General features: G+C 35.6%; 46 protein-coding genes, 1 other RNA gene and 1 riboswitch (2 of these 48 cut by a window edge). Of the genes, 33 read left to right on the top strand and 14 right to left on the bottom strand.

The features are described 5' to 3' along the window. A protein-coding gene (locus ACKVQX_RS00515) for a YitT family protein (protein ID WP_068454375.1) crosses the window boundary here: on the bottom strand, positions 1–93 show its 5' portion. It extends 777 nt beyond the left edge of the window; 93 of the gene's 870 nt are visible here — the first part of the coding sequence; its start codon is at positions 91–93; its stop codon lies beyond the left edge, outside the window. A 202-nt stretch (positions 94–295) separates the two neighbouring features. Here ACKVQX_RS00515 and dapB point away from each other — a divergent pair, with 202 nt between their 5' ends. From dapB to ACKVQX_RS00455, 12 genes are all read left to right on the top strand, one after another. Then, entirely contained in the window at positions 296–1,090 is a 795-nt protein-coding gene (gene dapB, locus ACKVQX_RS00510) for a 4-hydroxy-tetrahydrodipicolinate reductase (RefSeq protein WP_409135919.1), read from the top strand. Positions 1,091–1,102: 12 nt separating this feature from the next. Further along, a complete protein-coding gene (mgsA, locus tag ACKVQX_RS00505; protein WP_068454369.1) occupies positions 1,103–1,510 on the top strand; it encodes a methylglyoxal synthase in 408 nt (135 codons plus the stop codon). 19 nt (positions 1,511–1,529) lie between these two features. Further along, positions 1,530–2,669, top strand: coding sequence for an N-acetyl-alpha-D-glucosaminyl L-malate synthase BshA (gene bshA, locus ACKVQX_RS00500; RefSeq protein ID WP_121177514.1), 1,140 nt, complete (start codon positions 1,530–1,532; stop codon positions 2,667–2,669). Continuing rightward, positions 2,669–3,838 carry a CCA tRNA nucleotidyltransferase gene (locus tag ACKVQX_RS00495; RefSeq protein ID WP_409136026.1) on the top strand — a complete coding sequence of 390 codons (1,170 nt, stop codon included), beginning with the start codon at positions 2,669–2,671 and terminating at the stop codon, positions 3,836–3,838. The genes bshA and ACKVQX_RS00495 overlap by 1 nt, the downstream gene beginning before the upstream one ends. Next, positions 3,822–4,808, top strand: coding sequence for a biotin--[acetyl-CoA-carboxylase] ligase (locus ACKVQX_RS00490; protein ID WP_068454361.1), 987 nt, complete (start codon positions 3,822–3,824; stop codon positions 4,806–4,808). The genes ACKVQX_RS00495 and ACKVQX_RS00490 overlap by 17 nt, the downstream gene beginning before the upstream one ends. A gap of 44 nt (positions 4,809–4,852) precedes the next feature. Next, complete coding sequence (gene panB / locus ACKVQX_RS00485; RefSeq protein WP_068454359.1) at positions 4,853–5,692, top strand: 3-methyl-2-oxobutanoate hydroxymethyltransferase; 840 nt, start codon at positions 4,853–4,855, stop codon at positions 5,690–5,692. Further along, entirely contained in the window at positions 5,689–6,519 is an 831-nt protein-coding gene (gene panC / locus ACKVQX_RS00480) for a pantoate--beta-alanine ligase (RefSeq protein WP_068454357.1), read from the top strand. The genes panB and panC overlap by 4 nt, the downstream gene beginning before the upstream one ends. Before the next feature lie 181 nt (positions 6,520–6,700). Continuing rightward, positions 6,701–9,475, top strand: coding sequence for an ATP-dependent DNA helicase DinG (gene dinG, locus ACKVQX_RS00475; RefSeq protein ID WP_068454355.1), 2,775 nt, complete (start codon positions 6,701–6,703; stop codon positions 9,473–9,475). A 30-nt stretch (positions 9,476–9,505) separates the two neighbouring features. Continuing rightward, the gene (locus ACKVQX_RS00470) at positions 9,506–9,988 is read left to right on the top strand and encodes a DUF5590 domain-containing protein (RefSeq protein WP_068454352.1); all 483 of its coding nucleotides are present in this window, start codon (positions 9,506–9,508) and stop codon (positions 9,986–9,988) included. A gap of 108 nt (positions 9,989–10,096) precedes the next feature. Beyond that, entirely contained in the window at positions 10,097–11,392 is a 1,296-nt protein-coding gene (asnS, locus tag ACKVQX_RS00465) for an asparagine--tRNA ligase (RefSeq protein WP_068454349.1), read from the top strand. Between the two features lie 178 nt (positions 11,393–11,570). Beyond that, the gene (epsC, locus tag ACKVQX_RS00460; protein WP_068454346.1) at positions 11,571–12,500 is read left to right on the top strand and encodes a serine O-acetyltransferase EpsC; all 930 of its coding nucleotides are present in this window, start codon (positions 11,571–11,573) and stop codon (positions 12,498–12,500) included. Positions 12,501–12,563: 63 nt separating this feature from the next. After that, entirely contained in the window at positions 12,564–13,112 is a 549-nt protein-coding gene (locus tag ACKVQX_RS00455; RefSeq protein WP_087680176.1) for an NUDIX hydrolase, read from the top strand. A 112-nt stretch (positions 13,113–13,224) separates the two neighbouring features. Here the strand turns inward: ACKVQX_RS00455 and ACKVQX_RS00450 are convergent, their stop codons facing one another. Beyond that, positions 13,225–14,328 carry an ABC transporter ATP-binding protein gene (locus tag ACKVQX_RS00450; protein WP_285216056.1) on the bottom strand — a complete coding sequence of 368 codons (1,104 nt, stop codon included), beginning with the start codon at positions 14,326–14,328 and terminating at the stop codon, positions 13,225–13,227. Positions 14,329–14,838: 510 nt separating this feature from the next. On the opposite strand from ACKVQX_RS00450, the gene ahpC reads away from it, so the two are divergent. Both ahpC and ahpF read left to right on the top strand, forming a co-directional pair. Beyond that, entirely contained in the window at positions 14,839–15,402 is a 564-nt protein-coding gene (ahpC, locus tag ACKVQX_RS00445) for an alkyl hydroperoxide reductase subunit C (protein WP_068454340.1), read from the top strand. A gap of 276 nt (positions 15,403–15,678) precedes the next feature. Continuing rightward, positions 15,679–17,229 carry an alkyl hydroperoxide reductase subunit F gene (gene ahpF / locus ACKVQX_RS00440; protein ID WP_285216413.1) on the top strand — a complete coding sequence of 517 codons (1,551 nt, stop codon included), beginning with the start codon at positions 15,679–15,681 and terminating at the stop codon, positions 17,227–17,229. A gap of 164 nt (positions 17,230–17,393) precedes the next feature. Here the strand turns inward: ahpF and ACKVQX_RS00435 are convergent, their stop codons facing one another. The 6 genes from ACKVQX_RS00435 to ACKVQX_RS00410 form a co-directional block, all read right to left on the bottom strand. After that, positions 17,394–17,987, bottom strand: a complete 594-nt coding sequence (locus ACKVQX_RS00435; protein WP_409135918.1) for a 4'-phosphopantetheinyl transferase family protein — start codon at positions 17,985–17,987, stop codon at positions 17,394–17,396. Then, positions 17,984–21,487, bottom strand: a complete 3,504-nt coding sequence (locus ACKVQX_RS00430; RefSeq protein WP_409135917.1) for an amino acid adenylation domain-containing protein — start codon at positions 21,485–21,487, stop codon at positions 17,984–17,986. Before ACKVQX_RS00430 ends, ACKVQX_RS00435 begins: the two co-directional genes overlap by 4 nt. Before the next feature lie 85 nt (positions 21,488–21,572). Further along, positions 21,573–23,303 carry a methyl-accepting chemotaxis protein gene (locus ACKVQX_RS00425; RefSeq protein WP_409135916.1) on the bottom strand — a complete coding sequence of 577 codons (1,731 nt, stop codon included), beginning with the start codon at positions 23,301–23,303 and terminating at the stop codon, positions 21,573–21,575. A 337-nt stretch (positions 23,304–23,640) separates the two neighbouring features. Then, entirely contained in the window at positions 23,641–24,858 is a 1,218-nt protein-coding gene (locus tag ACKVQX_RS00420) for a HAMP domain-containing protein (RefSeq protein ID WP_165442681.1), read from the bottom strand. A gap of 281 nt (positions 24,859–25,139) precedes the next feature. Beyond that, complete coding sequence (metE, locus tag ACKVQX_RS00415; RefSeq protein WP_368634162.1) at positions 25,140–27,443, bottom strand: 5-methyltetrahydropteroyltriglutamate--homocysteine S-methyltransferase; 2,304 nt, start codon at positions 27,441–27,443, stop codon at positions 25,140–25,142. A 150-nt stretch (positions 27,444–27,593) separates the two neighbouring features. Next, positions 27,594–27,774, bottom strand: a riboswitch (cobalamin riboswitch). A gap of 536 nt (positions 27,775–28,310) precedes the next feature. Next, positions 28,311–28,892 (bottom strand): TetR/AcrR family transcriptional regulator, encoded by a 582-nt coding sequence (locus tag ACKVQX_RS00410; RefSeq protein WP_068454321.1) that lies wholly within the window; start codon positions 28,890–28,892, stop codon positions 28,311–28,313. Positions 28,893–29,116: 224 nt separating this feature from the next. Here ACKVQX_RS00410 and ACKVQX_RS00405 point away from each other — a divergent pair, with 224 nt between their 5' ends. The 8 genes from ACKVQX_RS00405 to ACKVQX_RS00370 all read left to right on the top strand — a co-directional run bounded on the left by ACKVQX_RS00405 (position 29,117) and on the right by ACKVQX_RS00370 (position 34,936). Further along, positions 29,117–29,851, top strand: a complete 735-nt coding sequence (locus tag ACKVQX_RS00405) for a glucose 1-dehydrogenase (protein ID WP_068454318.1) — start codon at positions 29,117–29,119, stop codon at positions 29,849–29,851. A 204-nt stretch (positions 29,852–30,055) separates the two neighbouring features. Continuing rightward, on the top strand, positions 30,056–31,024 hold the full coding sequence (locus ACKVQX_RS00400) for a LacI family DNA-binding transcriptional regulator (protein WP_325942857.1): 969 nt from the start codon (positions 30,056–30,058) through the stop codon (positions 31,022–31,024). Positions 31,025–31,026: 2 nt separating this feature from the next. Beyond that, complete coding sequence (gene rbsK, locus ACKVQX_RS00395; RefSeq protein WP_285216061.1) at positions 31,027–31,905, top strand: ribokinase; 879 nt, start codon at positions 31,027–31,029, stop codon at positions 31,903–31,905. Positions 31,906–32,101: 196 nt separating this feature from the next. Beyond that, the gene (locus ACKVQX_RS00390; RefSeq protein ID WP_409135915.1) at positions 32,102–32,911 is read left to right on the top strand and encodes a G5 domain-containing protein; all 810 of its coding nucleotides are present in this window, start codon (positions 32,102–32,104) and stop codon (positions 32,909–32,911) included. Between the two features lie 3 nt (positions 32,912–32,914). Further along, positions 32,915–33,088: a hypothetical protein gene (locus tag ACKVQX_RS00385; protein WP_285216063.1), complete on the top strand. Its 174-nt coding sequence runs from the start codon at positions 32,915–32,917 to the stop codon at positions 33,086–33,088. A gap of 122 nt (positions 33,089–33,210) precedes the next feature. Beyond that, on the top strand, positions 33,211–33,933 hold the full coding sequence (locus ACKVQX_RS00380; RefSeq protein ID WP_082701443.1) for a DnaD domain-containing protein: 723 nt from the start codon (positions 33,211–33,213) through the stop codon (positions 33,931–33,933). Positions 33,934–33,935: 2 nt separating this feature from the next. Further along, entirely contained in the window at positions 33,936–34,595 is a 660-nt protein-coding gene (nth, locus tag ACKVQX_RS00375) for an endonuclease III (protein WP_068454306.1), read from the top strand. Then, the gene (locus ACKVQX_RS00370) at positions 34,592–34,936 is read left to right on the top strand and encodes a YpoC family protein (protein WP_068454303.1); all 345 of its coding nucleotides are present in this window, start codon (positions 34,592–34,594) and stop codon (positions 34,934–34,936) included. Before nth ends, ACKVQX_RS00370 begins: the two co-directional genes overlap by 4 nt. Positions 34,937–35,137: 201 nt before the next feature. Here the strand turns inward: ACKVQX_RS00370 and ACKVQX_RS00365 are convergent, their stop codons facing one another. Both ACKVQX_RS00365 and recU read right to left on the bottom strand, forming a co-directional pair. Beyond that, positions 35,138–37,744 carry a transglycosylase domain-containing protein gene (locus ACKVQX_RS00365; RefSeq protein WP_121177478.1) on the bottom strand — a complete coding sequence of 869 codons (2,607 nt, stop codon included), beginning with the start codon at positions 37,742–37,744 and terminating at the stop codon, positions 35,138–35,140. A 28-nt stretch (positions 37,745–37,772) separates the two neighbouring features. Next, positions 37,773–38,387: a Holliday junction resolvase RecU gene (gene recU / locus ACKVQX_RS00360; protein WP_068454296.1), complete on the bottom strand. Its 615-nt coding sequence runs from the start codon at positions 38,385–38,387 to the stop codon at positions 37,773–37,775. A gap of 210 nt (positions 38,388–38,597) precedes the next feature. Between recU and ACKVQX_RS00355 the strand changes: the two genes are divergently transcribed. From ACKVQX_RS00355 to ACKVQX_RS00315, 9 genes are all read left to right on the top strand, one after another. Further along, positions 38,598–38,975, top strand: a complete 378-nt coding sequence (locus ACKVQX_RS00355) for a YppE family protein (RefSeq protein ID WP_068454292.1) — start codon at positions 38,598–38,600, stop codon at positions 38,973–38,975. After that, positions 38,950–41,301: a DEAD/DEAH box helicase gene (locus tag ACKVQX_RS00350; RefSeq protein ID WP_409135914.1), complete on the top strand. Its 2,352-nt coding sequence runs from the start codon at positions 38,950–38,952 to the stop codon at positions 41,299–41,301. Before ACKVQX_RS00355 ends, ACKVQX_RS00350 begins: the two co-directional genes overlap by 26 nt. After that, positions 41,258–42,484 carry a ribonuclease H-like domain-containing protein gene (locus ACKVQX_RS00345; protein ID WP_409135913.1) on the top strand — a complete coding sequence of 409 codons (1,227 nt, stop codon included), beginning with the start codon at positions 41,258–41,260 and terminating at the stop codon, positions 42,482–42,484. The genes ACKVQX_RS00350 and ACKVQX_RS00345 overlap by 44 nt, the downstream gene beginning before the upstream one ends. A gap of 77 nt (positions 42,485–42,561) precedes the next feature. After that, positions 42,562–42,879 carry a cell division regulator GpsB gene (gene gpsB / locus ACKVQX_RS00340; protein WP_068454286.1) on the top strand — a complete coding sequence of 106 codons (318 nt, stop codon included), beginning with the start codon at positions 42,562–42,564 and terminating at the stop codon, positions 42,877–42,879. Positions 42,880–42,957: 78 nt separating this feature from the next. Continuing rightward, positions 42,958–43,346: RNase P RNA component class B (gene rnpB, locus ACKVQX_RS00335), an RNA gene on the top strand. 110 nt (positions 43,347–43,456) lie between these two features. Next, positions 43,457–45,190, top strand: a complete 1,734-nt coding sequence (locus ACKVQX_RS00330) for a putative bifunctional diguanylate cyclase/phosphodiesterase (protein WP_409135912.1) — start codon at positions 43,457–43,459, stop codon at positions 45,188–45,190. Between the two features lie 2 nt (positions 45,191–45,192). After that, on the top strand, positions 45,193–46,329 hold the full coding sequence (locus ACKVQX_RS00325) for a class I SAM-dependent RNA methyltransferase (protein WP_068454280.1): 1,137 nt from the start codon (positions 45,193–45,195) through the stop codon (positions 46,327–46,329). Between the two features lie 72 nt (positions 46,330–46,401). After that, complete coding sequence (locus tag ACKVQX_RS00320) at positions 46,402–48,306, top strand: ATP-dependent DNA helicase (protein ID WP_409135911.1); 1,905 nt, start codon at positions 46,402–46,404, stop codon at positions 48,304–48,306. 183 nt (positions 48,307–48,489) lie between these two features. Beyond that, positions 48,490–49,059 carry a dihydrofolate reductase family protein gene (locus tag ACKVQX_RS00315; protein WP_409135910.1) on the top strand — a complete coding sequence of 190 codons (570 nt, stop codon included), beginning with the start codon at positions 48,490–48,492 and terminating at the stop codon, positions 49,057–49,059. Positions 49,060–49,069: 10 nt separating this feature from the next. On the opposite strand, the gene ACKVQX_RS00310 is transcribed toward ACKVQX_RS00315, so the two are convergent. The 4 genes from ACKVQX_RS00310 to ACKVQX_RS00295 all read right to left on the bottom strand — a co-directional run bounded on the left by ACKVQX_RS00310 (position 49,070) and on the right by ACKVQX_RS00295 (position 53,253). Then, on the bottom strand, positions 49,070–49,708 hold the full coding sequence (locus ACKVQX_RS00310; RefSeq protein WP_409135909.1) for a hypothetical protein: 639 nt from the start codon (positions 49,706–49,708) through the stop codon (positions 49,070–49,072). Positions 49,709–50,237: 529 nt separating this feature from the next. After that, positions 50,238–51,881, bottom strand: coding sequence for a b(o/a)3-type cytochrome-c oxidase subunit 1 (locus tag ACKVQX_RS00305; protein ID WP_409135908.1), 1,644 nt, complete (start codon positions 51,879–51,881; stop codon positions 50,238–50,240). Then, on the bottom strand, positions 51,878–52,360 hold the full coding sequence (locus ACKVQX_RS00300) for a cytochrome c oxidase subunit II (protein ID WP_285216075.1): 483 nt from the start codon (positions 52,358–52,360) through the stop codon (positions 51,878–51,880). Before ACKVQX_RS00300 ends, ACKVQX_RS00305 begins: the two co-directional genes overlap by 4 nt. A 437-nt stretch (positions 52,361–52,797) precedes the next feature. Next, entirely contained in the window at positions 52,798–53,253 is a 456-nt protein-coding gene (locus ACKVQX_RS00295) for a chemotaxis protein CheX (protein ID WP_068454262.1), read from the bottom strand. 501 nt (positions 53,254–53,754) lie between these two features. Here ACKVQX_RS00295 and ACKVQX_RS00290 point away from each other — a divergent pair. Continuing rightward, the gene (locus tag ACKVQX_RS00290; protein WP_409135907.1) at positions 53,755–57,369 is read left to right on the top strand and encodes a dynamin family protein; all 3,615 of its coding nucleotides are present in this window, start codon (positions 53,755–53,757) and stop codon (positions 57,367–57,369) included. Between the two features lie 80 nt (positions 57,370–57,449). Beyond that, positions 57,450–57,671: the 5' end (the start) of a CAP domain-containing protein gene (locus ACKVQX_RS00285; RefSeq protein WP_087680068.1), read on the top strand. Its footprint extends 762 nt past the window's final position; 222 of the gene's 984 nt are visible here — the first part of the coding sequence; the start codon lies at positions 57,450–57,452; its stop codon lies off the right edge, out of view.

Raw genomic sequence — 57,671 nt, 5'->3', positions numbered from 1 at the left:
CTTATTTTCTAATGTGAAATTCACAAGACCAAAACTAAAAATCGCTGCACCAAGTAAAATAAACAGCGTATTTTTCACTTTAACTAAACCCAAAAAAAGACCTCCAATCGAATGAAATATGCGAAAATGAAGTTTTCTGTCTTACTATTTTTTTCGCATATTGTATAATGTGTAATAGTGATGAAATCAATTCAAACAATAAATGGATGGATAGATTTACATTATCATGTATTTTAACTGTTTTTACAATAAAAAGATAATATAGGGGTTACAAAATAGGGGAGGAATGACACACATGATTACAGTAGCAATAGCAGGACCAAGAGGACGTATGGGACAAGAAGCGGTACATACCGTTATAAGCAGAGAAGATTTTCAATTAGTAGGGGTACTCGATCATAAAGAAATTGCAGAAAATCTACAACAATATCCACAATTTCCAGATACATATGATGTACCCGTATTTATGGATTTACAGACATTATTTAATGAAGTAAAACCAGATGTAATAATTGATTTAACAACACCAGAAGCTGTTTATGAACATACAAAATTAGCTTTAAAGCATGGTGTACGACCTGTAATTGGTACGACTGGATTTACAGATGAGCAATTACAAGAGTTAACGGATTATGCAAAACAGCATGGAATTGGAGCTATTATTGCACCAAACTTCGCAGTAGGTGCTGTATTGATGATGAAATTTGCAGCGATGGCAGCTCAGTATATGCCAGATGTTGAGATTATTGAATTACACCATGATCAAAAATTAGATGCACCATCAGGTACAGCGATTAAAACAGCGCAACTGATTCAAGAGAATCGTCCTTCACATAAGCAAGGACATCTAGACGAAAAAGAGACGATTCCAGGAGCTCGTGGTGCAGATTTTGATGGTATGCGCATTCATAGTGTTCGTTTACCGGGTCTTGTAGCGCATCAAGAAGTATTATTTGGTGGCGAGGGTCAAATGCTAACAATTCGTCATGATTCATATAATCGCGCATCATTTATGTCAGGTGTAAAGTTATGTGTTGAAAAAGTGATGACATTAGATCATCTTGTATATGGTTTAGAAAATATTTTGTAAGGAGAGATTGACATGAAAATCGCATTAATTGCACACGATCAAAAGAAAGAAGATATGGTAGAGTTTGCAATCGCATATAAGCCCATTTTAGAACAGCATGAATTATTCGCAACGGGTACAACAGGGCAACGTATTATCGATGCTACTTCCTTATCTGTTACGCGTTTTCGTTCGGGGCCACTCGGCGGAGATCAACAAATCGGCGCAATGATTGCGAATAATGATATGGATATGGTCATTTTTTTCCGCGATCCACTTACAGCCCAACCACATGAACCAGATATTTCAGCTTTGATGCGTTTAAGTGATGTATATCATGTACCACTTGCGACAAACATGGGGACAGCAGAAGTGCTATTAAAAGGATTAGAACATGGTTTTATTGATTTCCGATTATTAGCGGAAAGACGTTCTAAATAAAGAAAGTGATGTGCTCATTATGAAAAAGTTGAAAATCGGGATTACATGCTATCCAACAGTAGGTGGATCAGGCGTTATGGCCACGGAGTTAGGGAAGATGCTTGCAGAACGTGGTCATGAAATTCATTTTATTACGTCAAGCATGCCTTTTCGTTTAAATAAAGTGTATCCGAATATTTTTTTCCATGAAGTAGAGGTTAATAATTACTCTGTTTTTCAATATCCACCCTATGACATTGCACTAGCAAGTCGTATGGCAGATGTTATTCGTGAAGAGCAGTTAGATGTATTACATGTACATTATGCGATTCCACATGCTGTTTGTGCAGTTCTTGGACGCGATATGGCGGGACAAGCAGGGAAGCGTGTAGGAATTGTGACCACACTTCATGGAACGGATATTACAGTTCTAGGTGACGATGCACTACTAACAACGGCAATTCGTTATGGTATTGAAAAATCGGATGTTGTGACAGCTGTATCGACATCTTTAAAAGATCAAACAATGGAATTAATTCAGCCGAATCAAACGATTGAAACGGTTTATAATTTTGTGGATGAACGAGAATATTATCAACGAGACGGACGTGAATTACGTGAAGCATTTGGTATTGAGCCAGATGAAAAAGTGATGGTGCATGTATCGAATTTCCGTAAGGTGAAGCACGTGCCAGATGTGATTGATACATTCATCAAAACACGTAAATATGTAAAATCCAAACTATTATTAATTGGTGATGGCCCTGAAAAACATGAGGCGATGCAACTCGCAAAGCAAACACCATATAGTGAAGATATTTTATTTTTAGGGAAGCAAGAGAATTTAGCAGAGCTATATGCAATGGCTGACTTAAAACTACTTATGTCTGAAAAAGAAGCGTTTGGACTAGTGTTATTAGAAGCAATGGCTTGTGGTGTTCCAGGAATCGGTACACGCATTGGTGGAATTCCAGAAGTCATCTGTCATGAAAAAAATGGCTATATTGTTGAATTAGGTGATACAGATCAAGCTGCTCACCATGCGATTAGTTTATTATTAGATGATGAAAAATTACAGTTGTTTAGAAAACGAGCAATTCAAAGTGTACAAGATCGATTCCACTCGGAAAAAATTGTTGAGCAGTATGAAGCGCTATATGAAAAGGTGGTTCAAAAGTGATGAAGCATCCTGCATGGCAGTCGGCACATGACGTCATGGAAACATTAGAACAGCATGGTCATGAAGCGGTTATTGTAGGCGGTGCTGTAAGGGATTATTTATTAGATAAACCAGCGAATGATGTAGATGTAGCAACGAGTGCAATGCCGCTTGAAGTAAAGGCATTATTTAAAAAAACAGTAGATGTAGGAATTGCCCATGGTACGATTCTTGTGTTAGATTTTGAAGAACCTATTGAGGTAACGACGTTTCGTACAGAAGGAACTTATACAGACCGTCGTCGACCAGATGAAGTAACATTCGTTCGTTCATTAGCAGAAGATTTAAAAAGACGTGATTTTACGATTAATGCAATGGCACTTAGACGTTCTGGAGAGTTAGTAGACTTATACCGAGGTCAAGAAGATTTACAACAGCAAATTATTCGTGCAGTGGGCGAACCGTATGCACGTTTTTCAGAAGATGCATTACGCATTATTCGAGGTGTACGCTTTGTAGCTCAATTAGGATTTACATTGGAACAAGAGACACTTATCGCTATGCAAAAAACGTCGCATTATTTAGGTGAGATTGCTATTGAACGTGTGAAAGCTGAATGGGATAAGATTTTTGTGAGTCGTGCACCGGAAAAAGCGATGTATTATATGCAAGAATATAATCTTGGCGAAGCGATTCCGGGTGCTTTTGAAGCATATACTAAATGGCAGAACTATGCTGCGAAAGATGCAAAATGGGGCTGGACATATTGGTGCATTTTAACGAATGACTTGACTTTACTTCAACAGTATCGTTGCTCAAATGATGAAAAGTCATTTGTGAAGCAAGCGAAAGCTTGCTACGATATTTTGCTTCAGCATCAACCAACTAAGTTTGAGCTTTTTCAATATGATTTGAAGTATTGGAAATGTGCATATGAGCTTCTTGCGTTGCAAAATGTAACAAAAGTTATAAGTTATCCAGAATTAGTAAAAGAAAAGCAAGATTTACCGATTCAACATGTACAGGAGATTGCTGTTACAGGAAAACATCTCATGACCTGGACGAATCAAAAAGGCGGCCCATGGTTACGTGAAGTATTAGATGAGATTGTGAAGCGTGTTGTGAACGGTCAGTTAGAAAATAATGAACAAACAATAAAGGAATGGTTGCAAAATGAATGGTTCGTATAAATATAAAATTCTAAAAAAATTACAACAGTCCACTCCATCTCCTGTTTCAGGTCAACAACTTGCAGATGATTTCGGTTTATCGCGTACAGCCATTTGGAAGTACATTAAACAATTAGAAGAAGAGGGTTATACGTTTGAGACCATTCGAAAAAAAGGTTATATTTTGACGTCGCAACCGAATAGCATCGATCCAGCAAAAATTAAAGCGGCACTTGAAACAACTACGTTTGGTGAAACGATTATTTTTGAAGAAACACTTCCTTCTACACAGCCAGTAGCACATCAGTTGGCACAGGAAGGCGCTAAAGCAGGAACCGTTGTCATCTGTGAGGAACAAACACTCGGTCGTGGACGTATGCAAAGACCGTGGCAATCTCAAAAAGGAAAAGGAATTTGGATGAGTGTCATTTTACGTCCAGATGTGCCACCTTATGAGGCACCACAATTTACATTAGTAGCTGCTGTAGCAATCGCAAAAGGGATTGAAGATGTAGCAGGTATTCGTCCTCAAATTAAGTGGCCGAATGATTTATTAATCGATGGTTTTAAAATTACAGGGATTTTAACGGAGTTACAGGCAGACCCTGACCGTGTGAATGCATTAATCATGGGTATTGGTATTAATGTCAACCACACAATGGATGATTTCCCAGAAGAAATTCATGGTATTGCGACTTCTTTAAAATTACAAACAGGACGAGAAATCGACCGTGCTGTATTAATTGCACGTATTTTATATTATTTAGAGTATTATTCGAATCAATACGTTAAAGAAGGGTTCCTACCAATTAAAAAAGAATGGGAAAGCTATTCTTGTACCATTGGTCAAACGATTAAAGTAACAACATTGACAGAAGTCTTCTATGGTAAGGCTGTTGCAATTACGAATGATGGTGTATTAAAAGTACAATTACCAGACGGTGAAACGAAAAGTGTGTATTCAGCTGATATTGAATTAAAAAAAGATTAATGTAAGTTACAGTGTCATCGTTCAACACATTTAGGAGGGTAACAATGAAAAGCGTTGCAGATTTTCCAAAAATGAAAGAAAAACAGGACAAGATTGTGATGATTACAGCCTACGACTATCCATCGGCTAAATTAGCCGAAGAGCAAGAAGTCGATATGATTTTAGTAGGTGATTCTTTAGGAATGGTTGTTTTAGGATATGACTCGACTGTTCAAGTGACAGTAGAAGATATGATTCATCATGGTAAAGCAGTTCGCCGAGGTGCTAAAGATACATTTATGGTTGTTGATTTACCATTTGGTAGCTATCATGGCGATCCGTACGAGGCATTAAAAGTAGCTGTACGTGTTTTCCAAGAAACAGGTGCGAACGCATTAAAAGTCGAGGGTGCAGGGAATCTACTGCCAACGATTCAGTTAATGATTGAAGCAGGGATTCCAGTTGTAGGACATTTAGGGCTGCAACCACAACAAGCAGCTGTATTGGGTGGTTATAAAGTACAGGGGAAAACACAAGAAGATGCAAAAAAAATTTTGCGTGATGCAAAAGCGCTCGAAGAAATAGGTGTCTGTGCGATTGTGTTTGAATGTATTCCGAAGCAAATGATGTTTGAAATTAATCAGCAGCTACATGTACCGACGATTGGAATCGGTGCAGGAAATGAAGCGGATGGTCAAGTGCTCGTATTCCATGATGCACTACATTATGGGCACCATCATATTCCTAAATTTGTACAACAATTTGCAGATGTCGGTGCTGAAATTGAGCTAGGTATTGCCAAGTATAAAAAAGCAGTAAAAACAGGTGTTTTTCCAAGTGATGAGCAAAGTTTTCATTTGAAAGAAAACCAATCGATTTCATTATATGGAGGCAAAAAAGGATGAAAATTATTGAAACCGTAGCGGAACTAAAAGAAGTACTTCAACCTTTTGCAATTCATTCCATTGGATTAGTACCAACGATGGGGGCTTTGCATGAAGGGCATGCTACGTTGATTCAACAAGCGCGACAAGAAAATGATGTCGTAGTCGTAAGTATTTTTGTAAACCCTACGCAATTTGGTCCAAATGAAGATTTCGATCGCTATCCACGTGATTTAGATGGAGACGTTAAGAAGTGTGAAGATTGGCAAGTAGATTTTATCTTTGCGCCTTCCGTCGAAGAAATTTATGGAAGTCATGGCGGCATTACATATGATGCAGGTCCTGCTTCACGTATTTTATGTGGTGCAAGTCGACCAGGTCACTTTAATGGTGTTCTACAAATTGTTTCAAAATTATTCATGCTCGTTCAACCGACACGTGCCTATTTTGGTCAAAAAGATGCGCAACAACTCGCATTGATTGAAACGCTCGTACGTGATTATTACTTCCCGCTCGAAATTGTACCTGTTCCAATTGTACGTGAAGAAGATGGGCTAGCTAAAAGCTCACGTAATGTTTTTTTAACGCCAGAAGAACGTCAAGAAGCGGTTGTCTTATCGCAAGCACTAACACTTGCAAAGGCACGCTTACAAGACGGTGAAGAAGCAGCGATTGTCTTAGAGCAAGCACGTAAAAAAATCGAAGAAACTTCTGCAAAAGTAGAGTATCTTGAATATCTTGCCTACCCAGATTTGCAACGAGCTCCTAAAGCTGATGAACGAAAAATTTTAATGGCAGCGATTCGCTTTTCAAATGTCCGTTTGATTGATAATGAATTATTTGACTAACAGAATAGACAAAGGGTTCTCGCAAATGAATGTGAGAGCCTTTTTCTATGAAGTTCGCAATAGAAAATAAAGGTTCTACTTACCCACAGCTATCTTAAGTATGATAAAATCGTCTGTATGAAATAAAGGACGTACTATTGAAAGATGTCTATAATAAAATGATTTGAAAGACGTGAAGAACATGGAGAGTCAAATGTATGCAGTTGTTGATTTAGAAACGACTGGGCATTCATCAAAGCAAGGCGATCGTATTATCCAAATCGCTATTGTATTTATGAGAGATTGGCAAATTGAAAAGACCTATACCTCTTTCGTCAATCCTAAACGAAAAATACCGCATTTCATTCAAGATTTAACGCATATAAAAGAAGAAGATGTTAAGCATGCACAACCTTTTGAAGCGATTGCCCATGAAGTATATGACATGCTCCAGGATTGTGTGTTTGTCGCACACAATATCGACTTCGATTTACCATTTTTACAAGAAGAATTTAAGCGCTGTGGTTTACCAAAATGGTTTGGTAAAAGTATGGATACAGTAGAGTTGGCAAAAATACTCTATCCAACGGCTTATAGTTATAAACTTTCAGAAATTGCTCTTGAATTAAATATTGGTTTAGAGAACGCACATCGCGCAGATGATGATGCGATGGCAACAGCGCGATTATTGAAGAAGTGTTTTGAACAGTTAATGTCTTTGCCGCTTGAAACGATTCAGCATCTACATACGCGTTCGTTTAAATTGAAATCAGGTTTAGCACATTTATTTTTTGAGGCACTCCAAATAAAAAGAACGAAATCTTCTCAATTACAGCACCATTTCTTATATCGTGGGGTTCCGATTTTACAACCTCAACAACAAAAAATTGATGCGGAGCCTGTAATTTATCCAGCAAGTACAGAAGCAAAGACACAACTTTTCTCAAAAGTGATGACACACTTTGAGGTGAGAGAAGGTCAATTTAATATGATGGATACGGTGTGGAATAGCCTACAACATCGTACCGAAATTTTAACAGAAGCATCTACGGGTATTGGTAAGACATTAGCATATTTGATTCCAAGTATTGTTTTTGCAAAGCAGCAAAAACAACCAGTTGTTATTAGTACGTATACATCTCATTTACTCGACCAACTCATTCAAGAGGAACTACCAAAAGCGAAAGAATTATTGGGTTGTGATGTTCGAATTGCTGTTTTAAAAGGTATGGAACATTATATTGATCTCGACCGTTTTATTGAATCGCTTGTGATTACAGAAGATAGTTATGATGAGAATTTTGTGAAAATGCAAGTACTCGTTTGGCTCGCTATCTCTTCAACAGGTGATTTGAATGAAGTGAATGTTTCGGGTGGAGGACGTACTGTACTCGACCGAATTCGTCGTACAAGTACAACTGCAGAAACAAAGCAACAAAATGCATTTGATTTTTATTTGGAAGCGATGAAATCATGTGAAGAAGCTGAACTAATTATTACAAATCATGCGATGTTATTGGCTGATTTAGAACGTGAAACACCAATTGTGCAGCAAGTCGGCGGATTTATCTTGGATGAAGGACATCAGATGATTCAAGCAGCGACAATGCGAGAAGAAAAAGTATTTGCATATCGTCGTTTTAAATATTGCTTTGGTCAGATTGGTCATTTTGAAGATCGTGCGCTACACCATGCATTTTATCGTTTACTACAACAAGCAGATCGTGTGCCACTTCGCTATTTATCCAAGCTTGAAAATCAATTCTTTGACATGATTGATGTTTTCGAGCATGCGATGAATCATCTCGTAAGTCGTATGAATTTATCTGCGTCTCATGGTGGATCACAAAAAAAGACAATTCTTTTAAATACACTCACATTGAAGCAACCTTTATTAGAAGAAGTCGGTCATATGATTGAACAGTGGTTACAGTTAGCGCATGAGGTTACGCGTATTTTTAAAAGTTACCAAGATGATTTAGAACCTTCTAAACGTGTATGGCTGACAGATTGGGAATATTGGTTACGTGATTTACAACAATTACTTGAACAATGGCGCGCGATTTTCAATGTACATGAGCAAAATCGAACGTCTTGGATTGAAGCAGATCGTAGAAGTTTGCCAAATAGCATTCAAATTTACGACCGTCCGATTCAAATTGCCGACCATATTACGCAAGCATTTGATCAATTTAGAGGAAGAGACGGAATTATTTGGGCATCCGGTACACTAACTGTACCAGGAAATCCACGCTTTATTGCGGATCAGCTAGGATTATCAAGAGAAGTAGCTCTTTATCAATTCCAAGCACCAGCACATTATTATAAAGGTGCTAACATGTATATTGTGGACGATATGCCAGATATTCAACAAGTGCCACAATCTGCTTATATTGAGGCAGTAGCAGAAGCAGTGACACAAGCTGTACTTGCTACGGAAGGACGTTGTTTCGTTCTTTTCACATCGCAAGATATGCTACGTAAAACCGTCGATTTAATTCAAGAAATTGGTGCATTAGAGGATTACATGATTTTTGCACAGGGTATCTCAACAGGGAGTCGTATGCGTTTATTAAAGATGTTCCAGCGTTTTGAGCGCTCGGTTTTATTTGGAACAAATAGCTTTTGGGAAGGTGTCGACGTACCAGGAGACGCATTATCAGCTGTCATTGTCGTTCGTTTACCATTCTCAGCGCCAGAAGAACCACTCTTTAAAGCAAAAGCAGATAAAATGCAACAGCAAGGTTTAAATGCCTTTTATAAACTATCCCTACCCGAAGCAATCCTACGTTTTAAGCAAGGTTTCGGACGATTAATTCGATCCTCTCAAGATAAAGGTGCATTCATCGTATTAGATCGTCGAATCGAAACGAAATCATATGGACCCGATTTTTTACGTGCATTACCAAATGTGGAAGTTCGCCATGTATCACTAAGTGAACTAGTCTTCGATTTAGAAGATTGGTATAATAAATAAGCAAAAACAATTAAAGGTTTAGGTGATGGAATGAAAAGTTGGATTAAATTCTTCGCCATCTTCTTCGTCATGTTAGCAGTTGTATTAACAGTACTTGTAACAATTAAAGCGTATGCCCCTTACCATAGTGCTACACAAGAAGCGAAAGATGTTGTGTTGAAGGAACGATTATTAAAAACAGTTGATAAATCTTATGTATATAACAGTACAAACCACTATGTTACGGTTATTGGTAAAAATGATAAGAACCAATCAACAGCCGTGGTTTTGAATCAAGATCAATCAAAAGTTAAAAAAGAAGTCATTGAATTGTCAAAAGGTGTTACAGAAAAAGAAGCGATTAAGATAGCTACTGAAGGACAAAAAGTAAAAAAAGTGCTTCATGTCCATTTAGGTATTGAAAAGCCAGGTCCCGTTTGGGAAGTAGCATTCGAAAATAACCGAGATGAGCTCAATTATGTTTATGTGGTATTTGAAACAGGTCAATGGTGGAAAAAAATCACGAATTTATAATATTTCGAAAATAGAAATGCTCTCGTTTTTTGTATATAATAAAAGAGAATAAATCAAGAAGTAGATAGGCAACTATTTACTTAATCACAGATGTGATGGAGGATTCCCATGAAAAAAATTACAATTCAAGAAATGCCAAAACATGTTGGCGAAACAGTAAAAATTGGCGCTTGGCTTGCAAATAAGCGTTCAAGCGGTAAGATTGCTTTCTTACAATTACGTGATGGTACAGGATTTGTACAAGGCGTTGTTGTAAAAGCAGAAGTTTCTGAAGAAATGTTTGCAACAGCAAAAGGTCTTCATCAAGAAACTTCATTATATGTAATCGGTGAAGTAACAGAAGATACACGTTCATCATTCGGTTATGAATTACAAGTGAAGGACATCGAAGTGATTTCAGAATCACACGACTATCCAATCACACCAAAAGAGCATGGTACAGAGTTCTTAATGGACAACCGTCACTTATGGTTACGTTCAAAAAAACAACATGCAAAAATGAAAGTGCGTAACGAATTAATTCGTGCAACATACGAATTCTTTAATGACAATGGCTTCGTTAAAATGGATCCACCAATTTTAACAGCTTCAGCACCTGAAGGTACGTCAGAACTATTCCATACAAAATACTTTGATGAAGATGCATTCTTATCACAATCAGGTCAATTATATGCAGAAGCAGCAGCAATGGCATTAGGGAAAGTATTCTCATTCGGTCCAACATTCCGTGCTGAGAAATCAAAAACACGTCGTCACCTAATCGAGTTCTGGATGATTGAACCAGAAATGGCTTTTGTGGAACATGATGAGAGCTTAGAAGTACAAGAACAATTTGTATCGTATATCGTGCAATCTGTATTGAAAAACTGCAAACTAGAATTAGAAATTTTAGGTCGCGACCTTTCAAAATTAGAAAAAGTAAAAGCGCCATTCCCACGTATTTCATATGATGAAGCCATTGAATTCCTTCATAAAGAAGGTTTTGATGATATTAAATGGGGCGATGATTTCGGAGCGCCACATGAAACAGCGATTGCAAATCACTTTGATTTACCTGTTTTCATTACATGCTATCCAAAAGATATTAAACCATTCTACATGCAACCACATCCAGACCGCGATGATGTCGTGCTATGTGCCGATTTAATCGCTCCAGAAGGTTATGGTGAAATTATCGGTGGTTCTGAGCGTATTTGGGATTATGATTTATTAAAACAACGTATCCAAGAACATGGCTTAGATGAAGAAGCATACAACTGGTATTTAGAACTTCGTAAATACGGTTCTGTACCACACTCAGGTTTCGGTTTAGGGCTAGAACGTACAGTATCTTGGGTAACAGGTGCTGAACACGTGCGTGAAACCATTCCATTCCCACGTTTATTAAATCGTATTTACCCATAATAGAAGACGAAAGTTCATGTGATGTTAAGTCATATGAGCTTTTTCTTTTGAGAATTAAAGTATGCTATAAAAATAAAAAACAATTTAGTTGGAACACTGTACATTGTGCGTTAAAATAGAACAAAGATGAGCGAGCGTAATGAATACGCTTTAGAGTAGATGAGGAGGATTTTGTATTATGGAATTAAATGATTGGTTAAATACAAAGGTACCTGAAATTTCAAATGACTTGATTGAAATCAATCAAGATTATTTTGATTTAGAAAATTCAATTGGTTTTAAAGGACGCGACCGCATTTATCGTGTCATTGAAAGTTTCCGCATTGCGTTATTCCCAGGAATCTATGATCAAAAACCGATTGATGAAGTGCGTCTGAATGTCGCAATTAGTAATAATTTACGAAAAGCAGCGCTTGATTTACGTGATATTTTAGAAAAAGCGCTATTTTATAATAAAGAAGATGAAGATGTATGTGAAAACGTTGCACGTGAACGAGCAGATCAAATTGTTATTCAGTTGATGAACAAGTTCCCGGAAATTCGTCGTACATTACAGACAGATATTCAAGCAGCTTATAATGGCGACCCTGCTGCAACATCAACAGAAGAAATTCTACTGAGTTACCCATCTATTCAAGCGATTTGCATTCATCGTATTGCGCATGAACTATATAAATTAGATGTGAAAATTATTCCACGTATTATGTCAGAGTATGCACATGAATTAACAGGAATCGATATTCATCCAGGCGCATCCATTGGTGATTCATTCTTCATCGACCATGGTACAGGTGTTGTAATCGGTGAAACATGTACAATAGGTAACAATGTTAAAATCTATCAAGGTGTAACATTAGGTGCGCTTAGCTTCCCACTAGACGATGAAGGCAATCCAATTAAAGGAATTAAACGTCATCCTGACATCGAAGATAATGTCGTGATTTATGCGGGTGCAACGATTTTAGGTGGCAAAACAAAAATTGGTCATGATACCGTACTAGGCAGTAACATTTGGTTAACACATTCTGTTGTGCCACATTCGCGCGTATACCATTCACAACCTTCACCAAGTATTAACCAATCTGTAAATATTGAATATGAAATTTAAAAAAATAAGGAGGGGTAGTTCAGCTACCATACCTCCTTCTTTTTTATGAAAGGAAGTCAACTAATGAATTGGCAAGAAAAGCTATTACAATACCAACCTGTGAATGAACAAGAGGAGCGAGACTTAGCATCATTTCGCTATGCATTCACACACTTTCCAGATGTTTTAACACGTCAAAACCCAATTGCACATATGACAGTTTCAGCTTTTGTCGTGAATCAAGCACGTACACATGTATTAATGGTCTATCATAATATTTATCAATCATGGGCATGGACAGGAGGACATGCGGATGGTGAATCAGATTTTTTAGCTGTTGCATTAAGAGAAGTGCAAGAAGAAACAGGGGTAGAAGCAAAACCTGTTCAACAAGAGCCTATTTCGATTGAGCAACTAACGGTTTTAGGACATGTGAAAAAAGGGCAGTATGTATCAGAGCATTTACATATGAACGTCACGTATCTAGTTGAAGCAGATGACCAAGCGGCACTTGTTGTGTGTGAAGAGGAAAATAGTGATGTGGCGTGGATTCCATTTGATGAATTGAGTACATATTGTAAGGAAGAACATATGCTACCGATTTATAATAAAATCATTGCACAAATGAAGTAAAATAAGAAACAGACTAGGCATAAAAAAACTGGAACCGTGTTGTGGTGCGGTTCCAGTTTTTTCGTTGCGATAAAAAGGGAAGTGAAATGTTTGTCCCAGCCTGTTAAAAAAATTATTCAGCTGTAATGCGCATTTCTGTTGTCGCGTCAAAGAAGTGTGCTTTTTGTAATTGAATCGCAAGTGATAATGTTTGTCCAGATGACACCTGTTCATTTGCGTCAATACGTGCGATAAAGTTTTGTTCTTCTAGTTGCGCATAAATCATAAATTCCGCACCCATTAATTCAGCTACATCAATCTTCACTTGAACAGTATGTTCTGGTAGTTGTTCTAGCATATTTTCTTCGTTATGAAAATCTTCTGGACGAATTCCTAAAATAATTTCTTGCTCGTTATAACCTTTGTCGTGTAGCAAAGTACGCTGTTCTGCAGTCAATGGTAGCTGTAATATGCCCACTTGTACAAAATCACCTTGAATACGCGCTTTGAAAAAGTTCATAGCTGGTGAGCCAATAAAGCCAGCAACAAAGACATTCACAGGTTTTTCATATACTTCTTTTGGTGAACCCACTTGTTGAATGAGACCGTCTTTCATTACAACAAGACGTGTCGCCATCGTCATCGCTTCTGTTTGATCATGCGTTACATAAATTGTAGTGGTTTGTAAACGCTGATGTAACTTAATAATTTCTGCACGCATTTGTACACGTAATTTAGCATCTAAGTTCGATAAGGGTTCATCCATTAAAAATACTTTTGCATCGCGTACAATCGCACGACCAAGTGCCACACGTTGACGCTGACCTCCTGATAATGCTTTTGGTTTTCGTTCTAAATATTCTTCTAACCCTAAAATCTTCGCTGCTTCAGATACGCGACGTTTAATTTCTTCTTTTGGTAGTTTGCGCAGTTTTAAGCCAAATGCCATATTTTCATAAACCGTCATATGTGGATAGAGCGCATAGTTTTGGAACACCATCGCAATATCGCGATCTTTTGGTGGTAAATCATTTACACGTTCCCCATCAATGTAAAAGTCACCTTTTGAAATTTCTTCTAATCCTGCAATCATCCGAAGTGTTGTCGATTTTCCACAGCCAGATGGCCCAACAAAAACAATAAACTCCTTATCTTGAATTGCTAAATTGAAGTCCGTTACAGCCGTTACCTTCTTATCGTAAATTTTATAAATATTTTGTAATGTTAATTCAGCCATCATAGATCTCCTCTATGTTTAAATTCTATACATTTCGTATTCTATTATAGTCAAAGTACCTTTGAAATAGCAGTAATTTTAATTACGACATTTTTTTATTCTCAATTAAACGAGTAAAAGCTTTTAATTGAGATGGAAGTGTGCAAAAGTACATAAAATATAGGTTACATTGGTTAGTGAATGAGAATGTGTAAAATACGTCTAAAATATGACAATTTATAAGGATATAGAAGATGTATATAAAACTTTGGAAAATGCGTAAAATCAAGTATGTTCACTATTTCACTAGTAGCTTACGTGAAAAGTCTCACAAAGTTGTTCAGAGTGGGAAATGACTGTAAACACTTGGTTTTACTATATTCTTGGACAATGAATGAATAAATTTGTTAAGATATATGTATAAGGGTTGACATTGAAAGTCTTTTGTATGATAATTTCAATGTAAACAATAATAATTCTAATTAAGGATTTATTATTAATAATTGATTATATATCTAGGAGGAATTGAATATGTCATTAGTAAATAAAGAAATCGCACCATTCACTGCACAAGCATTCCAAAACGGTGAATTCAAAACAGTATCAGAAGAAACTTTAAAAGGTAAATGGGCTGTAGTATGCTTCTACCCAGCTGACTTTACATTCGTTTGCCCAACTGAACTAGAAGATTTACAAGCTGTATACGGCGAATTAAAATCTCTAGGTGCTGAAGTATATTCTGTATCAACTGATACACACTTCACACATAAAGCTTGGCACGATCATTCAGAAGCGATTTCTAAAATCGAATACACAATGATTGGTGACCCAACACACACAATTTCTCGCAACTTCGACGTATTAGACGAAGAAGCAGGTCTTGCACAACGCGCTACTTTCTTAATCGATCCAGACGGTGTAGTACAAACTATGGAAATCAACAATGATGGTATCGGTCGTAACGCTTCTCAATTAATCGACAAGATTAAAGCAGCTAACTACGTACGTAACCACCCAGGTGAAGTATGCCCAGCGAAATGGAAAGAAGGCGAAGAAACATTAACGCCTAGCCTAGACCTAGTAGGTAAAATCTAATTTAACGCCACTGTAGTCATATAGGGCACTAGACAAGCGACAAACATCAGTCTACAGATTGGTATTTGTCGCTCTGTTTTTAGCAAAATTGCATAAATGTACGGAAAAATGAATCGTTTTATGGTTTGGCATCACTCTCTTACCTACCTGAAACGAAATGAAGAGGTGAAAATACTGCTGTCAAAGAGGGCATTCAACGTATATAGTTCCATCACTTTTGTGCAAAAAAATGATGGAAACATATAATTAGAAGTGAAAAAAGCAGCAGTTTCAATTATGTTATTAGACGATCAAATTAAAACACAACTAAAGCAATACCTTGCCATGTTAGAAGGAGACTTAGTTTTAAAAGTACATGTGGGCGAAGATGAAACATCAAAAAATATGTTAGAACTTGTTCAAACATTAGATGATATGTCACCACGTATTACAATTGAACATGTAGAATTAGAACGTACACCGAGTTTCAGCGTTAATCGTGTAGGTGAAGATACAGGTGTTATTTTTGCAGGTTTACCACTTGGTCATGAGTTCACGTCGCTTGTACTGGCGTTATTACAAGTAAGTGGCCGTGCACCAAAAATTGATGAATCAACAGTAAAACGTATTCAAGCGATTAAAGAGCCAATGAACTTTGAAACATATGTTAGTTTAACATGTCATAACTGTCCAGACGTTGTTCAAGCGTTAAATATTATGTCTGTATTAAATCCAAATATTACACATACAATGATTGAAGGCGGCGCTTTCAAATCAGAAGTAGAAGAAAAAGAAATCATGGCTGTACCAGCAGTTTACCGTGATAAGGATTTCTTTGAAGGTGGTCGTATGACATTAGATGATATTCTAGATAAATTAGGTTCTACAGTTGATGCTGCCGAATTCAATGATAAAGAACCATTTGACGTGTTAGTAGTAGGTGGAGGTCCAGCAGGTGCAAGTGCAGCAGTTTATGCAGCACGTAAAGGTGTGCGTACGGGAATTGTTGCAGAACGCTTCGGTGGACAAGTAAATGATACAATGTCGATTGAAAATATTATCGGTATAAAAGCAACAGAAGGTCCAAAATTTGTTGCAAGTCTTGAAGCACATGTATTAGATTATCCAGTTGATGTGATGAAAGCACAACGTGTGAAAAATATTGAGAAGAAACAATTAATCGAAGTTGAATTAGAAAATGGTGCAGTTTTAAAAAGTAAAACTGTTATTCTATCAACAGGTGCTCGCTATCGTCAATTAGGCGTAAAGGGTGAGCAAGAATTTAAAAATAAGGGTGTAGCATATTGTCCACACTGTGATGGCCCATTATTCAAAGGTAAAGATGTAGCAGTAGTAGGCGGTGGTAATTCTGGCGTTGAAGCAGCAATCGATTTAGCTGGAATTGTGAACCATGTAACACTTCTACAAAACACAGGTGAGTTAATTGCAGATACAGTTCTACAAGAACGTTTACGTAGTTTACCAAATGTAACAATTATCACGAATGCTTTAACATCTGAAATTACAGGTGATCGTACAGTGAATGGTATTGAATATATCGATGCTGTAACGAAAGAAAAACATCATGTAGCACTTGATGGTGTATTCATTCAAATTGGTTTATTACCAAATACAGAATTCCTAGAAGGTTCTGTTCAATTGAATGAACGTGGAGAGATTGTTACAGATCGTAATGGAGCAACAGATATCGATGGTGTGTTTGCAGCAGGTGACTGTGCAAATAGTGCCTATAAACAAATCGTTATCTCAATTGGTGCAGGTGCAACAGCGGCATTGAGTGCATTTGATTACCTAATTCGTCATACAGAAGAGTTAGTAGAAGTATAATACTTTTCCATAGTTAAGCATTAGAAAATAGGCTGGACATAAGAGTAAAAAGCACTTCTCATATGAGTATAAGAAAAACTGGAACTGCGCCACAGCGCGATTCCAGTTTTTTGTTGCGAACGCTAAAAAGAGAAGTGAAATGTTATGTTCTAGCCTAGTTTATATTATAAATATTTCTCTTCTACTAGAATTAATTTACTTACCTTTTCTTGTGAAGAAACAAATGCATACGATAATTCACCGTATTTTTCTGTTTTCACAAAACAATGTTCTTTTTGAATTGTCCACTGGTCATTCTTTTTTTTACATTGAATTTTTTGTGGATCAATTCCACGAAATCCTAGTGAACACCATTTAGAATAAGCCTCTTTAATTAACCAAAGTTGTTGAGCTTCTTGTTTGAAAATTTTTTGTTCGTATGAACTCATAAAGTACTCAGTTCCTTCTAAAAGAGGTTGTTGTAACTCTAAATCTACCCCGATTTTACAATTAGAGTAGGCAACCATCACATATCCTTCGCAATGTGAAATACTGACATAATAAGGACTGTCAGGTAAATAAGGTTGCCCATCTTTCGTTTGTCCAATACCATCGACACCTAGATATTTTTTAATTATAATACGTGCAATCAAAGATTCATATGCACGCTTAAAAGAAGTAAACTTGCGTACATAAGAACGTTCATCAGCCGTTAATAATGGAAAAAAACTTCTGAAAATCGATTTATTGTATGAAATAGGGGTTAATAGTATTTTCATTTTTTTATCTCCGGAAAATAGTGTTGCTGAATTGCTTGTTGAATCATATGTTCAAAGAATGTTTCATCAGGTTTAGGACAAACTAATTGGTTTTGTGTCATAAACAATTCGGATTGTGGACATGCATATAATAGGGATGAATTTTTTGCGCCATCACCTTCTAAGCCAGCCATAGCCAGAGCAAGACCTTCAGCATCTTTTTTAGAATCATCATATAAGAAGTTAATAAACTCTTGTTCATCTACAAGTTCGATTGTATAACCGAATTTTCTAAAGTGTTGTAAAACATCTTTGAATGAAATCAGCGTTGTATTGCAAATGTTGTAAATTCCACCGATTGTATCGTTTGAAAGAGCGATATTTGTAATTAAAGAACTTGCGTAATCAACCATTGTAAAGTCCATCATGAAGTTAACATTCGGTGCTTTTTCTAATAAAATAAATGATTTAAACATACGATATACAGCATTTGAATCAATATTTTTTTGGAATATTCCTGTAGTTGATTGGCAAGAAATATTACCAGGACGATAAATTGTAACAGGAAGACCTTCTGTATGAGCTTGTTGTAACAATTTTTCAGATGCTAACTTACTATTTGTATAAAGACTTTCAACATCAGGGGCATCTAAAATGGAGTCTTTTGTTAAGAAATCGTCCCATTTACCTTCAGATGCTAAATCTTCTTGAATACCTAATGTCGAAACATAATGGAAGCGAATCTCTGTACATTGTTTTGCGAAATCAATTAAATAGGCAGTGCTATCAATATTTGTCTTTTTAAAGTGCTCTGCATCACCAAAGTGACGTACGTCTGCTCCACAGTGAATAAGTGCTTGTACATTTGTTTGTAACCACATAAGATCTTCAGAACTTGCGCCTAAGTTAGGTTGTGTGAAGTCACCTAAAATAATACGTAAAGAAGTATTTCGTAAAAGTTCTTCCATTGGTTGGCTTGGTTCATAATAGCGTAACTGCTCAAGGATACGTTTTAAACCATGCTCTTTTGATGTTGCACGCACAAGTACGGAAACTTCCGTAACCTCAGGATGTTTTAATAGGTCGATTAGTAAGTGTGCACCTAGATAGCCTGTAGCACCTGTTAATAAGATCGATTGCTGTGTAATCGGTTTGAAAACAGTCATGCTGTGTAATGATTTTGGATGCTCAAACAGTTCTTTTTGTTTCGTCTCTTTTACAACTTCTTCTTGAGTTTCAGTAGTACGTACATAATTAGCAAGTGCTTGAACTGTACGATATTCAAAGAAATCATTAATTTTCAACATAGGGAATTGCTTTTTCAATTGTGTTAAGATTGCTAAAACTTTTAATGAATGACCACCAATTTCAAAGAAATCTTCATTTGTGCCAATGTCTTGTTGTAATAATACATCTTGCCATGCTTTTAAAATGATAGCTTCTTCATCATTTACTGGAGCTAATTGATTCTCTGTATGCTTCACTTGAACTTGCACATCTAATTCACGCTCTTTTAAAGCAGTACGATTAATTTTTCCACTTGGTAATAGAGGGAATTCTTCAAGCTCAATCATATAAGCAGGCAACATATATGCTGGAACTTGTTGTTTTAAAGCATCTACTACCTGTTCAGTTGAATAAGTAACCCCATCTTTTACCTGATAGTATGCCACGATGGATAGATCACCTTGAATCTCTTTTGCGATTATCGCACCATCTGTAATTTCAGGTATTGCAAGAAGATGTTCTTCGATTTCTCCCAGTTCAACACGATATCCACGTATTTTAACTTGCGTATCTTTTCGTCCAACAAATTCAATTTGACCATTCGGTAGTAAACGTACTAAATCGCCACTTCGATACATTCTATTTTCACTATGAGGTGTCATTACAAATACTTCATCTGTTTTTTCAGGAAGATGTAAGTAGCCTTCAGCTAGAGCAGTTGTCTCAATATATAGTTCACCTGTAACGCCTATTGGACAATAAGCCATCCCATCATTTAAGACATGTACACGATAATTCGGTAAAGGCGTTCCAATTGGGATTGTCATCAGATCCTTTGGTAACAGTGTGTCGATTGTATAAGTCGTCGTTAAAACAGAACATTCTGTAGGGCCATATACATTTTTTAAAGGAATAAGACCGAATTTTTCTTGGAAAAGTCGAACCGTATCTAAAGGAAGTGTTTCACCACCTACACCAAAACATTGTAGACGTTGTAATTTTTCGATGTCTTCTTCAGTCGCAAATAGAAGATACTGTTTTAAAGCACTCATTGGAACCATCATGATATAGTCAATGCGATGTTCATGAATTGCTTCTGCAAATAAAGAAATATCGAGTCGCTCTTCTTTGGATAACATATACAGTGTATTCCCGTGGAAAATCATCGGACATAATTCAAGTAAAGATGCATCAAATGTGAGTGTATAAAATTGAGTTAAAATATGATGCTCCGAAAATCCATAGGTTTCTTTTTCAGCATAAGCAAATGTTGCGATACTTTTATGTGGTATTTTCACACCCTTTGGTCTACCGGTAGAGCCAGAAGTGTAGATAATATAGGCGAGATCAGTTGGTTTGACCGTTGGCTTTTTCACAAGTGCTTTTTCTTCGATTTGAGTATACAGTGCCATTGGAATTTGTTCATCCCAAGTAATTGCTTTTTCAGTAGTAATCGCATCTGTTAATACGAATTTTGCTTGTGTGTCTTTTAAGATGTACTCATTTCGTTCGTCAGGATTATCAGGACTAAGTGGTACATAAATGGCTCCAGCTTTCATTACGCCTAACATAGAAATAATCGCTTCCATGCTGCGTTGCATATAAACTGCAACATAATCACCTACTTGAATCCCTTTCTCTATTAATAGTTGAGCAATACTATCTACTTGTATTTGAATCTCTGAAAAAGTAAGTGTTTTTGTTGCATCTTGTAAAGCAACTTTTTGTGGATACTTTTGTGCCGTCTGATCAAATACATCATGCATTGTTTGATCGATTGGTGTATCTTGTTCTGTCTGGTTTAATTTTTGATAAAGCTGATGTTCCCATGCAGTCATAAGATTGATTTGAGCAATTTTAATATTCGGATTCTCTAAAATCGCTGCCAAAATAATAGTGTAATACTGTTCATAACGTTCGATATTTTTTTCGTTTAAAAAGCATGTGTAACTTTCAAAATGATAATTATTTGAAGAAAAGACCAATTTTAAGTCGTTTGACAGATGTTCAGTAGATTCTAAAACAACTTGTTTATAAATTTCATCAGCTGTTGAATCTTGAGAAAAAGCCATATGAACCACAGCTTGTTTTTGGTCTAATTCGATTGCAAGTTCAATAGATGCTTCATTTGTTAAGCGGTTCATCCAAATACCAAAAGCTGTAATATGCCATTGAATTGAATAATCTAAATTTTTTTTAGCAGATTGATACGTCGAGACATCTGAACGAAAAGATGTATCAATAGGGAATAGAGAATTTTGCGTGATTTTCAAATCTTGTTGTAAAGTAACCAAGTTAATAAACCTCCAATTTTTCATAATTCATACAGTTATATTGTGAAAAATGGTGAGAGATCTTTCAATCTCTCACCATGTTTTGTTAGCTTTTCACATCAGAAACTAATTGTTCTAATTCAGATACGATATCATTCATTGTTTTTGTTGACTCAACAATTTTACTAAATGAAACTTGTTGATTACGAATGTTGTGTTTGATTTTTTGACTTGCATCACTATTTTCAGTTGATGTATGTGCAAGTTGTTCAAAAATTGCAGCTACTTCCTCGTTTTCAGCAGCGATTTCTTCAATTGCGGCTGATACTTCCTGGATACTACTTGAAACATGTGATGTTTGTGACAGAATATCTTGGAAAATGGCGCCCATATTTCCAACTAATAATGAACTTTCAGAAACAAGAGCAGCTTCTGTACGGAATGATTGTACAGCTTTTTCTGTTTCTACTTGTACATCTTGGATGAGTGTCTCAATTTGTTTAGCTGATTTTGAAGATTGTTCAGCTAATTTACGGACTTCGTCTGCCACTACAGCAAACCCCTTACCATGTTCACCGGCACGTGCAGCTTCAATTGCAGCATTTAATGATAATAAATTCGTTTGATCCGCAATATCTGTAATTAATTGAACAATACTGCTAATTTCTAATGAACGATTTTTAAGTGATGAGACATTACTCTCAGAACGTTGAGAAGAATCTTTTAGTTTCACCATTTGATTTTTCAACACATTAATTGCTTCTGTACCTGCTTTTGCATGGTCTTCTGTTGTGAGGGATAACTCTGTTACGTTCATAACATTATTTGTAATGGAGTCTACAGAACGAGAAAGTTCTTGAATTGAAGTCAGAACTTCAGTAGTAGATTCGTTTTGATTTTGTAATCGACCTGTAATTTTATCTGTGTAGTTTGTAATTTCTTCTAATGTTTGATTCACTTCATCAGCTTCTTTATAAAGGCTATTTGCTTGAATACTAGAAGCAGTTGATGATGAACGAATGGAATCTAACATACCACCAATTGTTTCACTCATTGTATTGAATTGCTTCGATAATTGTCCTAATTCATCATTTCCTTCTTTTAAACGAACAGAATAGTCACCTTCACTTACAAGAGCCATACTTTCTTTCATCTCTGTAATAGGACGGAATAGCTTGCTCATAAATGCGTATTGAATAGCACATACGAGTAATAGTAGTCCAATTAAAATGAAAATGGTTGTTTTGATTTTTTTATATTCACCATTTAAATAAGAACTTGCATCAAAATCGACCCCGTAATACGCAAACATTTCACCATTCTCATCAAAAAGTGGCTTTAAAACCGTCATCCATGTACCAAAATCATCAGAATAAATATCTGAAATTGTTTGTTGTTTTGTTTTTTTCATGTCGGCAATTGCGTCTGCAATCACTTTTGGTTGTGTATAGATATCGCCAATATGTAAATCTGACTTATCGAAATCATCCATTAAGAAGGTGGGGCCAGATATAACACTAGTACCCGTTCCATTTTCCAATTCCACTCCAAAAATATAACCTTGTGCAACTTGAGGTTGATATTGAGCTAGACGATCAAAGTGAGCCACTATTTCTTTTTGAATATTTTCGTCTTTAGTTTGAACTAATTTTTCTACATCTGCTGTTTTAATATCTTGTGACCAAGCTTTTACTGTATCTTTTGATACATTTGTAAGTCGATCGACAGTCGCATTCATACTCATAAAATAGTTAATAGTTGTCAAAATAATAGCTACTAAAATCGTAATAATTGAAGCGAATAAAATATTTTTCATTTTTAAAGATAATTTTCTCATGTTTACTCCTTTTTTGCATACATTTTATTGTAGTACTAATATAACATTACGGTCACTAAAAGTTAATACTTTATGCTCATTTGGAAAATTCGAAAAAAAATAAAAAATGGTATTTGTATAATTTAATGGATTTAAAAAGCATTATAATTATTTTTTTGGTGTAAAAATAAGTGTTTTTTAATATAAAACAAGGAAGAAAAATCCATTAAAACAATAAAAAAACAATGAAAATTTTTTAACGTAAGTAAATAAAATGATTTTTTTAGTTAAAAAAACACAAAAAAAGAACTTTCCTCTAATTAATGAGTCAAAGTTCTGTAAGTGAAAAATTAATATTTTAAGATAGTTGATTAGATATTTCAAAAAAGTTTTTATAAATCGCTGTATAAATTTTTTGAGATAGTACTGGGTTATGAATAATTGCAATAATACCCTTGTATAGAACATCTTGGTTAGGTTTTTCTATATGAATCAATTCGGATAGAATTTCTTTTTCTGTAGTATTCATCCGTCCTCTTAAATTCATGCTATTTAACCATGTAGAGAGTGATAAAATCATATATGGATTAGCTAATTTAGCGATTTTTTGATGTTGTTCTTCTTTTAATAGTACTCGTCTAATATATGGGTTTAAATCTTTTTCGTTTTCTAAGAAAGAATGAATATCCATAGATAATAACATAGATTGTTTTGATAGTTGACCAAGGTTTGTTGGCTCCATACCATATAAATTTACAGGTTTTTTCTGTTGTTCGTCGAGTTGTGTTAATAAGATGTTTAGCTGTTTGGATAACTTGCCCAATTCATCTTCACTTTCCTTTAAACGAACAGAATAATCCCCTTTGTTCAAACGAGCGATTTTCTTTTGCATAATCGTAATCGGTCTAAATAGTCGATTCATAAAGATAAGCTGTATTAAACAAACAACAAGTAAAAGAACAACTAAAATAATAATCGTTGTTTTAATTTTATTATATTCGCCTAAAAGATATGCGTTAGCATCAAAGTCTATTCCGTAATAGGCGAACATTTCACCATCTTTATTAAATAAAGGCTTTAAGACCGTAATCCATGTACCAAAACGATCGGTATAAATTTTAGAGTATGTTTGTTTTTTCGTTATTTTCATCTCAGCAATGGCATCGGCAATGACTTGTGGTTGTGTATAAAAGTCACCAATTAATAAGTCCGATTTTTCAAAGGCTTCCATGAGGAATGTTGGGCCTGAGATGACACTTGTTTGACTCCCATTACGCAACTCGACACCAAATAAATAGCCTTGAGCAACTTGCGGTTGGTAATTGGCTAATTTATCAAATTTTGCAATCATTTTTTTTTGTAGTTCTTCATCTTGTGTTGCAACAAGTTTTTCGACATCCGATGTTAATACTTCTTTTGACCATGCTTTCATCGTACGTTCTGAATCTGTAGAGAGACGACTCACTGTTGCATTCATATTCATGTAGTAGTTAATGGAAGTAATGATTAAAGAGACTAAAATCGTAATAATCGATGCAAATAAAATACTTTTAGATTTTAATGACAAATATTTCATTGAATCTCCCTTGTCTCGTGGAATAATAATATACATAACCATACCACTTTATACTAAAGAAGTTAATACTTTCGGTTCAATTTTCACTAATTAAAATAAAACAAAAAGTGTACAAATAAAATGATTAGCATGGTACATATTACTTTACGAAATTGATAGGATTTGATGCATACAAAAGATTTATAAGCATAAAAAGTAAAAACCCTTAGAATAATACATAATTCAATCATTCTAAGGGTTCTTTAGTTTTAAATTATTTTATATTAAAAATTTGAGGTGAGTTAAAGTGAAATAGGTTGTTTTTTAATCTGGCTTCTTAATTGCTTTGCAGCACTTACCATATTTTTTAGTGCGTCAACGGTTTCTTTTTCGCGACGTGTTTTAAGTCCGCAGTCTGGATTAATCCAAAATCTTTCTTTTGGAATGATATTCAAACTATCTTCTAAAATCGTATACATTTCTTCTACACTCGGTACCCGTGGACTATGAATATCATATACACCTAAACCAATACCATATGGATAAGGTGTATGTTGCAATGAGTGAATTAATTCACCGTGACTACGTGAAGTTTCTAGTGAAATAACATCTGCATCTAGTGCAACAATCGGTTCAATAAAATCATTAAATTCACAATAGCACATGTGTGTATGAATTTGCGTACTTGGTTGAACGGCAGCTGTAGCTAATTTAAATGCATTAATTGACCAATCTAGGTAATCTTGTTGACGCGACTGTCGTAATGGTAAACCTTCTCGTAAGGCAGGTTCATCGACTTGAATGATTTGGATACCACTTTTTTCGAGTGCAAGAATCTCTTTTTTAAGTGCAAGTGCAATTTGGATAGCGACTTTACTACGTTCGATGTCATCACGTACAAATGACCAATTTAAAATGGTGACCGGTCCTGTTAACATTCCTTTGACTAAACGATCTGTTTGTTCTTGAGCATCTGTTGTTTCTTTAACAGTCATCGGTTCAAGCCATTCAATATCGCCATAAATAATAGGGGGTTTTACACAACGCGAACCGTAAGATACAACCCAAGCTTTTTTAGTAAATGCAAAACCAGCTAGTTTTTCTCCGAAATATTCCACCATATCTGTTCGTTCAAATTCACCATGAACTAATACATCTAAATCTAAATCTTCTTGAATTTTAATCCAGCGATTTGTTTCTGCACGTAATTGAGTTTCATAAAGCTCTGTTGAAATTTCTTTTTTACGCCATTGCGAACGTATTTTTTTGATTTTTTCTGATTGTGGAAAGCTTCCAATAGTTGTTGTTGGAAAATCAGGTAAGTGTAATCTGTTTTTTTGTGTAATAATACGTTCTTCGAAAAGCTGTGAACGATTAAAATCTTTCTTGTTAAGTTGTTTGATTTCTTGTGCAACAGTCGAGTTATTCCGAGATACATCGGTAGCAAGTTTTTCAATAACCATTAAATTTTCTTTTATTATAGATGGGGTTTCAAAAGATTGATTACGAATATAATAAGTGATATGACGCAATTCATCTAATTTTTCATCTGCAAATGCAAGTGCATTATATAAGACAGTTGGCAATGCTTTTTCAGCAGCGGTTGTGACAGGTGAATGTTGCAAATTACAAGAAGGTTGTAGCCACAATGCTTTTGGCGAAACTAATTGTAAGATAGCTTCAACTTTTTGTGTGACCTCTTTTAAAGGGCTGACCCAAATATCACGACCATTAATAATACCAGCAGCTAATACTTTATTTCCTGGGAAACTGTATTGCTTGATTGCTTGTAAATTATCTTTGTATCCATGAACAAAATCCAATCCAATACCTGCTACAGGTAGTTGTACAATTCTTTCGTATTGTGGAATTGCTTCAAAATAAGTGGAAATCATTAAATTCGCACCTGGTACATGATCAGCTAATTGTTGATAAATCACATCAATTAATTGTAGTTGTTCTTCGTCTAACTCTTGCGTGAACATTGGTTCTTCAAGTTGAATCCATTCAGCTCCTGCATCTACAAGTTGTTGAATTACTTGTTCGTAAAGTGGTAATAGTTGCAAAATAAAAGATGCGACTGTTTTTTCGCAATAGCCTTTTGTTAGCTGAATAAAAGAGTATGGACCAATAAATGTTGGTTTTGGAGTTGTTGATAATACAGATTTTGCTTCATTGAATAAATCAAGTAAGTAGTTGTGTCCTAATGATAGTTTTTGTTGTTCGTATTCTGGAACGATGTAATGATAGTTCGTATTAAACCATTTCGTCATTTCGCACGCAATTGTTGTGTCTGAGCCACGTGCCATCGCATAATATGTTTTCAATGAAGGTTCTGATTCTAATGTATGATATCTCTCGGGAATTAGACGGAACATAAAAGCTAAATCTAGCATACGATCATAATAAGTAAAGTCACCGACTGTTATTTGTTCAATTCCTTTATCTTGTTGTTTTAGTAAATTTGCTATGCGTTGATTTTTTAATTCTTTTTCAAATTGACTTTCTGAAAGTTGTTGATTCCAAAATTGTTCTACTGTTCTTTTCCATTCGCGGTTTTCACCAATATATGGATATCCAATCGTTGTACTTGATACAGTTGTCATTATAAAAACCTCCTTTTGAATTTACATAAACCAAAATAAAAAGACTATTTCTTAAAGGAAATAGTCTGAAGCGTTATCTATGCATACTGAAAAAGAGGATAATTTCCCCGTCTATGCGCACAGAACACCACCTATCTCCACGTAGGTATTTGGTGTGTACTAGAAGATGGCTGGTCTCCTGACTTATGTTCAACATTTTTCAAGCCTTCCCATTAAAGAACAGTGGCGTTGTTTGAAAAACTCCCAATTACAGTTGCGGGACAGTGGCGAATTTACATCGCTCTTCCCATTTAAACTTATTTTCATAAGTACCATTTCTTACACGTTATGTAATTAGAGATTACTATAACATAAAAATATTAGAATAAAAAGAAAAAGAGGAATATTCAGAAAAATATACAACTATTTCATCTGAGAGATTTAATTATTAGAAAGAAGTTAGGAAATAAAAAAGTAATGTATTTTAAACACGAAGAAGTGAACCAATAGGAACGTGTAGAAAACCACCTTCAGCAAAAATAGCTTGAGCTGAAAATTTTATAGGAAAGTAGTGATTAGAAGTTTGAATTTATATCCACATGCTACTGACTTAATGTAACGGAGAAAAAGAAGAATTCTATACGGTTTTCAGGTAGCACTTCAGTTTGAAGAGGATGAGACATAACTGTGAAAATATCATCTTATATGAGCATGAAAAATCGGAATCGCGCTATGGCGAGGTTCCGGTTTTTCGTTGCGAACTCTAAAAGAGAAAAATGAAATGTTTTTTCTCACCCTCTTTTCTTCTGATGAATATTTAGTCATTTAAAAACTACATCCCAATTTTTAGACATATCTAAAAATTGGAGATGTAGTTCAATCATACTTTTATAAGACTTCAGCTTCTTGAAACACCTTGCTTTGCAAATAGGTTAGTTTTTTTGCCATGACTTCCGGTTTCTCTTTGAAATCTTGATTCATCCAATAAATAAAAAAGCCAAGACTTGCATATGTTGAGTAGTAACTAAGAGCAGGTACCTCAATCGGTAAGTCATCTTTTAGTGCAATCTCTTTACCGGTTAGTTGTACGAGGCTGTCACAAAAACGATTTTGAGAACCAGGCAGCATCTCTCCTTTAATAATGAGAGAGAAAATGAATTGATTTTGATAAATATATTCAAAAATAGCTAAGTGGAGTCGCTCATCTGTAGATGAAATTTTCCCCAGTGCTTGGTAACTCTCTCTAAAGTAGGTTAGTAGTTCTGTAAGATAATCATCAAAGATTGTGCAAAGAAGGTCATCTAAATCTTTATAGTGAGAGTAGAATGTAACACGATTACATGTAGCTTGCTGTGCAACTTCCGTTACTGAAAGTGAACGTAAATCATGTCCTTCTTTTAAAAGATGGATGAGTGCAGCTTTTAATTTTTTCTGTGTGCGTAAAATTCTACGATCTTGTGAAGAAGACATCAAATCATTCCTTTCATAATGTCATTATGCCATTATTTCCATTTAACAGAAAGTTTATAATTACCTAAATTAGGCTATGTGTGAACAAGTTGTGTTATAATTAATTTAAAATTAAATAGTTTATTATTAAAATATTTAGCGCTTTTCTATTGACAGTATGCATGAAAGTTTGTTAATTTACAAGTGTAGTTTATTTCTGAAAGATTTTAAGGAGGAGTTTTATAATGGCTCGTTTAGAAGGTAAAGTAGCAATTATTACAGGTTCAGCTCAAGGTATGGGAGCTGCACACGCAAAAAAATTCATTGAAGAAGGCGCTAAAGTCGTTCTTACTGATTTAAATGAAGAAAAAGGTAACGCATTTGCTGCAGAACTTGGCGAAAACGCTATTTTCGTAAAACAAAACGTTGCAAACGAAGAAGATTGGAAAAACGTTGTAGCGAAAGCTGAAGAAGCATTCGGTCCAGTAAACGTACTAGTAAACAACGCTGGTATTACTATGGCTAAATCAATCACTGATACTTCAGTAGAAGATTACCGTAAAATCGTTGAAATCAACCAAGTTTCTGTATTCTTAGGTATTAAATCAGTTGTTTCTTCAATGGAAAAAGCTGGTCAAGGTACAATCGTAAACATTTCTTCACTTAACGGTTTAGTTGGTGGCGCTGTAGGTTACACTGATACTAAATTTGCTGTACGTGGTATTACAAAAGCAGCAGCTCTTGAGTTAGCTCCTAAAAACATCCGCGTAAACTCTGTACACCCAGGTGTAATTGCTACACCAATGGTTGTTCAAGAAGATACTAAAGCAGCAGTTGAAGCATTCTCTAAAATGATTCCTATGGGTCGCGTAGCTGAGCCAGAAGAAGTTTCTAACTTAGTTCTTTACTTAGCTTCTGAAGAATCAAGCTACTCAACTGGTTCAGAATTCATCGTTGATGGCGGTATGTCAGCACGTTAATTCGTTTTACCAAACATTTATAGCTTCTATTGATTTTCTCTTATTGTATCTTGAGGTATTAGCAGGTAGAGAATCTTTAAAAGGAAGGATTGCGCATTGGCGTAGTCCTTCTTTTTATATAAAAATAGGTGTTTGACATGAGGATAAGAAGTCGTTATATTTATGTGGAACCGGTACCATATGAGTTTCAGAGGAGATGAAAAGATGCCGACAATTCGAGATGTAGCAAAGGAAGCGGGTGTATCTTCATCTACTGTTTCACGTTATCTAAATAAAAACGGGTATGTGAGTGAAGAGGCAAAAAAGTCGATTCACGCAGCAATCGAATTACTGCGTTATCGACCTAATGAAATGGCACGTTCACTTGCGACGAAAAAAAGCCAAATGGTGGCTTTGCTTGTGCCAGATATTACGAATCCTTTTTTTACAGAGTTAGCAAAAGAAATTGAAGAACAAGCCTATCAATACGGCTTTACAATGATTCTTTGTAATATTGGAAATGAACATGAAAAAGAAAAACAAATCATTGAACAATTGCAACAGCAGTATATTGCAGGATTATTTATTGCGACAAAGCAAATAGAAGCGAGTTACTATGAAAAGTTGCAAATTCCCATGGTCGCTGTAGACCGCGTTTTATCAGAGAAGATTCCGACAATCAAGACGGATCACTTCCTCGGAGGTCAAATAGCTTGCCAACACTTGATGGCTTGTGGTGTAGACAATGTACTATGTATTCGAGCATCGAGTGAAGAGGATGTTGCAAATGAACGAATAGCAGGCTTTTATTCTTGCGCACAAACATTACAAATTGAAGAAGTGATTAGTGCATATGAAGTGGAAGCGACAAAAATTTTGGTGCTTGAAAAACTACAAAATCGAACATATGAAGCAATCTTTGCAAGTAGCGATGCAATGGCAATTGACACGTTAAAAGCGATTCAACAAATGAATTTACGTATTCCAGAAGATATTCAGTTGATTGGTTATGATGGTATTCGCATGACAGAATGGACGACACCTACGATTACAACGGTTGCACAACAAATTACGCAAATTGGACAAAGAGCTGTTCGCTGTTTATGGAAGCAAATGCAAAATGAAGACATTCTAGAACGTCACCAACTTGTAGCACCTATTTTAATAAAAAGAAATTCAACTAAAGGAGAATAAATATGATAACAGTCATTGGTAGTATTAATATGGATATTGTTGTAGAAACAAATCTATTTCCGAAACAAGGAGAAACCGTTTTAGGGGAGAGTTTTCACACTGTTCCAGGAGGTAAAGGAGCAAATCAAGCGGTGGCAGCGGCTCGATTAGGTGCGCATGTACATATGGTAGGTGCACTAGGTAATGATGCTTTTGGACAAGTGTTACGAAACTTATTAAAAGTAGAAAGCGTACAAGATCAGTTTGTAGAGACGACATCCACTGCTACAGGAATTGCCAATATTATTTTATTCGAACAAGACAATCGAATTATTGTAGTACCTGGTGCAAATCACGATGTTACAAAGGAGTCAATTGATGCAGCGCGTGAGCAAATTGCCAAGAGTGAGTTAGTCATTATGCAATTAGAAATTCCACAAGAAACGGTAGAATACGCACTTGATGTGTGCCAAGAATTAGGTGTAAAAGTACTGTTAAATCCAGCGCCAGCAGAGAATTTTAAAGAAGAGTGGATGGACCGTGTCGCATACTTCACGCCAAATGAAACAGAATGTGCAGATATTTTTAAAGACGATGTAGAAAATGCGCTTGAACGTTATCCAAATCGTCTGATTGTGACACTAGGAGCAGATGGTGCACGTTACTATGATGGTGAAAAACATGTGATTGTGAAAGGTTTTAAAACAGTACCAAAGGATACAACAGGTGCGGGGGATACATTTAATGGTGCTTTTGCTTATGCTCTAACTACAGGTGTAGGAATCACAGAAGCGGTTAAATTTGCGAATATCGCTGCTTCTTTATCTGTTGAAAAGTTTGGCGCACAAGGCGGTATGCCAAAGGTGGAAGCAGTGCAAGCCCGCTTAAAAGAAGCAAGATAGATGAGAAGTGATGAGGATTAACCTCGTCACTTTTTTATATTAAAAAATAAAATCTATATTCTTATGATAATAAAGTTATAATATTTTGTTGAATCTTTTGTTATATAATAATTGTCAGAGGTGATGATAAATGGAATACAAAAAAGTTTGTTTAATTAAGAAAATTATACTATTTTTAATGCTAGGAGTAATAACGTTGTCAGCCTTCGCTACAACAGCAAGTGCAGAGTTAAATGATGATTCAGCACATAACGCAAAATATAAGTGTACGTTAGTCATTGATAAACAAACAAACGATACAACATATGCTAAATGGGGCGTGAATTATAAAAAAGGCAAAACATTTAAATATGCTCTTGGTAAAGGTGAGGTTTGTGTTCAAGGGAAACAAGGTGCTGTAAAGGGATATTATTATAAAGATAAATATGAACATTATGGAAATGTTGTAGCAATTTATAATAATTTTGTTAAGTACTCAGGTGAAAAAACGTACTTACCATCTTTGGGTTTAAAAATTAACGGGAAAAAAGTAGATGGTTTTATCTTAACCTCATACATTACGGATTCAGCTGCTAAAATCACAGGCAAGAAAATGCATGTAGTTTATACGCAAAATTTGCGCTCTAAACCAGCAGTTTCAAGTAAGAAATTGAAGAAGGTTTATCAAGACAAAAGCGTTGTGAAGGTGAAGAAAGTAAGTGGTTCATGGGCTTATGTTTACTCTTACTCCACAAAATCATACGGTTGGATGCCACGTAAGTATTTAATCAGCAGTTTCACAGCTAATCGCATTGTTGAGAAAACAGTGAAGCCGAAAGTTGAATACGTGGAGAGCAATAGTATTCCAGTAGGAGAGAAAAAAATATGGCAAAAAGGAAAATCAAGTAAATATACGTATATTTATAAAGATAAATATTCAAATGGAAAACTATTAAGTTCGAAATTATATAAAAAACATATTGATGTTGAAGGATATTCAACAATTTATAAATTAGGAGTTGAATAGAATATGAATAAACTACTAACTACACTCGTATTATTCGGGTGTAGTTTTTTTCTGTGGTCACAAAGTGTTCTAGCTGTAATTCCAAAAGAAGAACGCGAAACACATTATGATATACAATGTAATATTACAATTGACGCAAATCGACATGATTATGCTCAAAAAAATAATTTGAGATGATTTATCGTTTGAGCTTATTAATACGAAAAAAACACAAACCATGCAATTTCATGTTCATACCTTTTACTTCAGTGTTATAATGTACGTTGAAACTTTTGAAAAAGAGAGGAGTCAACAATCAAATGCAAAATGAACAAATGAGGCTCCAAGCGTGGGTTGAAAGTGGGCAAGTTGCTGTACCACAGTTATTTTTTAAGCATTATAAAAATCTTTCATTAACAGATGAAGAAGCATTGTTGTTACTACAACTTCATTCCTTTATAGAGCAAGGTGTTGATTTCCCGTCACATACTGATTTAGCACAACGAATGAATGTAAAAGAACAACAAATTATGTTTTGTCTACAAGGGCTTTTACAAAAAGGTTTGATTCAAATCGAACAAAAGACAAACCAGGATCATATTTTATATGAAAAAATAAATTTATTTCCACTTTGGATGCGTCTATTAGATTGCGAACAAAATACGCAACAGCAAATCGAAGTGAGTCAGGAACAAATGGAGGAAGGGCAGTTATTCCAAATGTTTGAGCAGGAGCTAGGTCGTCTATTATCACCGATTGAGATTGAAACGATTTCGATGTGGATTGATCAAGATGGACATACACCTGATTTAATTCGTCAAGCTTTAAAAGAAGCCGTACTAAGTGATAAAGTAAGTTTGAAATATATGGATCGTATTCTTTTTGAATGGAAAAAGAAAAATATTACAACGACGAAAGCGGCTTTGCGACACGCAAAAGAGTATCGTGAACATACAATTAAAACACCGACTAGAATCGATGAAGATGTACAGCCAGTCGTGAAAAAAGCGCCGTTTTATAATTGGTTAGAGGAGAGAGAATAGCGATGTTAACAAAAAAACAATGGCTTGAATGTTTGGATAAAATGGACGACATGTATCCAGATGCACATTGTGAATTAGTGCATGAAAATCCATTTGAATTAACAATAGCGACGTTATTATCTGCACAATGTACGGATGTTTTAGTAAATAAAGTGACGAAAACATTATTTCAGAAATATAAAAAACCAGAAGATTATTTAGCTGTGCCTCTAGAAGAACTAGAACAAGATATCCGTTCTATTGGTTTATATCGTGCAAAAGCTAAAAATATTCAAAAGTTATGTCAGCGATTACTAGAGGTATATAATGGAGAAATTCCAGACCAGAGAGAAGAACTGGTGACATTGCCAGGTGTTGGACGAAAAACAGCGAATGTTGTATTGTCTGTTGCGTTTGGAGTTCCAGCAATGGCTGTAGATACACATGTAGAGCGTGTAACCAAACGACTTGGTTTATGTCGTTGGAAAGATAGTGTGTTACAAGTCGAAGAAACGATTATGAAAAAAACACCGATTGAACGTTGGAATAAAGCGCATCATCAACTTATATTCTTTGGACGTTATCATTGTAAATCGCAACGTCCAGGTTGTCATGCATGTCCATTATTTGATGTGTGTCGAGAAGGTCAAAAACGTTTTAAAAAGGGGTTAGTGGAACAATGATTCAATGCAATCAAGAAAAAATTCAAAAAGAACAAGTGGATACATGGTTCAATGAATGGAAGTCACTAGCCGAAAAGATTCATGAAGCACATGATCGACGTGATCACTCAGCAGGAGATTATATGGAACAAGGCATTAACCTATATGAAATGTTCATTTTACAAGCTTCGAATCAAACACATTTTGATGAAAAAGAAGAATATGAAATTTTGCCAATTAATGCAGGAGAGCGATTAGCTTTTATTAAAAGGAGACCTGGACAATACGCATGTTATCGTCAATTAGATGAATTATTTCAGGAAACGAAAAAGCGCTGTGCACGTTTACGCTTAAAGAAATAGATGAGCGATTAAAACTTCGACAAATCATAATTTGTCGAAGTTTTTGTATATACAAAAAGAGAATGAGATAAAACATTTCATTTTCTTTTTTAGCGTTCGCAACGAAAAACCGGAACCGCGCCACAGCGCGATTCCGGTTTTTATTATGCTCATATGAGACGGTGTTTTTACACATATGTCTCAGGCTCTTTTGTTTAGATATTAATTTCCGTTACCTTGATCATTTTCAGTGGCTGGTTCATCTGTTTCGGGTTGGTCAGGTTCAGTAGGTTTTTCAGGTTTAGTTGTATTTCCGTTATTGTTATCATTCTGATTTCCATTGCTGTTATTCCCATTGTTTCCATTATTATTCCCGTTATTATTGTCATTCTGATTGTCACCTTGGTTATCACCAGGTTGATTTGTTTCAGGCTGATCGGTTTCAGGTGTTTCACCAGGTTGGTCTGTTTCAGGTTGATCTGGCTCATCTACTGCTGGCTCTTCTGGTTCTTCAGCAATTTTTACAGTAGCAGAAGCACTAGCACTTTCTTTGCCATCCACAATTGCTACAACACTAAAGGTTAGAGAAGTAGCGCCTCCAGGAACACGATAAGAAGCTTTTGTATCGCCTGTTGTTGTAATGGTTTTGCCATCTACAGACACACGATATTTAGCACCATCTGTATCACTTTTATTCCAAGATAAAGATACCGTTTTTGAATCTGCATCATACGTTGCACTTAAACCTGTTGGAGCAGAAACTTTCTCATCTTTTTCTTCTTCTTTTTCCACAGGTGCTTGTGTGCCACGAACATATAACTCAGAACCTGAAGAGATAACAGAGCTTGGTTGTTTAAAGTTCGGTGTATTTTTACCTGCAGAAATTTGACTCATAATGATACGGAATAAATTTTGAGCTAGTTGTCGTTCTTGAGGGGATACAATCCCTTGTTTACGACTAGAATAGCCTGTCCATACAGACATCGAGTAGCGCGTTGTGTAGCCAGAGAACCATGAATCTGGTACAGCATTACTTGGTAATCCGTATTCTTGTAACTGTTCACTTGTGTAGTTAGTTGTCCCTGTTTTACCCGCGATATCTAGTCCTGGTACAGCTGCAGCACCACCAGATGCACCAGATTTTGAACTTACAACGTCACGCATCATATCTGTTAGCATATAAGCTGTATAGTCACTCATTGCAGCTTGTGGTTCAGGTGTATATGTTTTCGCTGTGTTACCATCGCGGTAAACAATCTTTTTAATTGAATAGGCTTTTGTGTAAATTCCGTTATTTCCAAATGAAGCATAGATTGCTGACATATCGATTGGTGAAAGATTTACTGAACCACCACCGATTGCATCAGATTCATATAAATCATCAGGTTTTAAGCCAAAACCACTAATGAATTCTTTTACTTTAGAAGTACCTACTTCTTTAAAGGCTTTAATCGCTGGGATATTACGTGAGTTGTATAGTGCTTCACGCATCGTTAATGCACCTTTAAACTGGTTATCGTAGTTGTTGATTGCTTGTGATGTTCCAGAGTAGTTCATTGGTTCATCGACAAGTGTATGGCCTGTACTCCATTTTAAATATTCAATCGCTGGACCGTAATCCATGATTGGTTTCATTGTTGAACCAGGTTGACGTGTTTTCAGAGCTTGTGCATAGTTGAAGCCACGTTCTGGACCGTAATCACGAGAACCGCCAACTGCAGCGATAGCTCCTGTTTCCGTATCAACAACCGAAATCCCTGTTTGAATATCTTTTGTTGGGAAGTTTGCATCATTGTTAATTGTTTTCTCAACAACTTTTTGTGCCTCAGGATCAAGTGTTGTATAAATACTAATACCATCTTCTAGCGCTTTTTCATCGCCGTTTTCAGCTAATTCTTTTAATACGACATCGATGAAGGCATCATATTTTGAACTATTGTTCGCAATACGTTTGCTCTCTGGAAGTAGCCCTTGTTTTACACTAACTTTCATTGCAGCTTCCATTTCATCTTTTGTAATTTTTTTATTGTTATACATTAATTTTAAAACGGTATTACGACGTTTTTCAGCTAAGTCTGGATTTTTAAATGCATTATAGTTATTTGGTGATTGTGGCATACCAGCTAATAAAGCCATCTGTGGTAATGTTAATTGATCAATATCTTTACCGTAGAAATACTTAGCTGCTGTACCAAAACCATAAATACGTCCACTCATTAATACTTTATTAAAGTACATTTCAAAAATTTCATCTTTTGTGTACTCACGTTCTAATTGAAGTGATAAATACGCTTCTTGTGCTTTACGTTTAATCGTTTTTCCGTTATTAAAGAATGAGTTTTTAATAACCTGTTGTGTAATTGTACTCGCACCTTGTGAACCAAAACCATCGCGGAAATTGGCTAGTACAGCTCCACCTAAACGGTAAAAGTCAATACCATGATGGTCGTAAAAACGCGCATCTTCTGTAGAAAGAATCGCATCTTGCATTTGTTTCGGGATATCTTCAAACTTTACATGTTCTCGTTCTTCCGTTCCCATTGTATAGAATTCTTTTCCGTTCTTATCGTAGAACTTCGAAGATACAGGATCTTTTAATGTTTCTTCATCTAATTTAGGTGCTGTTGCTGCATAATAAGCAAACAAGCCCCCGCCTAGTAGTAATCCAATTACACCTAAAGCCACAACAGCTAATACAATTCGTTTTAGCCATGACTTTTTAGGCTTTGCTGATTTCACTTTTTTAGAAGATGAACGACCTCTACTTTTTCTTTGTTCATTTTCTAATCGTTTTCGTTCTTCTCGTGAATTATATCGTCTATTATCCACAAAAATCTCCTCTCTTTCTCACTTCCTATTATAAAGGAAGTAAAACTGTTACAGCCTTTAAATAATCAAGCTGTGGACTGTAACTTTCTTTTATTTCAATTGCATCTTGTTCGAAAACATCGAATGGAATCGATTTACGCCCACCTTTTTCCATCTCTGCCCATGCAGCGTTCAAAATAGAAAATGGCAATACAAAAGATCGATTTAAAATGGAAAAGCGAATGAGTAAAAAACAAATCCCACCTTGAGCTGTTGCTGCACGCATATGCGTCACTTGGTGTAGATGCACATTTTTCAGCGGGAAAGATGTTTTATTTTTTGTTTCTTTCGCATCAAAATCGATATAATGACCTTTATATACACCATTATAATCCGTTGTAGAAGGGGTTCTGAAATAAGCTTCACGTATTACAGCAGCGCTTCTCGACGGATATTCTACATTGACGATTTGAATAGGAACAGGTTTCTTATGGATGACTGCTTCTTTAACGGTTAAATAATAAGCATTTGCTTCATCAATCATATCTTCTAATGTTTTCCCACGATTACTAAAAGTTAGGTCTTTTTTGACTTGTTTTTTAGAAGATGCTTTCTTTTCTGTCGCAGGTACATATTTTTTGCCATTAGGATATCGAATCGCCAAAAGATTCACCTCGTTCTTTACAAACATTGAGAAGTTCACAATGCGTAAATTTAAAACACTACCCAAAGATAGTAGCAATAACAAGCATATTTTGCAAATGGTAAAGTGAGATAAATGAACGAAAAAGGAATGTTCGTTCGCCTACGTTAGTAGTGTAAAGCGTATGAATTTGTTAAAATAGAAAGAAGATGCGAGAAGGAGATAAAACAAATGCTAAAAGAATTAACAACAACACTTTATTTAGAGTGTGATCGAAGCTATGAACGTTTTATGAATATACGCGAACAACAGCAAGATGCTGATTTTTATACAGAAGTAAAGCCTTATGCAGATGAAGTCCATGCAAAGCTAAAAAAGTGGAAGGAGTTATCTAAACAATTTATAGAAACAAATCATCCAAAGTATTTACATATGTCGCAAGTTGAACATGCGAGTGATGCAATGGAACAATTTGTCGTTCAATCTTTTTATGTGAAAACGAGTAAAAAAAGATTCATTCAATCGATTCAATCGACGAAATTTACATTTGAAACGTATTTGCGCACATTGGAGGAGGTGCAACATGATTCGAGAAAGAAAGACAGTTAAAGAACTAATTGAACAATGGCAGTCTGATCCGAAGATGCAAAATCGTGTACAACATGTGCGTGTCTTACCAGAACGACCAGCAAGCTATGCGACATTTCCTAAACAATTACATCCATCTATAAAAAAAGCGCTGCAATCAAGAGGGATTGAACAGCTCTATACCCATCAACGTGAGGCTTTCGATTATGCAAAGGAAGGAAAGTCTTTTACAGCTGTCACACCAACAGCTTCAGGAAAGTCGCTTTGTTATCATTTACCTGTGTTACAACGAATCTTGGAAGACTCAAAAACACGCGCGCTTTACTTGTTTCCAACGAAAGCATTAGCACAAGACCAAAAGTCAGAAATGAATGCGATGATTGAAGCAATGGATGAAGAAATTTTGAGTTACACATATGATGGGGATACATCACCAGGTATTCGTCAAAAGGTGAGAAAAGCAGGGCAAATCGTCATGACGAATCCAGACATGTTGCATTCGGGGATTTTACCGCATCATACAAAATGGGTTTCGCTTTTTGAAAACCTTCAATTTATTGTCATTGATGAACTACACACGTATAAAGGGGTATTCGGTTCGCACGTTGCGCATGTACTAAGGCGATTAAAGCGAATTTGTGATTATTATGGAAGTAACCCAATCTTTATTTGCACTTCCGCAACAATTCAAAATCCAAAAGAATTAGCAGAGAATCTCACGAATACAAAACATCAGCTGATTGCGAATAATGGTGCACCAGCTGGAAAGAAAACATTCCTATTCTATAACCCACCAATTGTTAACGAGACATTCGGTGTTAGACGAAGTGCGATTTTAGAAGTAAAGGATTTAGCACGTAAATTATATGAATCTGAAATTCAAACAATTATTTTTGCAAAAAGTCGTGTACGTGTGGAGATGCTTGTAACGTATTTAAAATCATTAACAGCACAAAATATTCAAGATGAATCCGTGCGGGGTTATCGAGGTGGCTACTTACCTTCTGAGAGACGGAAGATTGAAAAAGGACTGCGAGACGGGACAATCCAAACGGTTATCTCGACGAATGCACTGGAACTAGGTGTTGATATTGGTCAATTACAGGCATGTATTATGACAGGGTATCCAGGGAATATTGCAAGTGCTTGGCAACAGGCAGGACGAGCAGGGCGTAGACAGGACGATGCACTCATTATTTATGTGGCACAGTCAACAGCGCTCGACCAATATATTATTCAACACCCAGATTATTTACTCGGTAATAAACCAGAAGAAGCGCGTGTGTATCCAGAGAATATGCTGATTTTAATGGATCATTTAAAATGTGCGGCATTTGAATTACCTTTTAAACAAGGGGAAAACTATGCAGAATTTGATGTAGATGATTTATTGGAATATTTAGCTGAGGAGAAAATTTTACTAAAGACAACCGATACATGGCACTGGATGACAGACAGATTCCCAGCGCATGATATTAGTTTACGCTCGGCATCACAAGAAAATGTTGTGATTATTGATCAAACGATAAAAGGGAATACAACAGTAATTGGTGAGATGGACCGCTATAGTGCGATGACATTATTACATGAAGAAGCCATCTATATACACCAAGGTACACAATATCAAGTTGAAAAGCTTGATTGGGAAGAAAAGAAAGCCTATGTAACAGAAGTGGATGTAAATTATTTTACAGATGCGAATTTAGCAGTAGAATTAAAAGTCATTTCAGAAGATCGCGTGCGTCAGCTAGGAAAAGCAAATGTAACATTTGGTGATTTAATGACATTAGCGAATGCAACCATCTTTAAGAAAATTCGATTTAATACACATGATAATATTGGTTCAGGTCCAATTCATCTACCTCCAGAAGAATTGCATACATCAGGCACATGGTTACATTTCAAACAGCCAGATGATTGGACAGACGATGATTTAAATAGTGCGATGCTAGGTGTTGCCTACGCAATGAATAGCTTTATTCCACTGTATATTCAGTCAGACCGTTCGGACGTACATGTTGTACCACAAGTGAAAGCTATTCATAATGGTGAACCAACTTTCTTCATTTATGATCGTTATCCAGGCGGTATTGGACTGAGTGAGCGTATTTATGATTTATGGGAACAATTAATTCGACATGTGTATGAACATGTCGAGGGATGTTCATGTCAAATTGGCTGTCCAGCATGTATTGGTGCTCAAGATCAAACGGGAAATACAAAAGATCAAGTACTTCATTTTTTACAATCATTTTTATTAGAGGAATTGATGGACGATGTCTTACGAGAAGAAGATTTTGCAAATGAAGCAAATGTTAAAAAAGGGTACGAAAACAGCGAAGACTGAAAAAACACCTTATCAAAAACCTCTTCCGCCTTTTTATACAGAAAAGTGGGAGAAAGCTGGTTTAAGTCGGATTGAAAATGATTTTGGTACGGTTTTTTTACGAGAAACACATTATGCGTTTAATCACCAGCATGGTAAGTATCGGCTTGGCCAATTTTATGAAGCACTTGAAGCGTGGGAAGTCTATGAACAAGAACATCCTTTAAAAATGACATCAGATGAAAAAATCATATTTTATGACACAGAAACAACCGGTTTGAAAGGTGTTGGAACACATATCTTTTTAAATGGGTTACTTGAAGAAACTTCTGATGGGTTTGTGCTGAAACAATATATACTTGCAGACCCAGCAAATGAAGTGGCTTTTTTATTCGAATCGAAGTTTTGGCAAGCAAATCAAACGATTGTGACATATAATGGAAAGAGTTTCGACTGGCCACAATTACAAACGCGTTGGACATTAAATCGAGAACATTTGCCACCATTACGTGAGCATCAGCAAATTGATTTGTTTCACAGTTCAAAACGTATTTGGAAAAACGATTTAAGTCGAATGAAATTGACAACGGTTGAACAACAAAAACTTGGTTTTCAGCGCATTGACGATTTACCAGGTCATTTAGCGCCAATGGTCTATTTAGATGCAGTTCGAAGTGGTGACCATGACATGCTTTTTCAAGTGTTACGTCATAACGAATACGATTTACTATCATTAATTACACTATTTATTCAAGCGACAGAACTCGTATTCTCAGAAGCAAATCAAGAGCACGCAATTGTGCATACGAATATTGGAAAATGGTATTATGACTTAAAACAACTTGATTCAAGTCAGAGCTTATTGGAAAATGTTACAGAAAATTATGCAACAAATGAAGCGGCAGAAGCGTACTATTTATTAGCCATTCAGCAAAAAAAGCAAAAAAAATACGCCGAAGCGGCTGAAAGTTATGAAAAAGCTTTGCCATATTTAGAAGAGCGTCAGTGGATTGAAGCGTCCCTTGGACTCGCAAAATTATATGAACACCAACTACATGATTTAGAAGAAGCCGAAAAACATACGCTCAACGCATTATTTCGAGTAAGACAGTCTTTATTATTTAAAAAAGATGTGCAACAACGAAAAAAAGAAGCGATTGAAAAGCGATTTTTGCGTATTCGAAAAAAACAAGGTATGAAATAGAGAAACCCCCTTATTTATCCATGACTTCAAAGAAGTATATGCTATAATGGAATTACTTATTACAAGTTGAAAGGATTATGATGATGGACATTAAATTATCAGCTAAAAAGATTTTAGATAAAGATTTTAAAACAGGTATTCGAGGATATAGTCAAGATGAGGTCGATCAATTTTTAGATGAAATCATTATGGACTATGAAAACTTTGAAAAAGTATTATTGAAAAAACAAGAAGAAATTAATTTATTAAAACAAGAGCTTGAACAAGCCGAAAGTACAAGAAGAAATTCACCTACAACAGTTGCACCATCTGGTATGGGCGCAACAAATTATGATATCTTAAAGCGCATTGCGAATCTTGAAAAACATGTATTCGGGGATAAATTATATGATTAATGCGTGATTTCCTTAAAAACATAGTTTAAATATTGAATTATGCTGTTTTTGCGCATATAATGTAAATAGCATCAATAAGCGAATGAGTAATCGCTGCAACGCTTTGACGTTGTTGAGGAAAGTCCATGCTCACACGATTCTGAGATGAACGTAGTGTTCGTGCTTCGCGAAATCATAAGCGGAGGTAGCAGCAATGCTAACGGCGAAAGGAAAACCTAAGTTTTCGGATATGGTTGAAACTTTCTGAAAGTGCCACAGTGACGAAGTCGTATAGGAAACTTTACGAGTGGAACGAGGTAAACCCCACGAGTGAGCAACCCAAATTATGGTAGGGGCGTTCTCCTGAAAGAAATGAATGGATGGAGAGATAGGTATGCTTGCATATCTATAGATAGATGATTACTACCCGAGTAGTACGAGGCTTTTAGCTGTTTGAGTACGAAGGGCACAAAACATGGCTTACAGTTCCTTATGATGTTCTTATAACATGATTAGTCAGGCTCTCCGATTTTATAGTTGGAGAGCCTTTCTTACTAAAATACATAGATAGATTTCATATATGGATGCGGGGATCAGGATGAAAAAAAAAGACTGTTTATATAGCGAAAAATTAGATGGTAATAGCCCAATCTGCCCTGAAACAATGTGGGCATTATTTGACCATTTATCAGAAGGTGTCATGATTACCGATGCAGATAAAGTGATACTTGCCATTAATCCAGCTTTTGAATTTGTAACAGGCTATAGTGCAGGGGAAGCATTAGGGAGCAAACCGCACTTGCTGCAGTCGGGAATACATGCGAAAAGTTTTTACGATAAGATGTGGAAAGAGATTTATGCAACAGATAAATGGTCAGGAGAAATTTGGAATCGTCGCAAAACAGGTGATGTCTATCCCGAATGGTTGACAATTATTGCAATTAAAAATGATGATGGGGATACAACACATTATTGTGGTATTTTTGAAGACCTTTCGGAAAAGAAAATTGCAGAGCGTGAAATTCAAATTCAAATGAATACAGATACATTAACGGGTTCTGAAAATAGCTATTCATTTATGAACCGCATGAATGTGCTTTTAGAAGCTTCTGAGAAGAAAAATTTTGAACATGCATTGCTATTTTTAGACATGGACCGTTTTAGTCATATTAATGAGTTAGGTCATTCGATTGGTGATAAATTATTAACGGAAGTTGTACAGAGGTTGACGCCGTTTATTCGCAATAAGGATATGCTAGCGCGTTATGGCGGTGATGAATTTGTTATTACTTTGGCACACATTCACCATCCGAAAGAAGCAGTTCAACTAGCAAGTAAGATTATTGAAACATTTGAAGAACCGTTTTTAATTGATGAACATATACTCTACACAACGGCCACAATCGGGATTAGTTTGTATCCAGAAGATGGACATAATACTGAAATTCTGATTAACAAAGCAGTGAAGGCAATGGAATATGCGAAGAAGAATGGGCGTAATCAATTTGCTTTTTATTTTGACGAACTGAATATTGGAACGAATCGCGGTTTATTAATTGATCATGAATTACGTAGAGCAATTAAAAATAAAGAGTTTGTTTTACATTATCAACCGAAAATTGATTTAACGACAAATACAATCATTGGTTTTGAAGCATTGGTTCGCTGGTATAACGAGACCCTTGGCTTTGTACCGCCAAATGATTTTATTCCGTATGCAGAAGAAGTGGGACTTATTATTCCTTTAAGTGAGGTCATCATTGAAAAAGCGTGCCTAGATTGGTTAACCTTAGAACGTGCAGGTTACGGTCATATTCCAATCGCTATTAATATTTCAAGTATTCACTTCCATCAACCAAACTTTATTGAATCGATTCAAGAAATTTTACAACGCAATAATTGCTCTCCAAGAAATTTTGAAATTGAATTAACGGAAAGAACGGTGATGAATAATGAAAAAGAAACGATTCGTCGACTAATTCAGTTGAAGCAATTAGGTTTTAAATTGTCGATTGATGACTTCGGCACAGGGTATTCATCATTGTCATATTTAGTACAGTTCCCATTAAACCATTTGAAAATTGATCGTAGCTTTATTCAATTAATTGGTTCTGTTAATGAGAAGCAGGCAGTTGTTGATGCCATTATTCAAATGGCACATCGTTTGCATATGAAAGTCATTGCAGAAGGTGTGGAACAAAAAGAACAAGTGGAATTGCTAAGAAATATGGGCTGTGATATGATTCAAGGATATTATTATTCTAAACCGTTGCCATTAGAAGAGGCGATTGATTACGTAGAATTTTGGAAATTGGAGATAGAAGGGAAATAAGCATGACAAAATTTAATTTAGTAGCTACAGCAGCTATGGGACTTGAAGCCATTGTAGCAGATGAACTAAAAGCCTTAGGATATGAAACACGTACAGAAAACGGAAAAGTGTACTTTGAAGGAGAAGAGCGTGATATTGCACGTACTAATTTGTGGTTACGCGTAGCAGATCGTGTAAAAATCGTTGTAGGTTCTTTCCCAGCAAGAACATTTGATCAATTATTTGAAGGTGTTAAAGCATTACCTTGGGAAAAAATTATGCCAGTTGATGCAGAGTTCCCTGTAACAGGTAAGTCTGTAAAATCAAAATTATATAGTGTGCCAGATTGCCAATCAATTACGAAAAAAGCAATTGTTGAGCGCATGAAAAAAGTACATGGCCGTTTAGGTATGCTAGAAGAAACAGGACCGAAATTCAAAATTGAAGTATCAATCTTAAAAGATGTGGCGACACTAACAATTGATACATCAGGTGCTGGTCTTCATAAACGTGGGTACAGAACAGAACAAGGTGAAGCACCACTAAAAGAAACATTGGCTGCAGCACTTGTATATATTTCAAAATGGACACCAAATCGTCCGTTTGTAGATCCTTTCTGCGGTTCAGGTACTATTGCACTGGAAGCAGCGATGATTGGACAAAACATTGCACCAGGTTATAATCGTGAATTTATTAGCGAAGAATGGCCATTTATGAAACAAGAGATTTGGGATGAAGTACGTGATGAGGCAGACCAAGCTGCAAATTACGACCAACCACTTCAAATTTCAGGTTCAGATATTGATCACCGCATGGTTGAAATTGCAAAACGTAATGCACTTGAAGCAGGTTTTGGCGAATTGATTGACTTTAAACAAATGCAAGTGTTAGACTTTACAACACACGCTGAAGATGGAGTTATGATTGGAAATCCACCTTATGGTGAACGTATTGGTGAAGTGGAAGCAATCGAACAAATGATTAGTGATATTGGTCATATGATGAAAGCTTATCCCACATGGTCTGTTTATATGCTATCTTCGATGGAGAATTTTGAAGAGCTATATGGTCGACGTGCAACAAAAAAACGTAAATTGTTCAATGGTTTCATTCGAACAGATTATTATCAATTCTGGGGACGCAAATCACAGAAGAAATAAAAACAAGAGAGGTTGTCTATTTAGACAGCCTCCCTTTGTGTTGAAACATAGTAGATGAGAGGGGTAGATAGTATGCGACAATCACTACCATTTGAATTATCAAAAGAACAATCATTCTTTGATTCTTTAGGCGACTGGATGGGTGACGTATTATACGATGAACTTCCGGAAAAAGGATTGGAATGTCGTGATGAGCAGATTTTTATGGCTTATCAAATAGAAAAAGTATTACGTGAAAAGTCTATTTTATTCGCGGAAGCAGGTGTAGGTACAGGGAAAACCATTGCGTACTTATTACCAGCTATTACGTATGCTCGTTATACAGGTAAACCTGCATTAATTGCATGCGCAGATGAGACGCTAATTGACCAATTGGTTAAAGAAGGCGGAGATATTTATAAACTGCAAAAATTATTAGATTTAAATATTGATGTACGCTTGGCAAAATCGCGTGACCAATATTTATGTCTAAAACGTTATGAAGAAGCAGAGCAATTCATGGACGGGGAATATCTAGATGAGATTGCTGTGTCGATTCCAGAAGGCGTGTATGATGCTGGTGGATTAGGACTTTATGGCGCACGCAGTGATTACCCGAATATTTCAGATGAAGAATGGCAGCATGTGAATTATAACTATATCCAACAATGTCAGGTTTGTGATGTCCGTAATCGTTGTGGTCAAACATTACATCGTGCACATTACCGTGAAGCGACGGATTTAATTATTTGCTCACAAGATTTCTTAATGGAACATACGGCAACGAAAGAGTCGCGTGAACGTGAAGGGCAATTACCGTTACTACCAGAAGTATCGATGATTGTATTAGATGAAGGACATCTTCTTGAATATGCCGCGCAAAAGGCAATGACGAACAAAATTCAAGATTACACAATCGTGAAATTATTAGATCGTTTAATGGTTGATGGACTACGTGAAAAAACATTATTACTGATGGAAAAATTACAAGATGGTCATGAACTATTCTTTGACCAATTACGTGATGATGTGATTGATACGGATGATGAGCGTAAACGAATTCAAAAAAGTCCAACGCTAATGAAATTAGGTCAAAAAGTGATTGAAACAATTGGCGAGTTAATGGAAGAATTCGTCTTTGAATCAGAAATGTATGTTATTCCGGAATATGAGCTACGCATGGCAGAAGAGTTCTTAGACCAATACGAAGCAGCAATGCGCATCTTTGTGTCGCAAAGTAATGCGATTGACTGGTTAGAAGAAACGGATGGCGAAGAAACATTAGTCATCATGCCACATTTAATTACAGAAGTATTAGAGAAAAAACTATTCTCTAAAAAAATTCCATATGTCTTTTCTTCAGCTACTCTATCCATTAATAAAGACTTTAGTTATATTGCGTATAGCTTAGGAATTAAAAAATACAACTCATTCTCTGTAGAATCACCATTTGATTATGAAGAAGTAATGAAGATTCATGTTCATGAACTTGAACAAGCTGAAAAAGCGACGCGCGTTGCCTCTTTATTAGAAGAATCAACAGAGCAAACTTTATTATTATTCAAATCAAAACAAGCGATGCAAGCATTTAAAGATGTTTTAACAGATGAACAAAAAGCAACAATTGGTTTTGAAGGTGATCGCGAGCTATCTTCATTAGTACGTGATTTCCAAGCAGGTAAATTACACACGCTAAGTTCATACCATTTATGGGAGGGACTCGACTTACCAGAAGAAGCATTAACACGTGTGATAATTGTGGACTTACCATTCCCACCAAGTGATCCATTATTTGATGCGAAGCGTTCATTCGCAGATGATCCATATGTTGAAGTGGAGTTACCATTCATGCTTCTTCGCTTACAACAAGGTATGGGCCGTTTAATTCGTACAACAAATGATCATGGTACAATTCATATTTTAATGAATGAAGAGGAATTGAAAAACCTACCTGAGATTGAACCGATTTTTGCAGTAAAACCGACTTTTGAAAAATAGAAAAAAGGCTTTGACATGTACTAACTTGTCAAAGCCTTTTTCTATGTGACAACATGTGTGAATGAATATGCATTTTAAAAGTGAAAAATATTTATTTTTAAATTTGTGTGATTTCTGTTTGCTTTTTAAGGTTTTATTACTTTATAATAGAAAACCCAAGTAGTTAAGAAAAGAGTGATGGGTATGGGAAATCGAAAAGTACGTCTTTTTATTGCGTCAAGTTTAGATGGCTATATCGCAACAAAAGAAGAGTCACTTGATTGGCTAGAACAGGTGGAAGGCAAAGGAGATAATGGGTACTCACAATTTTATGAAACAGTCGATACCGTTATTTTAGGCAAAAAGACATTTGACTGGTTAATCAGTCAACGATTATCTGAATGGCCTTATGCCGAAAAACAGTGTTATGTTTATACGCATCAACAGCTTCAAGATATGCAAGATATTCACTTTACAAAAGAGCCTGTAGCATCACTTATTCATACATTACGACAACAGCCAGGTCAAGATATTTGGGTTGTCGGTGGGGGAGAACTCATCTATTCTTTTTTAGAGCAACACTTAATCGATGAGGTTATTGTTACAATGGCGCCAATTTTATTAGGAGAAGGAATTCCTCTTTTTAAACCAGGTTTCTCACCCGTAGAATTAACATTGCAGCAAACAAAAACATATGGTCAGTTTGTAGAATTACATTACATTGTAAAAAAGTATAAAAAAAAGAGCGCTATAAAGTGCGCTCAAACAAAGTAGAATAACTAAGTTACATATAGACTTCTTTATACGAATTAAGATCTTCCAATAAATTTGTTTCTTGGAAAACTTCAAGTGAGTATTGTGTCTTTTCTGTAATTGGTAATTCTACGAAAATATTCATATCAAAATAAATTGGTAGTTCTTTAGAAGAATGTAAAATCGATTGTGCAGCACATTCTAGGCAATTCCCCACTTCTAAATGGTCGTCAATAAATGTAGCAAAATCGATTGTTTCACGATTATTTTTTGCGTCAAATAGAATTTCTAAATCGCCATCAATCATAACGGATACCATTTCTGTTAATAAAAGAGCGTTCATAAAAGAGCTGCCCTTCTCAACACGATTGATATCGTGAATAATGTGGAAAGTTGGATGTTCGTAAATAGCTTTTAAAATTTCTGCAAGTACTTCATTTGAAAAATCTACCTTCTCGCTAAACTGAACGACTTCGTAAGGTTGTTCAATCATAAACCAGATATCTCTATATAAGGTAGGGTAGTATGCACTTGTTTCGGTCTTCTTTTTTAAAATTTCTTCTAATAATGGAACCTCAACAATATTCATATAAAAGAGTTCTTGATAATAATCGCTTACATAAAGAGAGCTATTATTCATCTTCTTATATTCATGGATCGTTGTTTGCATGTAAATCTCCCCTTTAAAAAAAATTGGTTAATACTCTGATGGTGATTCTCAAAAGATGATATTTTGAGGTGCAAAGTATTTCAACTTCACATTGTCCAAAAAAATAATGGACTCGTTTGGCTGGGCTATTTCGAAAAGTTTCTCACATGACAAAAGATGACGACAAAATAAATAAGTTATCTATATTTTGAGTTCCCTGTGAAATACATGCTATGTATGAGTTTGCTGTGCGTTTTCTGATGAAGAATCTGTGCCTATAAGTACATACTAGAAAAAAGCAATGCAATCAATAGAGAACTGCCATTATACAAATAACGTTAATATTTAGTGAATTATCTCTTTAAAATTTTACTAAAAAATTACCAAAAAATAGATATTATACCTATTTGAATTAGCATTTTTTGTCATAAAAACAGCGGAAATACAACAAATTCGCGCTTTTATATTCACTAAATCGTAACATAAGTCTAAAGGTAAATCATGAAAAAATCAAACTTATATTAGAATATCATTCGAACGAGCTAGAAAATTACCACAATTTATATCCCTTTGAACCAAGTGGTGCATTTGAAATAATATCGTAAATTGGGTATGAATAAGCAATTAATAATAGCGCAATTAAAATGATAATCCATAGTTTAAAGTTCTCTAAAATAGCCGGTGTTTTTTGTGCATGATCAGCAACTTCTGCTACTGGGAATGGCTCAAAACCTTTCGGTGCAAAGAAAAGCATTTGAACAAGTATATACATAAATAATAAAATGGCAATAAATAGAATAGTTCCACCAACAGCTTGTGCGATTTGGTAGCCAATCCATGTTTGTGCAATTTCAGCACCTCCATATTCTGAGAATGCAGAGCGTCTTGGTGCGCCAAGCAAACCAACAATATGCATCGAACCTGACATAATCAACATACCAATTGCCCATAAAACCGTTTGGATTAGACCAAGTCGGTTTATTTTTTTTGTTAATTGTCGACCTGTTAAATGTGGAATTAAGAAATAAGAGGCACCAAAGAATGTCAGTGTGACCGTTGTAGCAATTGTTAAATGAAAATGCCCTGTCACCCAAATGGTATTATGAATTAATTGGTTCATTTGATAAGATGCATTAACAATTCCTCCAGCACCGCCCGGAATAAAGGCAAGCATACCGATAAAAGGTGCTAAGAAACGAGCGTCAGACCAAGGTAACTTTTTTAACCATCCAAAGAGTCCTTTACTCCCTAACTCACGACCACGCAGTTCAAATGTAGCGAATAGTGAAAAAGCAGTAAGTAAAGAGGGAATGACAACCATCATCGTTAAAATAACTTGTAAAAACTTCCATGAACCACCGATACCAGGTTCAGTTAATTGATGGTGTAAGCCAACCGGTACAGAAAACAATACGAATAAGATGAACGAAAGTCTGGCAAGTGCATCCGAAAAAATCTTTCCACCGATGATTTTTGGCACGGCGATATACCAAACCATGTAGGCAGGTAAGAGCCAAAAATATACAAGTGCATGACCAAATGACCAGAAAAGTGTACGTGATAATAACACATCTACACGTTCCACCCAACCAAGTGACCATGGAAGTAATTGAACCAATAATTCAGTTGTGACACCAATTGTAGCAATAAACCACATTAAATTGTTACATACGACCATAAAGCTGAGTAGCGGTGTAATCTGTTTTGGATTTTCTTTTTTCCATTGTATGTAACGACGGGCTTGTGCAAATGCTGTAATCCAAGAGCCAATCATGACAAGTGAAAGTCCAGCATAAAAAATCCAATGTGCTTGTAGTGGCGCATAAAATGTATAAAGTACAGATGCCTCATTTAATAAAACCATTGTAGCAGCCATAACTGTCCCAGTAGACATTACCCCGAAACCAATCCAGCCTAAACATCTTTCTTTAAAAGAAAATGTTCCTGTTACACGACTCATAGCGGCTGTTTGAAAACCAAAAATGAAGAAGGTTGTAAAGACAAGTGCTAGAAGAATGCCATGTACAGTTAATACTTGATAATAGCCAATAGAGTAGGGAAGTTCGAGTGCGCCACTTCTCACGAATACTTGTATTAAACCGGCAATCCCACCAATTAATAAAGCAGTAAAAGCGAAAAGAAGGTAGGCGAGTGCTAGCTTACAATCGCGTAAATCGATTTGTAAAGATTTCATTTAGAATCCACCACCTTTAATGTTGCGTGCATTTCAGCATGTCCCATTCCACAGTATTCATTACAAACAACTAAAAACTCGCCCTTTTTATTGACGGTAGTTGTATATTCAGAAATATGTCCGGGCTCTAACATCATATTAATATTTGTTTTAGCAATTTCAAATCCATGCACAACATCTTTAGAGGTCGCAATAAACTTCACTTTAGAATTCACAGGAATTTTGATTTCCGATGGTTCATATAAAAAGGCAGATGCTACCACCACTACTTCATAATCCCAATCCTTTCCTGCTACTTTATGGACACCTGGCTTATTAAATGGTGCGATTTCACTCACTTTTTCAGGATTAATTGTTTTTTGTGAATTAGGTGTTTCATGACTATTATTTAATGCCATTAGACCAGTAATTAATAGAAAAACAATTAATGAGCCAATACCAAACACGAGCCAATATTTTTCATACTTATGCAAATGCATGGGTGTAAACCTCCTCTAGTTAGAAACGATTCATAAAAATAGCGAAGCATACAAACCAAATGATGATTATGATGATACCGACTGTCATAGAGAGATAAAAAGTTCCTTTTAATTTTGAATCGGATGTGTTTTTTTCTTTATGCATAAAAATCTCCTTTCTATGTATGCTTATCCATAGTTTAGTCAAAACGACATAATATAGATGTGATTTTTATCACATCAAAATAAGAGAATGTGAAGTAAATGTGAAATTGTTTTGAAAAACGTAATAATTCAGTATGTAAAAAATAGAGATATTTATTATAATTAATATTAAAATGTTAATTCGTTTATCGAAATAAAAGAATAGACCTACAAAATAAGACAAAAGGACTTGTACAAAATATGTACAAGCCCTTTTAAGGAAATGAAATTTCATTGCTCTCATGTATGTAGACTTAAGAAGCTTCAATAGATAAAAGCATTGTTACATGACCAATCTCTTCCATTGAGATTGGCAAAGTGAATGTTTGTGTAGATATTGGTAAATGTGTCTCACTTACCATGACAGTTGGGGTAGTAATGTCTAACTGAATATTATGTTCAGCACTATAAATACATAATTTACCAGCAACCATATTTCCAAATTCTCCAACGAACGATTCTAAAAGTTCGCCATCAATCTGAAACCCATATAATGACTCACATAGTTTTTGAAATGAATTGTGATTGCTGTCAATAATCATACGTGCTTTTACATCACCAATTACATTGATCAAAACACTATATTCTAGATGCATATTAGGTGCAGTAAATGAAGAGGGAGACTGAATTGTAACTTGCTTTGGTGAAATTTCTTTGAAAGCGTGAATGATGCCGTTAAATAGTACTTGGTATTGAGCCGAAATACTCATACATACTCCCCTTTCTTCATGACTTTTAATCTATGATACACCGTTAGTTTAAAGAATACAATAAGAGAATTAATTGAGAAACTATTTCAATTAGATTGACAAAATAAAAAAAACTCGTTATGATAATGATAATCAATGACAATTAGAATTTAAAAATAAAAAATTATATTATCAAAAAGGGAGCGGTCATCATGCTTTTCGCACTTGTTGGAATGACAATCGTCGCTTGTGGTGTCACAGTTAAATACGTTTTATCAGAAACAACCGCACATTTGAAATAAATAAAATGATACTTTTGTTGCCGAATAGCTCACTTAGAGTTATTCGGTTTTTATATTTTTAAATAAATTTAATTTTTTCACGTAAAAAAATAACATAGAAGAAACGTAAAAATAAATAACTAAAATCTTCTGATTTGGAGCAATTTTTGTTTTTCCTTTTACAGACACATGATAGAATGGGATGAGTAACTACATATAGAAAAAGGAGATCGAGCCTTTCATGACTGTTTTTGAAGAAAAAATCCAATTATTATTGAAGAAAACTGCGTTACAGTACATGGTCTATAAAAAAAACGAAGATCATGAACGACTAGCAAAAACACAACTTTTTGCTGAGAAGTTAATTAAGAAAGAATATGCAATTGGTTTTGCAGGTCATTTTTCTGCTGGTAAGTCGAGTATGATTAATGCGCTTACAGGTGACCAACTACTACCGTCTAGCCCAATTCCGACAAGTGCTAATGTAGTTAAAGTGCATAAGTCAGAAGAAGATTATGCAATTGCTTATTTAGTAGGAGAAGATCCTGTTCGCTTTAACTCAGATTATGATATTAAAACTGTAAAAGAATTTGCAAAGAATGGTGCGTTAGTATCACAAATCGAGATTGGACATAGCCAGTCTGTATTACCGATGGGTGTTACAGTGATGGATACACCTGGAGTCGATTCAACAGATGATGCACACCGTATGTCAACAGAATCAGCACTTCACTTAGCGGATCTTGTTTTTTACGTGATGGATTATAATCATGTGCAATCAGAATTGAACTTCCAATTTACGAAAACATTAATGAAGCATAATCCGAATGTGTATTTAATCGTGAACCAAGTAGATAAACATAAAGAACAAGAATTATCATTTGAAGAATTCAAACAATCGGTTGCAGATTCATTTGCAAACTGGGGTGTTTATCCAAAAGGTATTTTCTTTACATCATTAAAAGCGAAAGATTTAGCTTATAACGATTTTGACCATGTAAAAGAAATTGTTATGAACAGTATGGATGGTTGGCAAGAGCAATTAATAGAAAATGCCGAAAATACATTAGCACAAATGCATGATGAACATGGACAATTCTTAGAACAAAATAAACAAAGTATTATGGAAAGCAATGAAGATTTACTATCTCAAAATGATTGGGCACGTAAGTTAGATATTTTAGATGAGTACCAATCTGTAGAACGTCAACTTGAGTTATATTCAGTTGAGAAATGGGAGATGTCTTTCAATAATCAACGTGATGAATTACTTGAAAACGCTGTCTTAATGCCATTTGAATTACGTGACCGTTTAGCAAGCTATGCGGAATGTATGCAAAAAGACTTTAAAGTAGGTATGTTCTTTGCGGCGAAAAAGACGGAAGCAGAGCGCGCTCGTAGACGTGAAGATCTATATGATCGCTATAAATCAGTTGTTCAAAACCAAATTACAGGTCATATGTTGAACTTAATGAAGAGCTCTTTAAGAGAAGTTGGTGCTTTAACAGATGAATTATCACTTGAAATTGATGAATTCAAATTAGATATCCCATTCTCTGTTATTGAAGATGAGATGCGCATTGATGCAGTAGCAGGAGATGCCTTATTGAACTTTGCAAATCGTGTTGTTTCGGCTACACGTATGTGGTTCAAACGTGCAACAGATGACTGGAAGCGCGAGAAAATGGCGTATATTCAAGAATTATCTCTTGTAAAAGTAGAACCTCTGAAAAAGAAAAAAGCAGCGATGACTGAAAAAGTAGCAATCATCAATGATGTACTTCATATTGAAGAACAACAAAAATACTTTGAAGTTCAGAAAAATGTCGATGTACGTACACTGAATAAAGAAGCAGATGGCTATATGGAGCGCTGGATTAAAGGGGAAAAAGAAGCGCGTGAACATATGCGTGTATTCGATCCATCTATGATTGCTGTGGAAGAAAAACAAGAAGAAGAACAAGTGGATGACGATATATCACAATCTACGTATAATGTTCAATTGGATCAAGCGATTCAAAAAGCATTAAAAACAGCACATGCAGTAGAACCGATTGCTGGTTTCCAAGAAGTATCAAACTACTTGAAAAATAAAGTCGCGCGTTTAGAAGAAAAAGACTTTACGATTGCTTTATTTGGTGCATTTAGTGCAGGGAAATCTTCTTTCTCAAATGCTTTAATGGGTCAAAAAGTGTTACCTGTATCACCGAACCCAACAACAGCAGCGATTAACAAGATTCGTCCAGTATCACCAGACCACCCACATGAAACAGCGGATGTAAAATTAAAAACAGTCGAACAAATGACAGAAGATATTGTCGCTTCTTACGGTGCAATTGGTGTTCACGTTACATCTTTAGATGATGCCTATGCAAAAGCACAAAAAGCACTTGATGTGGAATTAACAGATGAGCGTTTGCATGTTCATAAATCGTTTGTACGTGCATTTGCACAAAGTTATGAAGAATTTAAAGATGTATTAGGTACAACGATTCGTACAGAGCGCGAAGAATTCGAACGCTTTGTTGCACAAGAAAATCGTAGTTGTTTCGTAGATTCAATTGATTTCTACTTCGACTGTGAATTAACACGTCTAGGTGTTACATTAGTTGATACACCAGGAGCAGACTCAATTAACGCGCGTCATACAGGCGTTGCATTTGAATACATTCGTAATGCGGATGCGATTCTATTCATTACGTATTATAACCATGCTTTCGCAAAAGCAGACCGTGAATTCTTAATTCAATTAGGTCGTGTAAAAGATGCCTTCGAATTAGATAAGATGTTCTTCGTCGTAAATGCGATTGACTTAGCAGCAGATGAAGAAGAAGCAGAAGATGTAAAAGCGTATGTACGTAACGAATTATTACGTTTTGGTATCCGTAAACCACGTCTATTTGGTGTGAGTAGTCTACTTGCTTTACAGGAGAAGGTGGAACAGACAGAACTTGCTTCTGGTATGCCTGCTTTTGAGGAAAGTTTCCATCACTTCTTATCAGAAGAATTAATGGCTCTTGCTGTTCAAGCTTTAGTAGAGGAAACAGATAAGACGACAGATCGTTTATCATCATTGATTCGTCAAACAGAGGAAAACTTATCACGTAAAGATGAGCGTCTAAAAGAATTAGACCAAATTGAACAATTTGTTCGCTCGTCTATGGAAAAAACGGCAGCTGCTGTAATTGAACGTGATGTGGCACAAGAGCAAAAAGAGTTACTATACTATGTATTACAGCGTGTATATTTCCGTTATACAGATTTCTTTAAAGAATCGTATAACCCAACGGTATTTAATACAAAATCAACATCAGATGCACTTGAGTTTGCACTCACTGAATTAATGCAAAGCCTAGGATTCGACTTTGAACAAGAGATGCGTGTAACAAACTTCCGAATTTCAAAAATGATTGTGACAAAAATTTCAGAACGTTATACAGCAGATGTTCGTCGCCTACGTGATGTCAACGAGAGCTTCAGCTTTACACCATTCGAAGTGGAAGATCCTGCAATTTTAGATTATACAGGTCCATTTAAAGACCCATTCAAATATAAAGCGGTCAATAAATATTATAAAAATCAAAAAGCCTTCTTTGAGAATAATGATCGTATTTTATTACGTGATGCACTTGAAGAAATGTCAAAACCAGATGCACAAGCTTATTTAGATGAGCAGTCTGCACGTATGACTACTTGGGCAGAAGAACAAATTCAAGCAATTGCGGAGCAATTGAAACAACATATTGAAAATCAAGCACTTGAACAGCTTGATACAGAACGTTCGCTGCTTCAAGAAGATAGTAAACTAGCGGAATGGAAATCAATCTTTGAAGAGCTTGTAGAAGCAACAGTATAAATAAAAGAAGAACGCATGCGACTATAAAGCATCCATTGATTCCACAATTTCGTCTAATGATAATAGATTGAGGTGATCAAATGAGAAAATTATTCGCATGGGTTCTCTTTTTTGTCTTAATTTTAGGTTCCTATCAAGCCATTCAATATGCGCTTGATCGACCTGAATTGTCGAGAATGTTTTCAGAAGTAAAAGAAACAGTAGATCAATCTATTGATACTTTCTCAGATAAAAAAGAGGAAAAAGCGAAAGATATTGTGTTGAAGGATACAACAGGTAAACAAAAAGGAACATTTACCAAT

Source organism: Kurthia sp. ISK08 (genome assembly GCF_046159805.1).
Lineage (GTDB): Bacteria > Bacillota > Bacilli > Bacillales_A > Planococcaceae > Kurthia > Kurthia gibsonii.
Note: the sequence above shows the minus strand (reverse complement) of the source record. Positions and strands in the feature narration are given on the sequence as shown.

Coding starts and splice junctions, on each gene's coding strand:
- ahpF (WP_285216413.1), top strand. CDS start 15,679: ATGTTATTAGACGATCAAATTAAAACACAACTAAAGCAATACCTTGCC.
- ACKVQX_RS00320 (WP_409135911.1), top strand. CDS start 46,402: ATGCGACAATCACTACCATTTGAATTATCAAAAGAACAATCATTCTTT.
- mgsA (WP_068454369.1), top strand. CDS start 1,103: ATGAAAATCGCATTAATTGCACACGATCAAAAGAAAGAAGATATGGTA.
- ACKVQX_RS00305 (WP_409135908.1), bottom strand. CDS start 51,881: ATGAAATCTTTACAAATCGATTTACGCGATTGTAAGCTAGCACTCGCC.
- ACKVQX_RS00455 (WP_087680176.1), top strand. CDS start 12,564: ATGAATTGGCAAGAAAAGCTATTACAATACCAACCTGTGAATGAACAA.
- gpsB (WP_068454286.1), top strand. CDS start 42,562: ATGATGATGGACATTAAATTATCAGCTAAAAAGATTTTAGATAAAGAT.
- ACKVQX_RS00295 (WP_068454262.1), bottom strand. CDS start 53,253: ATGAGTATTTCGGCTCAATACCAAGTACTATTTAACGGCATCATTCAC.
- ACKVQX_RS00355 (WP_068454292.1), top strand. CDS start 38,598: ATGCTAAAAGAATTAACAACAACACTTTATTTAGAGTGTGATCGAAGC.
- ACKVQX_RS00290 (WP_409135907.1), top strand. CDS start 53,755: ATGACTGTTTTTGAAGAAAAAATCCAATTATTATTGAAGAAAACTGCG.
- epsC (WP_068454346.1), top strand. CDS start 11,571: ATGGAATTAAATGATTGGTTAAATACAAAGGTACCTGAAATTTCAAAT.
- ACKVQX_RS00450 (WP_285216056.1), bottom strand. CDS start 14,328: ATGGCTGAATTAACATTACAAAATATTTATAAAATTTACGATAAGAAG.
- ACKVQX_RS00350 (WP_409135914.1), top strand. CDS start 38,950: ATGATTCGAGAAAGAAAGACAGTTAAAGAACTAATTGAACAATGGCAG.
- ACKVQX_RS00410 (WP_068454321.1), bottom strand. CDS start 28,892: ATGTCTTCTTCACAAGATCGTAGAATTTTACGCACACAGAAAAAATTA.
- ACKVQX_RS00420 (WP_165442681.1), bottom strand. CDS start 24,858: ATGAAATATTTGTCATTAAAATCTAAAAGTATTTTATTTGCATCGATT.
- metE (WP_368634162.1), bottom strand. CDS start 27,443: ATGACAACTGTATCAAGTACAACGATTGGATATCCATATATTGGTGAA.
- asnS (WP_068454349.1), top strand. CDS start 10,097: ATGAAAAAAATTACAATTCAAGAAATGCCAAAACATGTTGGCGAAACA.
- bshA (WP_121177514.1), top strand. CDS start 1,530: ATGAAAAAGTTGAAAATCGGGATTACATGCTATCCAACAGTAGGTGGA.
- nth (WP_068454306.1), top strand. CDS start 33,936: ATGTTAACAAAAAAACAATGGCTTGAATGTTTGGATAAAATGGACGAC.
- ACKVQX_RS00405 (WP_068454318.1), top strand. CDS start 29,117: ATGGCTCGTTTAGAAGGTAAAGTAGCAATTATTACAGGTTCAGCTCAA.
- rbsK (WP_285216061.1), top strand. CDS start 31,027: ATGATAACAGTCATTGGTAGTATTAATATGGATATTGTTGTAGAAACA.
- ACKVQX_RS00300 (WP_285216075.1), bottom strand. CDS start 52,360: ATGCATTTGCATAAGTATGAAAAATATTGGCTCGTGTTTGGTATTGGC.
- dapB (WP_409135919.1), top strand. CDS start 296: ATGATTACAGTAGCAATAGCAGGACCAAGAGGACGTATGGGACAAGAA.
- ACKVQX_RS00495 (WP_409136026.1), top strand. CDS start 2,669: ATGAAGCATCCTGCATGGCAGTCGGCACATGACGTCATGGAAACATTA.
- ACKVQX_RS00315 (WP_409135910.1), top strand. CDS start 48,490: ATGGGAAATCGAAAAGTACGTCTTTTTATTGCGTCAAGTTTAGATGGC.
- ACKVQX_RS00310 (WP_409135909.1), bottom strand. CDS start 49,708: ATGCAAACAACGATCCATGAATATAAGAAGATGAATAATAGCTCTCTT.
- ACKVQX_RS00400 (WP_325942857.1), top strand. CDS start 30,056: ATGCCGACAATTCGAGATGTAGCAAAGGAAGCGGGTGTATCTTCATCT.
- ACKVQX_RS00330 (WP_409135912.1), top strand. CDS start 43,457: ATGAAAAAAAAAGACTGTTTATATAGCGAAAAATTAGATGGTAATAGC.
- ACKVQX_RS00325 (WP_068454280.1), top strand. CDS start 45,193: ATGACAAAATTTAATTTAGTAGCTACAGCAGCTATGGGACTTGAAGCC.
- ACKVQX_RS00470 (WP_068454352.1), top strand. CDS start 9,506: ATGAAAAGTTGGATTAAATTCTTCGCCATCTTCTTCGTCATGTTAGCA.
- ACKVQX_RS00370 (WP_068454303.1), top strand. CDS start 34,592: ATGATTCAATGCAATCAAGAAAAAATTCAAAAAGAACAAGTGGATACA.
- ACKVQX_RS00425 (WP_409135916.1), bottom strand. CDS start 23,303: ATGAGAAAATTATCTTTAAAAATGAAAAATATTTTATTCGCTTCAATT.
- ACKVQX_RS00345 (WP_409135913.1), top strand. CDS start 41,258: ATGAAGCAAATGTTAAAAAAGGGTACGAAAACAGCGAAGACTGAAAAA.
- ACKVQX_RS00380 (WP_082701443.1), top strand. CDS start 33,211: ATGCAAAATGAACAAATGAGGCTCCAAGCGTGGGTTGAAAGTGGGCAA.
- ACKVQX_RS00385 (WP_285216063.1), top strand. CDS start 32,915: ATGAATAAACTACTAACTACACTCGTATTATTCGGGTGTAGTTTTTTT.
- panB (WP_068454359.1), top strand. CDS start 4,853: ATGAAAAGCGTTGCAGATTTTCCAAAAATGAAAGAAAAACAGGACAAG.
- dinG (WP_068454355.1), top strand. CDS start 6,701: ATGGAGAGTCAAATGTATGCAGTTGTTGATTTAGAAACGACTGGGCAT.
- panC (WP_068454357.1), top strand. CDS start 5,689: ATGAAAATTATTGAAACCGTAGCGGAACTAAAAGAAGTACTTCAACCT.
- ahpC (WP_068454340.1), top strand. CDS start 14,839: ATGTCATTAGTAAATAAAGAAATCGCACCATTCACTGCACAAGCATTC.
- ACKVQX_RS00435 (WP_409135918.1), bottom strand. CDS start 17,987: ATGAAAATACTATTAACCCCTATTTCATACAATAAATCGATTTTCAGA.
- ACKVQX_RS00490 (WP_068454361.1), top strand. CDS start 3,822: ATGAATGGTTCGTATAAATATAAAATTCTAAAAAAATTACAACAGTCC.